Genomic DNA, 57,671 nt, shown 5'->3' with positions numbered 1-57,671 from the left:
ACTGACAGGGGAAGATGTTGCTCTGGCCGCAGGAGTTGCCGGCGTCCGTGGGGCTGTCGTCGACCTGGCCGTCGCAGTCGTCGTCGAGGCCGTTGCAGATCTCCTGGATCTGCCCCTCGACGACGACGTTCGGACCGGCGCAGACGACCTTGTTCCCGACGCACGCCGTCTTGCCGGCGGCGGCGAGCAGACCGCAGATGCCGTCCGGATCGCCGAAGCAGTTCTTGCCGATCTGCGGATCCATCGAGAGGTCGTCGGCCTCGTCGATCTTGCCGTCGCAGTCGTTGTCGACGCTGTCACCACACTTCTCGACGCCGCCGTTCGACGGGGTGCACTGGTACTCGCAGCCCGTCGCGACGGAGTTGTCGAGGTCGTAGAAGCCCACGTCGCACTGCTTGATCTTGCACTGCGTGTTCGCCGGGGAGCACGCCTCGCCGGCGCCCGCGGTCGTCGCACACTCGGACGTGCCGTTGATGACGACGCAGTTGTTCCCGCACTTGCCGCAGTCCGTCGTGCTCGTGCAGAGGTTGACGTCCTCGTCTTTCACGCCGTCGCAGTCGTCGTCCTTGTTGTTGCACGACGCGTCGTCCGGCGTGTTCTTGATGCAGTAGTACTCGCAGGCCTTGTCGCCATCGAGGTCGTAGTAGCCCGACACGCACGTGCCCGTGCACTCGCCCGGCTCCGTGCCCGGGTTCGGGCTCGGCACGCAGGTGATGGTCGTGGGATCGGTGTTGAGCAGCTTCGTGTAGCAGTTGTTGTCACACGTTCCGCACGTCGTCTTGCTCTCGAGGTTGATGTTCGGGCCGTCGTCGACCGCGCCGTTGCAGTCGTTGTCGAGGCCGTCGCACTTCTCGACGCCGCCGTTCGTCGGGACGCACGGGCCGCCGCCGCCGCCGCCGCCCCCACCCGGACCACCGTCGGTGCCGCAGAACGGGAAGCAGTTGTCGCCGCCTTCGCCGCCCTGACCGCCCGATCCGCCCGAGCCCGAGCCGGAGCCCGAGCCCGAGGGCGTGTCGCCGGCGCATTTGTCGAAGCAGAACGCGTCCGTCGTGCACCCCGCGGCCCCGAGCGCGAGCGCCGAGACCACGAGGGACGAGAGGACCAGCCCGAAGGGGTTTGGGGCGTAGCTCGGCTTGGCCGAGCGCAGCCCCAAGCGTCGGAACGCCTTGCCTAGCGAGCTCATCGCGACACCTCCGTAACGCCGCGGCGCCCGGAAGACCGCCTGCGTGCGATGCCAAGCGCGAGCGCAGCGAGCGCCAGCGCGAAGCCACTGTTCCGATCCTGCGCGCCGACGTCGCATGCGCATCCGCCGCCGCCCGTTGCGAGGCCCCAGACGCTGTCGTCCGGAGGCGCGCCGCCCGTGCCCGTGCCCGTCGACGTCGTCGGGTTCGTGCCGCCCGCGCCGCCCTCGCCGCCCGCGCCGCCCGCGCCGCCCGCGCCGCCGCTGCCGCCCTGACCCTGCAAGCAATCGCCGTTCTGGCAGACCTGGCCCATCGGGCAGATCACGCCTTCGCACGGATCGTTGCCGCAGCTGCCCGTCACCGGGTTGCAGTACGAGCCGTCGGGGCACGGCGTGGTGCACTTGCTGTCCACGCACACCGGAGGCGACTGCGACAGGTCGCAGACCTGCGCCCCGACGCACGCCGGATCGCAGCCCGCGACGCACTGGCCGTCCTTGCACACCTCACTCGCGCCGCAGCTCTTGTCCGCGCAGGAGTCGACGCAGGTGAAGCCGGTGAACGTATCGTTCGGCTTGCAGACCTGGCCCGTCGGGCAGCTGTCGGGCTTGCACGGGTTGTCCACGCAGGAGCCGCCGTTGCAGACCTTGCCGCAGCCCACGCAGGGCACGTTGAAGCAGTTGTTCTGCACGCACTTGCCAGCGTTCGGGCCGTAGTTCGTGCAGACCTCGCCCGCGCCGCAGGTCACGCCGTCGCAAGGCTCCTTGCAGCCGGCGATGCCCTTGCAGAGGCAGACCGGAGGCACCATGCAGTCCGCGTCCGCAGGCGTGCCCGCGGGCGCGCAGAGCACCTTGCCCGCCGCGTCCTTCACCGTCTTCGTCGCGCAGTCGCCGCAGTTGTTCGCGATGCAGAAGTTGCCGAGCGGCTGGCCGGTCTCGCTGGAGATGACCTCCTCGCAAGCCTGACCCGGCGGGCACGGGAACTCGCCGCCCTGGCAGGGCGTCGCGCAGGTGCACGCGCTTCCGCTCTTCACGCACGAGTTGCCAGGCGCGCAGATCGCGGGGCCGTTCGGGTCCTGCTCGTCGGTCGTGCCGTCACAGTCGTTGTCCTGGCAATCGCACGCCTCGTCCGTCTGACCCTGGCTACCGAGGCAAGCGAAGATGCCGTTGAGGCACGCCCACTGGCCCTGCTGGCAAGCGCCGGTGTCGATACCGCAAGCGCCACCGATCACCTGCGTCGAATCTACCGGGTTTGCCGTGCCGTCGATGCCGTCCGGCGCGGGACCCGTCTCGTCGATCGAACCGTCGCAGTCGTTGTCCACGCCGTCGCAGATCTCAGGCTGCGGGCCGGTACCGCCGATGCACGTCTCGCCGCCCATGCCGTCGCACTGCAGGGTGCCCGGCTGGCAGGCGCCCTTGTCGCGCGGGCCCGGGTAGAGCGTCGTGTCGTAGGCCGGCGTGCACGAGCCGCCGACGACGATGCCGTTGTCGACCGTGCCGTCGCAGTCGTCGTCGAGACCGTTGCAAGCCTCGGGGCTGGGGGACACGTCGCCCACGCAGTCGAGGATGCCGCCGGCGCAGTCGATGACGCCCGGCGAGCACTGGCCCGTGTCGGTGCCGCAGGCCGCGCCTTCACCCATGAACGTGCCGTCGTCGATCGTGCCGTCGCAGTTGTTGTCGAGGCCGTCGCACGCCTCGGCCTGCGGGCCCTTCGCGTTCACGCAGACCCAGCCGAGCGCGCCCTGGCACGAGAGCGAGCCCTTGTTGCAGGGCGGCGCGAGCATGCCGTTGTCGGAGCAGGACGCGCCGGGCGGCGGGCACCACTGCAGATTCCCGTGCTGGCAGCAGTTGCCCGGCAGAGCCCAGCAGCCGTTCTGTCCGGCGTTGGGTGCGTCGAAGAGCGGCGCGTCGTCGATCGCGCCGTCGCAGTCGTTGTCCACGCCGTCGCAGGTCTCGGCCTGCGCCTGGATGCCGCCCTGGCAAACGATCGCGCCGTTCACGCACGCCGTTTGTCCGAGCGAGCAGGGCGGCTGGTTGATGCCGCAGGGCTTGCCGAGGCCACCGACGTTGTCGTCGACGAGGCCGTCGCAGTCGTTGTCCTTGCCGTCGCAGATCTCGGTCGAGGGACCGACCTGGCCGACGCACTGCACGCCGTTCGCCCCGCACTGCTGCACGCCCGCGACGCACTCGCCCACGTCCGAGCCGCAGGGCCCGCCCGTGCCGGGCACGTCGTCGATCATGCCGTCGCAGTCGTTGTCCGCGCTGTCGCACTGCTCGGTCGAGGGACCGACGGGGCCCTGGCAGGACCAGGCGCCGTTGGTGCAGACGAGCGTGCCCTTGTTGCACGGCGACACCAGCGTGCCGTTGCCGTTGCAGGTGGCGCCGGCAGGCGGGCACCACTGCAGGTTCTTGAAGACGCAGCAGTTGCCGACGTTCTGCCAGCAGCCGTTCGCCCCGGCGGCCGGACCGTCGGAGAGCGGCGCCTCGTCCACGATGCCGTTGCAGTTGTTGTCGACGTTGTCGCAGACCTCGGGCTGCGGCCCCGTTCCGCCCTGGCAAACCAGCGCGCCGTTCACGCAGGCGAGCGTGCCGGGCGTGCACGGCGGCAGCGCCTGGCCACACGAGGTGCCCACACCCACCGCTTGCTCGTCCACCTGGCCGTCGCAGTCGTTGTCGATGCCGTCGCAAACTTCGGCCGACGGACCGACGAAGCCCGTGCACGTGCTGCTGCCGCACGGCTTCTGGCCCTGCTTGCACTGGCTCGTGCCGCCGTAGACGATGCCGCCTGGCGTCCCTGCGGGCACACACGCAGTCGGCGGCACCGAATCGTCCACGATGCCGTCGCAGTCGTTGTCGATGTTGTCGCAGGTCTCGGCGATCGGGTTGTTCTGGCAAGCCGCGAGGCCGCCGCCCGCCACGCACTGGCCCGGCTGCGGCACGGGCTGCGCGGGCTTGCACGCCTGCGTGCCCTGGCAGTTCATCGGGGTCGACTGGCCACACGGCACGGCGGCGATGTTGTCGTCCGCGATGCCGTCGCAGTCGTTGTCGCAGCCGTCGCAGACCTCGGGCGAGGGCACGCAGTTCGGGCAAACGCCCTCGTCGGTCACGCCGTCGCAGTCGTTGTCCTGGCCGTCACAGGTCTCGGTCGAGGGGCACTTCGCGGGGTTGCCGCACTTGTTGAAGCCCTCGTCGACGAGGTTCGTCTTGCCCGGCCCATTGCCGTCGCAGTTGTTGTCGGCCTCGTCGCAGATCTCCTTCGGGTCGTAGCAGAGCCACGTCGCGGGAGCGGCCTGCTGCGCGTCGGTCGTACACGGCAGGAGTTGCTCGTTGCCGTCCGGATCCGCGACCGTGATCGAGTTGGTGTAGTTGGTGAGGCACGTCGCGCGTTGCGCGGGCGTCGACCAGCTACAGCACACCTTCGCCGGTGCGCCCTTGTTGCAGTAGTGCTTGTACCCTTCGTCGGTACAGCCGTTGCAGTTGTCGTCGCCGTTGTTGCAGACCTCGGGTTTGGCCGCGGAGCCGACGATCTGCGCGAGTGCCTTGGCGAGCGAGACCTCGTCGTTCGCCGAGTACGACGCCACGGTGCCGCCGGCGGCCGCGATCGCGTCCGTATTCGACGTCGAGCCGCCCGCGAAGTTGACGACGTAGACCGGGACCTTCCAGGTCTTCTGGTTGGGGGCGGTCCCGAGCGTGACGCCGTTCTGCCAGAGATCCTGCGCGGCGCTCACCGCGGCAGCCTGCGTGTCACACGTCTCGTCGCCGTCGGTCACCAGGATGACGTTCACGCTGCGGCACAGCCGATCCATCGCGTCGATCGGCGTGCCGAGGTTCGAACCGAAGGCGAAGCCGGTCTGGCAGTAGTTCGACGCGCTCCAGCTCACGTTCCAGCCGGATCGCAGGTACTGGGTGACGGTGCGTAGCGAGCCCGCGATCGGCGTGGCGCCCTCGGCGAAGAGCTCTTTGTTGTCGTTGCACAGGCCGTCGAACCACTGGAGCAGCTCCGGCACGTTCGAGGCGGGCGCGGCCGGCCCCCACCAGGGATCTTTCGGCAAGGGCACGACGACGTTGCCGCCGTTGCGCCACGAGCCCTCCGCCAGGTTCGGCAACGCGGGCCCGGTCCCGTTTCCGGTGGTGCATGCGGGCAGGTTGCCGCAGTTGTCGAACTGGCCCATGCTATCGCCACCCGGGAGCGGGTCGATGGTGCAGCCGTAGTTGTCCGGGTTGCACGTGGTCCCGTTCGGCACGCCGCAATCGCTCACGCAAGCGCCGCCTGCGCCGAACGTGCAGTTCTTCATGACGCCGGCGTACGTCGAGAGCCCGAAGTTCACCTCGCCGCCGAATGCCTGCACGGTTTGCCGGAGCGCGCACTTGGCGTCGTTCAGCCGGCTCGGAATCATGCCGCAGGAGTTCAGTTTGTACCCAGCGAGGGACGAGTCGCACTCGACCGTCGTGGCCGAGGGCGGCGTCGTACACGTCGTCATCGAGCCCGACGTGTCGGCGATGATCATGAAGTAAGGCCGCGAGGGCGCGGGCCAGTCCGCGGGGTTTTGGGAGAGGCACGCGGCCGCCTCCTGCGCGTCGGCCGGCGCGGTGAACGCGGCGGCCGCGGCGACCCCTGTGAGCGCGGCAAACGAGGTAAGGATCCCTTTCGAGGGCTGCCGGAACAAAGCCATGGGTAGCTCCGAGAGGCGCACCGACGTGCACCCGTTCCACACGCGCCTTCCCGTCGAAGATTCGACGTAGGCGTGCATTGTCGATCAGGATCTCAGAGCGCTCGCCGCACCACAAGCCCCGGAGAAGCCCCCGGCGCGCCCGCAACCTGCCCTCTCTGCCCAGGGCTCATCGCGTCGCACGTGTTGGACGGTTGGCGGCGGCTTCGTTGCCGCGACGTGTCACACGAACGCACCCCGGAAATCAGCCCCGGGGCGGGTGTAACCCTCGTTTCAGGGCTTGACAGCGAAGAGGAAAGCGTCGTCACCGGCCGCGGACACCGGGCCAAGGCCAAAGTCGACCGTGCCGCCGAAGCTGCCCGTGAGCACCACGTTGCCGGACGCCGGATCGAAGACGAGCGACTGCGGCGACTGCACGAGCGGCCCGCCGTAGCCGCGGCCCCACTCGAGGCAGCCGTCCTTCGCGGCGAAGCGGCCGAGGAACATGTCGAACCCTTCCGCGCTCGGAATGGCCCCGCCGCCAAGATCGATCGAACCCGTGAACGCGCCCGCCAGAAGCAGGTCCCCGTTCGGCGCGAACGCCACGCCGTCGGCGCGCTGGAACGTCTCGTCGCCGAACCTGAGCGTGTACGTCTGCGCGCCGCCCGCGGTGAGCACCGAGACGAACGCGTCGTCGAGGTCGGGGTTCGTCATGGGCTTGCCGCCGAGATCGAACGTGCCCTGGAACTGCCCGGCCACGGCCACCGCGCCCGTGGGCGACACCGCGACCGCGTTCGCCGAAGCCTTGCCCGCGCCCGCGCTGATCTTCGCCCAGATCGGCGCGCCTTGCGAATCGAGCTTCGCGACGAACGCGCTCGGGTTGCCCGCGGCCGTGAGCGGCCCTGTGCCGAAATCGATCGATCCCGACGCCTCGCCCGCGACGTACACGTTGCCCGAGCCGTCGACGGCGAGGCTCTTCGCCGACTGATCCGCCTCGTTGCCGTACGTCCGGCTCCAGAGGTGTTGCCCCGTGGCGTTGAACTTGGCGAGGAACACGTCGAAGGCCGATCCCGACGCGGTGAGGACACCGCCGCCGAAGTCGACCTGCTGCTGGAAGTAGCCCGAGATGACGACGTTGCCGATGCCGTCGACCGCGAGCGCGCGCGCGTACTGGATGTTCGAATCGCCGAACTTCTTGCTCCACTGATGGGTGCCGTCGGGCGCGAACTTCACGAGGAAGACGTCCTGGAAGAAGTTCGTATCGCTCGTGAGGTTCTGGCCGCCGAAATTGACGGTGCCGATGAAGATGCCCGTCACGTAGACGTTGCCCTCGGCGTCGGCGCCGATGCCCGTCGCGCTCTGGTTCTGCGCGTCGCCGAAGCGCTTCGCCCAGAGCACCTGGCCGTTCGGGGAGAGCTTCGCGATGAACGCGTCCTCCTTGCCGCCGCTCGTGAGCATGGTCCCGCCGAGGTTCATCGCGCCCTGGAAGGCGCCGGCGAGGAGGATGTTGCCCATCTTGTCGGTCGAGACGGACACGCCGCTTTGGGTCTGCGAATCCCCGTAGGCGGCGGCGAACACGGACGTGCCGCCCACGGGGTTCGGCGGGTCGCACGTCGGCCCGGCGTCCTGCCCGCCGGCCCCGGAGGAGCTCGACGACGAGCTGCTCGACGCGCTCGTCACGAAGTCTTGGAGCCCGTCGCCGCCCTGGCCGCCCGTCGCGCCTGCGCCGCCCTGGCCGCCCGAGCCCCCCGAGCCGTTGCTGCTCCCGTCCCCGCACGCCGACACGAGCGCCACGAGGGCGCCTGCACAGACGAACGAGGCGAGCACGGTGCCCGTGCCGAGGAGCTTACCGGCGCCCGTGGACGCCTTGGGGGTATTGAGGTGCGCGCGACGTGTCCGCATGAAGCCATTCCTCCCGCGAAAGGAAATTTCCGAGCCTTCGTTGATATCAACGGTCGGCGCGCGCGTGTAGAGGGGGCGGGAGGAAAAGGCGGGGATGTGGGGGCTAGCCCCCGAAGAGCTGCTTCGCGATCACGATCCGTTGGATCTGGCTCGTGCCCTCGTAAATCTGCAGGACCTTCGCGTCGCGCATGAGCTTCTCGACGGGGTACTCCTTCACGTACCCATTGCCGCCGAAGACCTGCACGGCGTCGACGGCCGTCTGCATCGCGCTGTCCGCGCCGTAGGCCTTGGCGAAGCTCGAGACGATCGGATCGCGCACGCCGTGATCGAGGTTCCACGCGGCCTTCTGGTAGAGGAGCCGCGTCGCCTCCACGCGGATGGCCATCTCCGCGATCATCCACTGCACGAGCTGGTGGTTCGCGATCGGCGTCCCGAAGGTCTTGCGCTCCTTCGCGTACGCCACGCACTCGTCGAGGCAACGACGCATCAGGCCCGTCGCGCCCGCGCCGATGTCGGGACGCGTCTGGTTGAACGTCTCCATCGCGAGCTTGAAGCCCTTGCCCTCGGGCGCGAGCAGGTTCGCCTTCGGCACGACCACGTCCTCGAGGAAGATCTGCGCCGTGTCGCTCGCGCGTTGCCCGAGTTTGTCCTCCTTCTTGCCCACGCGGAGCCCCGGCGTGTCGCGATCGACGATGAACGCCGCGATGCCCTTGTGCCGGAGGTCGGGATTGCTCGTCGCGAAGATCACGTAGAACCGCGCGTAACTCGCGTTCGTGATCCAGCACTTCTGCCCGTTCAGCACGTAGTCGTCGCCGTGCTGCGCGAAGCGCGTCTTGATGCCGGCCACATCGCTGCCCGCGTCGGGCTCGCTCGTCGCGTAGCTCGCCATCACCGGCTCGCTCGTCAGCAGGCCGAGATACTTCTTCTTTTGCTCCTCGCTCCCGCCGAGCTTGATCGGCGTCAGCGCGAGGCCGTTCGCGAGCAGGCTCGTCTGGATGCCCGTGCACCCGTACGCGAGCTCCTCCGTGATGATCGCGTTCTCGAGCTCGCCCATGCCCGACCCGCCGTACTCGGCCGGGACCGTCGGGTTGACGAGGCCGATCTCCCACGCCTCCTTGAACACCTCCATCGGGAAGCGGGACTCGTGATCACACGCGGCCGCGATCGGGGTGATCCGCTCCTTCGTGAAGCGGCGGGCGGTCTCGATGAGACCCTTGTGCTCTTCGGACAGCGAGAAATCCACCACGGGCTCCTACTCCTTCATCCTGCGCTTGCGCTTCTCGAGCTCTGCGCGCACGGCGCGCGCGCCCAGGGTGTATCCGACCACGAGCCCGAGGAGAAGAACGCTCGGGATGTAGATCACGTGCTGGGGCGTGATCTGACCGAAGTCCGGCACGTCAGTCGCCCCCGCTCTTCGCGCGCGCCTTCTGGAGCGCCGCCTCCAGCGTCTCGACCCGCCGGTCGAGCCGACGCTGCCGTCGGAACATCGACGCGACGAACACGAGGACGACGATCCAGATGAACGCGTACGCCTCGACGAGCAGCTTCTCGCCGCTCTGCATCTGGTTGCCGCCCTCGACCGCGCGGAACGTCGTCGAGCGATCGTCGGCCGTCCCCTGCCCTGCCGCGCCGGGCGCTTGCTGTGCTGCTTGATCCGCCGACATCGTCGTCTACTCCTCGCCCACGCCGAGCTCGAGCGCTTCTTCCTCGGCCTCACTCAGCCGCGCCGCCGCGAGCTCGATCCGCACGCGGGTCCAAATCAACACCACCGCGAGCAGCGTGAACGTCAAGAACCCGAGCATGAGCGCGAGCTTCATGTCCGGGTGCTTGAGCCCGCCGCCGCCCGACGAGATCACCTTCGGGTGGTTGCCGCCCCACTTCTGCACCGAGTAGTGGATGATCGGCAGGTTTGCCGCGCCAAGCACCCCGAGCGCCGCCGCGAACTTCCGCTCCGAGTCCCCGTCACCCGCGAACGCCCGGAGGACCACGTACGCCACGTAAATCAGCACCGAGAGCAGCGCCGTCGTGAGCCGCGGATCCCAGGTCCAGTACACGCCCCACGCCTTCGCGCCCCAGAGCGCCCCGGTCACGAGCACGAGCACGCCCATCGCCACGGAGCACTCCGCGCCTGCGCGCGCGAGTGCGTCCCAGCCGCGCGTGCCGCGCGCGAGGTAGCCCGCCGAACCCACGAAACACACCGCGGCCCCGACGTACATCGAGTACGCGATGGGCACGTGGAAGTAGAAGATCTTCTGGACGATGCCCATCGTCGACTCGACGGGCGCCTTGAAGAAGATCACGTGGATCGTGATCAGGAACGCCGCGGCGCAGAGAGCGAGCACCGTGTAGAAGACAACGTCCCCGCGGGAGCGGGAGCCTGCCGTCTCGACTTTCGTTGCGGCTGCCAGAGCCTCGCTCGTCGCCATGGTGAGCGGCCACGGTAGTGCCAAGGTCGTGGGTGTTCAAGGACCCAAGCCGCCGCGTCGCTCCTCCCCCTCCTGGAAAGTATCCCTCAGCGACGAGCTGATCTAGACTCGCGTCCGAGCCGCTATCCCCATGGCCCCCATTCGCCCCGAGCAAGCTCCGGCAGATGTACAGGCCGACGTTCCCGCCTTCCGTCCCGGTACCATCGTCGATGGTCGCTACCGCGTACTCCGGCTCATCGGAGGCGGCGGCAACGGCCTCGTCCACGAGGTCGAGCACGTCCGCACCGGCCAGCGCCTGGCCCTGAAGTCCCTGCTCGATCCGACGACGTACCAGCGCCTCGAACAAGAGGCGCGCGCGACGAGCCTCTTGAAGAGCCCGCGCGCCGTGAAGATCGTCGACATGGGCATGAGCCAGACCGAGGGCCCGTACCTCGTGATGGAGCTGCTCGCCGGCCAGAGCCTGCGCGAGCTCTTGCACGAGGCAGGGCAGCTCCCGCTCGAGCTCACGGTGAACGTCGCGCTGCAGGTCGGCGAGTGCCTCGCCGAGGCACATACGCACGGCATCGTCCACCGCGATCTCAAGCCCGACAACATTCACCTCGGCCCGGGCCCGAGCCCCGGCGTCTACGACGTCAAGCTCCTCGACTTCGGCATCGTCAAGATCGCGAGCGACGCGCCCGTCCCCGGCGGCTCGCTCACGCGCACCGGCTCCACGGTCGGCACGCCGTACTACATGAGCCTGGAGCAGCTCCGAAACCCCTCGGGCGTCGACGGACGCAGCGATCTCTACTCGCTCGGCGTCGTGCTCTACGAGTGCTTGACCGGCCGCAAGCCGTACGACGCCGACACCATCGGCGACCTCGTCTTCGCGCTCTGCTCAGGCCCGCCGACGGACATCGCACGCCTTCGTCCCGACCTGCCGCAGCCCGTGTGCAAGGCGATCATGCGCGCGCTCGCGCCCGACCGCGACGATCGGCAAGGCAGCGTGCTCGAGCTCTGCCGCGATCTCGCGCCCTTCGGCGATCGTTCCCTCTCCGCATGGATGAGCGAGCCCCAGCGACCCGCCGCGCCCGAGCCGCCGCGCCCGTCGCATGCGGGTCCGTTCCAGGGCGCGCCGACGCCCTCAGGCGTTCGTCCGATCCACAACAGCGAGGCGACGCAAGCGTTCCCGCTGCCCGAAGGCCACGTGCTGCCGCCGATCGACGAGCTCACGCCCTCGCTCCCGTCGAGCCCAGGCCACGCGCCCGACGACGACGACGCGCCCGCCGAGCGGCGCGACACCCCCACGACGTTCTACGTCAAACCCGAACTGCCCGAGCGCGTGCCCGACAGCGAGAAGACGCGCATGCTCGAGCCGAGCCGCGGGCAACACCAGTACGCGATTCCGTCGGCAAACCTCGACGATCCGCCGACGGCGCCGGTCAAGCCGGAAGACCTCGCAGCCGCGCAAGGCATGTTCGGTCCGGGCAACAAGTACGCGAAGACGACGCCGCTCGACACGAGCCAGTTCCCCGAGCTGCAGAACCTGCCGCCGCCGGGCCAGTTTGGCCCTCCAAACCCGGGCGGGTTCGGCGCGCCCCCGTCGACGGCATCCGGCGTGTACGCGGCGCCGCCTCCCGGCATGATGGGTCAGCCCGGGATGCCGCCGGGCATGTTCCGTCCGCCGCCCATGCCGGGCCAGCTCATGACCTCGCAGAACAACCTGCCGGGCGTGAACATCCCCGGCACGACGGGCCCCTTGCCGATGGGCCCCGGCGCGCCTCCCGCATGGATGGCGCGTCCCGGTCAGCCCACGCATGCGCCCCCGCCCGCAGGCGGCGGCCTCGCAGCGCTCGCGAACTTCTGGCAAAACGCGCCGCCGCGCACGCAACTCGCCATCGCAGTCGGCAGCGCGAGCGGCCTCGTCGCGCTCCTGCTCATCCTGCTCTGGATCGTGGTCCGATAAGTTCTTGGGGTCGCCGCGCCGGGGCGCTGCCCCGGGCCCCGCGGGGGCAGTTCGCCCCTCGACCCGAACCAGGGCAAGCCCTGGACTCGGGTTGGAAGAACCGCGCGATGCGCGGTTCTTCCACGAGCCGGTGGCAAGACCAGGAACAACGTTGCCGGTCGAAATGGCAGCGCGGCTGTCTCGATTGGCAGCGTCGCTCGCCAGTCTTGACTCGGCCTGTTCGATGAACTGCGCATCGCGCAGTTCATCGACCCCGGGTCCAGCGCTTGCGCTGGTCCGGGTCCAGGGGCGGATAGCCCCTGGTGGGGCCTGGGGCAACGCCCCAGCTCAGCGCCTCCCAGCGCCTACTTCGCCGGACCGGCGTGCGCCTGGATCACGGCTTCCACGAGGTCCACCACGATTCGCGTGTCCTCTGCGCGCAGCGCTTCATCGTCGCCCGCGCAGGCAGCCTCGACTCGCCCCCGGAGGTCTGCTCGAAGCACGAGCCGCGCCCCGCCGCAAGCGCGACAGACGAGCCCGCCGGCGAGTGCATCCAGACACGCAGGTGCCTCCGCTGGGCAAACGCGACTGCAACGCACGCATCGATCGAGCACCAGGCCGAAGCCCATATCCGCGAGCAAACGCAGCCCTGACGTCGCGAGCTCCGCCTCGGACGAGCGCGCGGGCGTGGGCGCGTCGAGCGCGTCGAGCAGCTCGTTCACCGTGGCGAAAAGGCCCGGCTCGCGTGTGCCGGGCGGCGCGACCGAGCGGACCCAGCGCAGCGCTCTTCCTGCGGCTTCCAGGCGATCCAGCGCGGAGACGAGCTGCATGCGTGGGTGCGCGATCGCCGCCTCGCCGAGCACGGCCAGATCTTTTTGCTCGCGCTCTTCGAGCGTCACGCGGAGCAGATGCATTGGCTCCAGCGCGACGAGCCGCTTGTTCGATCGACGCGCCGATCGCGCGACGGCCGAGATGATCCCCCGCGCCTCGGTGAACAATGTGACGATGAGATCGGCCTCGCCCACGGGGACCCGCCGGACGAGCAGCGCTTCGGTGCGCAAGCGGGTCGAGCTGGTCCGGGGGGGGCGGGGCATGCGCCTTCTCTAGAGCATCGACCGGTTCGATGCTCGGAAGATCGCGAAGCGAGCTTCCCTCGGGGGGTGAATCGTCCGGGCTTTGCCCGGACGAGAGGGGGACGCGAGGCGTCCCCCTCGGGACAAAAGAGCTAGAACATCGAGCGGTTGCAAACCGATCGATGTTCTAGCGTCCTACGCGCGAGCGTCGAGACGGTTTCAGCGGCGGCTTCGATCTCGATCCGTCGCACGGCGATGGCGGGCCCGGAGCGCGGGAGGAGCCCTCCTCCCGGGGTCCCCCCATTGACGTCCCGGTCTGCCGGAGAATGTTCGGCGGGAGCTGGGAGGGAACTACATGGCAGAGCAGCGCAAAGACGAACCAGGCAAAGGTCAGATGACCGTCGAAGAGGCCGGCCGGAAGGGCGGGCACATCGGCGGCGAACACACGCGGGACAAGTACGGACCCGAGTTCTACTCCGAAATAGGCCACAAGGGCGGCCAGCGCGTCCGCGAGCTCATCGAGGAAGGCAAACAGAGCGAGGGCGAGGGCGGCGGCGGCCAAGGCCAGAAACGCTGAGCCAGTAGCGACGAGCGCGGGCTCGCCGCGCGTTGCCAAAAGAAGAGGAGACGACCATGGCGGAGAAAAAAGAGCAATCCGGTAAGGGTCAGATGACCGTCGAGGAGGCCGGACGGCTGGGCGGTGAGGCCCGCAAGGAAGAGCTCGGCTCCGAAGGTTACGCCGAGATCGGGCGCAAGGGCGGCGAGACCGTGCGCGAGAAGTACGGCCCCGAGTTCTACTCCGAGATCGGACACAAGGGCGGGCAGAAGGGCGGCGAGACCGTTCGCGACAAGTACGGCCCCGAGTTCTACTCCGAGATCGGACACAAGGGCGGTCAGCGCGTGAAGGAGCTGATCGAGGAAGGCAAGCAGTCCGAGGGCGAGGGCGGAGGCGAGAAGAAGTAAATCTTCGTGCGTCGCGGTGCGGCGCATCGAAACATGAATGCCCGAGGGCCGGGGCGGATAAAGGAACTTCCCCCCGGTCCTCTTTTCATTTTGTGTAGCGTTTGTCTCGACGAGCGGCATCGCTCGGGCTGCCGAACTCGACGAGGTAACGCTCGAGGTCGATCTTCTTCAGCGTGTTCGCCGAGCTCATGTAGCGGACCGTGCCGTAAACAGGCCTTTCGGGGGCCCAGGGGCGGTCGTAGCGGCCGAACGTCCAGAGGATGCCCGAGTACGAGTTCGGGTCGCGGCCGTCGAGCGCGTATTTGTCGTTGAGATGGATCAGGACGGAAAGGGCCTCGCGCGGGGAGCGAGACCATTCGAGGACACGTTTGCCCCAGAGCATGCGGAGGTAGTTGTGGATGCGGCCGTCGCGGAGGAGCTCGCGTTGCGCCGCGTTCCAGAGGGGATCGGCCGTGCGTGCGCCCTCGAGCTCGGCGAGGGTGTAGAGGGCCGGGCGAGGATCGGATTCGTGATCGGCGAGGGTTTTCAGGGCCCAGTCCGGGAGGGAATCGAAGCTTTGCGCGTCGTCGGGCCGAAGGGCGCAGAGGTTCAGGCCGATCTCGCGCCAGGTGACGAGCTCGTCGAGGAAGGACTCGACGGGCGCGCTCATGCCCCAGAAGCCCTCGCGCTTGCCGCCCGCGGGTTTGGTTTTCTTTTCGGACCAGTGTTCGAGGCGCTCGAGCTCGGCGAAGATTTCGTGCGTGGAGATGTGACCGAAATGCAGATAAGGCGAGAGGCCGCTCGTGGCGCGGGCGTCGGGGTCGTTTCGCTCGGTCTCGTAGCGGATGAGGTTCGATTGCAGGAAACGCGCGAGCGCGGCGCGGGCGGCCTCGGGGCCACCCGGAATGCGGGTGACGATGGGGACCGTGTGGTCGATCGGGAGCGCGGCGAGCGCCGCGGGTGAGGCGGCGAGGAGATCGGGCGAGGCGGCGGGCCAGCGCGAGAGGAGATCCGGCGCGAGGAGGTTTTTCGGAGGAACCGGCAAACCCGCGGCGAGGGGATCGGCGAGTGGCCTTCGGCGGAGGTGCGGGAGGAGGTTTTTCTGGAGATACCCGCGGAACGAGAACGCCGTGGTGAAGACGCGTTCGGGCGCGTGGATCGGGAGGAGGCCATTGGAGTCGACCTGCTCGAAGCGGACGGGAACTTGTTTCGCGGCCGCGGCGATCATGCGCGGGAGGAAAAATGTGGGGTCATCGTCGGTGACGACGACACACGCGCGGCCGGCGAGCGCAGCGACGAGGCCCTTGCCCGCCCCGGGGCGCGGTTCGACGTAGGCGTGATGCGTGACGCGGGCCTCCGCGAGGCGGCGGGCATTGTCGGCCATGCCGCGGAGGACGAAGGCGTGAAGGCGATCACTCGCGTAGAGATAACCGGCGCGGAGAGCTTCGAGGACGACGAGGGGCCGGCCGAGGGCGCGCGCCCATTCGGCGGCACGTTCGAGGCCGAAGTTGAAATGGGTGCGCCGCGACGCCGTCATCCAGTAGAGGACGAAGGCCCCGTCCGGCCGGAGTTCCCGGTCGTTCGCCAGGCGCACGCGGTCCGAGGGGACGCGGCTGTCGGGGAGGAGCGTGTCAGGGTTCGTCATGGCCATGTCCGGACGCGGTTCCCCTAAGCCAGGGACACCCACCCGCAAGGGGCGAGGTTCGGAAGAGGGTCGCAAAAGCGCCGGACGGTGAAATATACAACATGTGCGGACTACACTTTTTTCGCACGACGCTCGGGACGCCCGGCCGACTCTTGGAGTATGAAGGCGTCCGTCACACGCACCGGTGGGGAGCGTCCACCTCCGGGTACGCATGAGGGAGGTTTGCCCGATGGCACTCGCGAAGAAGATCGGCCTGTCATTCGTCCTGTCGCTGCTCGTCGGCGTCGCAGCTTGCGCCGAGACGACGGAATTTCCGCCGCCCGTGACGCCGCCGCCCCCGCCGCCCGCGCGCACGGCCGACGCGACGCCGCCGCCCGCCGCCGCCGCCGTGAAGGGCCCGGCCGCGCCGCGGGTCGATTCGTCGCTCATCGCGCGCGACGTGCTCTTCGGCAACCCCGACCGCTCGAGCCCGATGCTCAGCCACGACGGCAAGCAGATCTCGTTCCTCGCGCCCATGGACGGGGTGATGAACGTGTGGGTCGGCCCCGCGGAGGATCCGTCGAAGGCCAAGCCCGTGACGTCCGAGAAGGTGCGCGCGATCCGCCAATACTTCTGGGCCTACACGAACGACCACGCGCTCTACGTGCAGGACAAGGGCGGCGACGAGAACTGGCACCTCTACGCGGTCGATCTGAAGAAGGGCGAGACGAAGGATCTCACGCCGATCGACGGGATCGCGGCGCGGCTCGAGGGTACGTCGCAGAAGATCCCCGGCGAGGTGCTGGTCGGGATCAACGACCGCGACAAGAAGGTGCACGACCTCTACCGGATCGACATCAAGACCGGCGAGAGGAAGCTCGTCTTCAAGAACGAGGGCAACTACGCGGGCTTCGTGACGGACGACGATTTCAAGGTCCGTCTCGCGATGCGAAAGGGTCCCGACGGCGGCGACGTGTTCATCGACCCGACGGCGAAGCCGAAGGAGAAGGGCAAGGAGCCCGAGCCGTACATGACGGTGCCCTTCGAGGACGCCGAGACGACGAACCCCGTGGGCTTCGACGCGGCCGGCAAGACGCTCTACATGCTCGACAGCCGCGGCCGGAACACGGCGGCGCTCTTCGAGCTCGATTTCGCGACGAAGAAGGCGAAGCTGCTCGTCGAGGACGCGAAGGCCGACGTGCAGCGCTTCATCGGTCACCCGAAGACCGGCAAGGTGCAGGCGGCGGCGGCGGTGTTCGACAAGCCGACGTGGCAGACGATCGACAAGTCGATCCAGCCGGACCTGGAGCTGCTCTCGAAGCTGGGCGAGGGTGACGTGATTATCCGGAGCCGGTCTCTCGACGACAAGCGCTGGCTCGTGGCGCTCGTGCCCTCGGACGGGCCGGTGAAGTATTACCGGTACGATCGCGACAAGAAGAAGACGGAATTCCTGTTCACGAATCTGAAGGCGCTCGAAGGCAAGCCGCTCGCGAAGATGCACCCGGTGGTGATCAAGTCGCGCGATGGGCTCGATCTGGTCAGCTATTTGACGCTGCCGAAGGCGTCGGATCCGGAGGTCGATGGTCGTCCGGACAAGCCGCTTCCGATGGTGCTCCTGGTGCACGGCGGGCCGTGGGCGCGCGATAGCTGGGGGCTGAACTCGACGCACCAGTGGCTGGCGAACCGCGGGTATGCGGTGCTTTCGGTGAACTACCGCGGCTCGACCGGGTTCGGGAAGAAGTTCCTGAACGCGGGGAACAACGAGTGGGCCGGCAAGATGCACGACGACCTGATCGACGCGGTGAAATGGGCCGTGGACACGAAGGTCGCGGACGGCGCGAAGGTGGCGATCATGGGCGGGAGCTACGGCGGGTACGCGACGCTCGTGGGGCTGACGTTCACGCCGGATCAGTTCGCGTGCGGCGTCGATATCGTGGGGCCGTCGAACCTGAAGACGCTGCTCGCGACGATTCCGCCGTACTGGGCGCCGATGGTGGCGACGTTCCACAAGCGAATGGGTGATCCCGGGACGCCCGAGGGGTCGAAGCTTTTGGAGGATCGGAGCCCGCTGTCGCACGTGGACAAGATCAAGAAGCCGCTGCTCATCGGGCAGGGCGCGAACGATCCGCGCGTGAAGCAGGCCGAGAGTGATCAGATCGTGAAGGCGATGCAGGCGAAGAACATCCCGGTGACGTACGTGCTGTACCCGGACGAGGGGCACGGGTTCGCGCGGCCGGAGAACCGGATGAGCTTCAATGCCGTGGCGGAGACGTTCCTGGCGCAATGCCTGGGCGGGCCGGTCGAGCCGGTGGGCGATGACTTCAAGGGGTCGAGCCTGCAGGTGCCGGCAGGTGTGGAGCAGGTGTATGGGATCAGTGAGGCGTTGCCGAAGAAGTAGAACGGCCTCAGTCTCTCCCACCTGAAAGACCCTCACCCCCAAGCCCCCTCTCCCGCCCGCGGGAGAGGGGGTTTTGTTTTCAGCGAGGGACGACCGAGATTTCGACGCGCTCCTGGCCCGCGGTGGGGCGGACGAGCAAGAGGCCCGGGTGCGTGGCGTCGACGCAGCCGTTCGAGAGCTCGACGCGATATCCAGTCGGGTAATTTCGCTCCGGGACGACGATCTCGGTGACGCCGTTTTCGGCGGGCGCATCGTAGGTGAGGGCGAATCTGCGGGCGGCGGCGTCGTAACGGAATGCGGGAGCTTCGCCGGCGACGGCGCGTGCGTAGGGGCGGGCGACGGCGGAGGTGATCGCCGTCGCTTCCTGGCCCTCGTAATCGATGAGGGAGAGGTCCTCGAAGTTCCAGGTCTCCTTCGAATCGCTGTACTCCCAGTAGGTGAAATGGAGAGCATTGTCGTCCATGGCGTCGTAGACGGCCGTGACGTACTCGCCGGCGGTCTCGAGGTCCCGCGGGACGCCCGATTCGCCGATGAGGACGGGTATGTTCCATTCGCGGCCCTTGTCCGCCCACCTCGAGAGGTACGTGGACGCATTCGAAGGAGCCGGGGTGCCGCCGAAAAGAGCGAGGGAGTCGTACCAGTGGGGCGCGAAGACGAGGCCCTCGCCCTCGGGTTTGTCGAGGTACGTGAACGCGCCGATCCCGTCGGTGCCGGTGGCGTCGAAGAAGACGAGCGCCGTGGGATCCTTCGCGTGGATGAGGGCCGCCATTTCGGTGTAGAAGGGCGTGAGGACGGTTTGCTCCCACGTCTTCAGGTCGGCCGTTCCCTGGTGCGGTTCGTTGATGGGCTCGTAGCCGAGGACGCCGGGGCGATTGGCGTGGCGGGCCGCGATGCGCTCCCAGAGGGCGCGGAACGCGGTGCGAGCGCCGTGTTCGTCGGACCAGAATTTGTCGAAGGCGGCGCGGACGTCCTCGTCCTGGGAGTAGCGGACGAACCAGTTGTGGCAATCGTGGTGCGGCTCGGGCGTCGGGAATGGGAGGGTCCAGGCAGGAAAACCGTCGCCGCAATAGACGTCGGAATAGATGTCCTGGTGGAAGTCGACGATCGTCCAGATGCGGCGCTTCCAGGCTCCGTCGAGGAGGGCGTCGTATCGAGCGAGGAAGGTTTCGTCGTCCATGCCCTGCGAAGGCTCGACGGCGGCCCAGACGAACGGGACGCGGAGCGCGGAGACACCCCAGGAAGCGGCACGATCGAGGTATCGATCGAGCGCGTCCTGGAAGTCAGCCTCGGACGCGAAATCGAAGGGGACGAAGGGCGCGAACTTGCTGCGGCCACCGGCGTTGACGCCGCGGAGGAAGACGATGCGGCCGAGGGCGTCGCGAAGCGTGGTGCCAGAGGCCACGAGGCGGTGATCCGGAGGCGCAGGGAGCGCGATTTCGCAGCGCGGTGCGTCCGGGAGGGCGGCCGGTTCATCGGTGGGGCCACACGCGAGGAGAGGGAGGGAAGTGGTGAGGGCGAGGAGAAGGCGAAGACGTTGCACGCGGCGGATGGTAACGGCACCGCGTGGGCGCTGTCACGGCGCGTGATGGGCAGAGATAGGGTGGCTCTGCTAAGCTCGCGGGGTATGCGTCTCCTCGGTTCGATCGCGGCGGTCCTGCTTCTCTCGGCCTGCAATGGCGGCGCGCAGCCACCCGGTTCTCCAGAGGCGACGGGCAGCGCGCCGACGGAGACGGCGCCAGGCGGTTCGACGACGGCCGTCCCGCCGATCGCTCCGACCCCGACGACGACCGTGGTGGTGCCGGTCCCGGACAACACCACGGGAAGCACCCCGATGCCGACGGTCAGCGCGACGAGCACGCCGGACGCGGCCGCGCCGACGAACGGGTCGTGCGGGGGAAGGACGTGCGGAGCCGGCGAGACGTGCGCGTCGTATTACGGGATCGCCGGGCCGCGCGGGCCGATGTTCCACGAGTGCGTCATCCGCTGCCGGCGCGGCGCGCCGAACGACGGGTGCCCGTCGGGCAGGAGGTGTTACACGGTCGCGGATGGTCCAGGCGACGTTTGTCGCTGAATACCATTACGTCGAGGTGAATGCGGTCAATCCTCGATCGCGCCGAGGAGCGTGCGGAGTACCTCGGCCTGCGTGCTGAGCGCGGGGTCGTGGTTCGTGCGGGAGAGCGCGGCGAGCGAGTCGGCCTGGAGCGTGACGACGGGGCGGAGGCCGCCGAGGTCGTCGAAGCGGCTGCCCTGGAAGATGCGGCCGAGGCGCCGGACCATGGCAAGCGCGGAGGCATACGCGATGACGTCGCCGTGCCGAGCGCTGGCGATGCGCTCGACGTTGTCGTCGTACCGGGCGTCGATGGTGCGCGTGGCCGTGTGCCAGGTGCCGGTGGCGGCGTCGCGATACCGCGCCGAGACGGTGATCTCGCAGGGTTCGCCCGGTACCCACACGGGCATGGCGATGCGGGCAATCTCGGTGCGCGCTTCGCCCGCGTAGAGGTCGCCGAGGAGGAGGCGGTCGTGGTCCAGCGAAAGCGCGGCGAGGCCGCCCGAGACCTCGAGCACGCGGACGGGCGCAGGGACGGAGTGCACCGTGAGCTCGACGTCTTCGAGGACGACGTCCCCAGGCGGAGGGACGATCCGAGCGACGGCGTCCTCGCGATCGGCGAAGGATCCGCCAGCGAAGACATCGTCGCCGAGGGGCGCGAGGTGCGCGACGTCGAGGCGATCGGGCGTGCCGACAGCGGAGATCTGCACGCTGTCGCGGCGCAGGGAGGCGACCTCGTTCGCGAGCCGGAGGCCGGCCTGCGCGATGCCGATGCCGTCACTGAGGACGAGGACCTGTCCCGCGGAAGGGAGCGCCCCGCCGTCGGCGACCTTCACCCCGACGAACCCTCGCGCGAGGGCGAGGGCGCCCGCGAGGTCGCGCGTGCTCGCGACGGCAGCGCCGCCGCGCGGTCGTTCGAGGACACGCGTGATCGCGCCGTCGAGCAAGGTGCGATGCGAGCCCGGCAAGGCAGGGACGACGACACGCGGGCCCGAGGCGTCGATGATGGCGACGCGGTCGCGATCGCCGAGGTCGTCGAGGGCGATGCGAGCGAGGGGCGCGGTGTTCGGGTTGCGACCGTCGAGCACGATGGCAAGGCGGCGCGGCTCGCGGACGGAGGGTTTGGCGGCGGGGAACGCGTCGGCCGGGGCGATGGCGTCGATGCGGAGGAGGACCTCGCCGCCCCAGCTCGGGATGAGGGCGTCGCTCGATCGAACGACGACGGCGAGGCCACGGCCCGAGAGCGCGACGGGGCTCGAGGTCTTGCGCCAGATGCCGTCCTTGGGGACGAGGAAGCCGGTGGGCGGGGTCCAAGGGTCGTTCGGGCTGCGGCGAACGACGGGCTTGGGGATGTCCGTGACGTCCATGAACTCGACGCCGTTCGCGGTGATGACAGAGGCGCCGCTGCGGCCGCCGGAAGGCGCGAAGACGACCTTGCCGTCGCGGGTGAGCGCCGGCGGCGCGCAAGCCGACAAACCCACCGTGGAGGCCACCACGAAGGCACCCAGGAACCGGCCCGCTCGCCCGCCCGTGCTCATCAGGGTTCCCGTAGGATACGCCAATCGCGTCGGAAAGGGGCGATCGAGCGCGTCGTGACCGCGATGACGCGGGCGTCCGTTCATGGCACAAGCTCGACGCGATGGAGAAGGCGACGGCGGGCTTCCGCATCGGCGCGGATGAAAACGGCCTGGGACCTCGGCTCGGGCCGATGCTGGTGACGGCGGTGATGGCGCGCGTGACCGAGGAGGGCGCGGCGCTCGTGGGGCGAAAGCCACGCGGAGGCCTGGCCGAGCGGCTCGGGGACTCGAAGGCGATGGTGGCCTACGGGGACGTGGGTCTCGCGGAGGCGTGGGCACGCGCGCTGGTGGAGCGAGGCGGAGGGCGCGCAGCGGCGGCACGGACGCCAGACGAGCTCGCGCACGCGATCGCGAGCGAGGATCGAGCGGAGCTGCGCGCGGCGTGTCCGCCCCACGTGGAGGCGCAGTGCTGGGGCGCGGAGGGGGAGGCGTTCACGGCGCCCGCGGAGCTGGTTCGGACGATCCACGGGGATCTCGATCGGCTGGAGAAGAAGGGCGTGACGATCGTGGCGGTGCGGAGCGAGGTGCTCTGCGCGAAGCGGCTGAACGAGGGGCTCGCGGCGGGGAAGAATCGGTTTCAGATGGATCTGCACGCGATGGAGCGGCTGATCCTGTCGATGCGGAAGGACGCAGGGCAGGACGTGCAAGCGGTCTGCGGGAAGGTGGGCGGGTTCGGGAAGTACGGCAGCGCGTTCGGGCCGCTCGGCGGGCGGATGCACATGGTGCTGGAGGAGACGCGGGCGCGGAGCGCGTACATGTTCCCGGGGGTCGGCGAGATCGCGTTCGTGCGGGATGGGGACGCGACGGATCTTTTGGTCGCGCTTTCGTCGATGGTGGGCAAGTGGATGCGCGAGATCCTGATGGGGAGGATCGTGCGGCACTACCAGGCGATCGTGCCGGATCTGCGCGGGGCGAGTGGGTACCACGATCCGGTGACGGCGGCGTTCGTGGAGGCGACGCGCGTCACGCGGAAGAAGCAGCGCGTGCCGGAGGAGTGCTTCGAGCGGAAGGGGGCGGAGTGAGGATCAGGAAAGGGCCGCGCTCGCGTCGGGCGCGGTGACGGCGGCGCGGTGCCAGCGGCGGAGGACGGCGGGGTCGCTGCACTGATCGATCTGCGCTTCGTGGTCGGGGCTGAGCCGGAGGCCACGCGCGGAGAAGACTTCCCGCACGGAGGCGCGGAGCGTGTGGAGCTCGCCTTCTTCGCGCGCCTTTCGCTGGAGGAGGTTCTTGAGCGTCACGCGGTGGGCGACATTGCGGTCGTAGAGCGCCTCGACCGGGATCGGATTCGCCAGGATGTTTGACGCGGAGAGCATCTCGCCCGGCAGCAAGGTGCGTGCGCGCGCGCCGGGTTCGTAGACCTCCACCCTGCGTGGACTGAATAGCCGTACGACCCAGATGATCTTCGTGCCGGCTTCGAGCAGCTCGGCGACCTTCATCTGAAGCTCGTCTTCGTCGTGACCCGTGTCCACGTACTCGACAGCGAGCAGAGGCGCGCTCTTCAACCAGCCGGGCGCGTCCGGAATGTCGCCGACTGCGATGTCGAGGGCGCGCATCGTACCCGGGTCGGGCGAGAAGCCGGTGTCCACGCTCGCAGATCGGACAGCAGGGTCGCTGTTGAGCACGGCCGCACCAACGAGTTTGGCCCGTCCACCCCGACCGCCGGCAGGGAGGCGCTCGATGATGTGTCCGCGCGAGAGCTCGTAGGGATCTCCCGCGCGGACCTGCTCGGCCTTGAACGGCCCGCTCTCCGTAACCTGAGGGGCCATGCGCTTCATGGCTATGATCGTACCACGAGCGCGACGTGCGTTCGGTCAGGAAAAACCCCGACCAAGGCTCGCTCAGCGATTCACGATGTGAACCGCCGCGCCCATCGCGTGCGCCGCGGCTTCCATGAACGCCTCGCCGAGCGTCGGGTGCGGGTGGATCGTCAGCGCGATGTCCTCGGCGAACGCGGCCATCTCGAGCGCGAGCGCGCCTTCGCTGATCATCGTGCTCGCCTCGGGGCCGACGATGTGCACGCCGAGCACCTGCTTCGTCTTCTTGTCGGTCACGATCTTCACGAAGCCGTCGGTCTCCATCATCGCCATCGCCTTGCCGAGCGCCGCGAACGGGAACTTGCCGACCGCGACCTCGATGCCCTTCGCCTGCGCCTCCTCGGCCGTCAGGCCCGCCGTCGCGATCTCCGGATCCGTGAAGATCGCGCCCGGGATGCACGCCCAGTCCTTCGCCGCCTTGTGGCCCGCGATGACCTCCGCGATGATCTCGCCTTCCTTCGAGGCCTTGTGCGCGAGCATGGGCGGGCCCGAGACGTCACCGATCGAGTAGATCGTCGGGACGTTCGTCCGGCCGAACTCGTCCGCAGGCACGAACCCGCGCTTGTCGATGTTCACGCCCACGTTCTCGAGGCCGATGCCGCGCGAGTTCGGGCGCATGCCGACCGCGACGAGGACCACGTCCGTGACGACCGTCTCGGGCTTGCCCTCGACGTCGAGCTTCACGGCGACCGAGCCGTCGGCCTGCTTCTCGTAGCCCATGGCCTTGGCGTTCTTGAAGATCTTGCCGCCGCGCTTCTGGATGCGGCGCTCGACGACCTTCACGCAGTCCTGGTCGACGCCCGTGAGCAGCGTGGGCAGCGCCTCGACGACCACGAGCTCGGCACCGAAGGCCTGGTAGACCATGCCGAGCTCGAGCCCGATCACGCCGCCGCCGATGACGAGCAGACGCTTCGGGACCTCGCGCAGGCTGACCGCTTCCTTCGCGCCGATGATCTGCTTGCCGTCGAACTTGAAGCTCGGGATCTCGATGGTCGACGAGCCCGTCGCCAGGACGATGCCCTTCGTCGCCTCGATCGTCTCGACCGAGCCGTCCGCCTTCTTCACCTCGACGCGGTTCGGCGAGACGATCGTCGCCGTGCCCGCCATGAGGTCGGCGCCGTTCGACTTGAGGAGACCTCGCACGCCGCCCGTGAGGCGCTTGACGATGCCTTCCTTCCAGTCCTGCATCGCGTTCGGGTCGTGCTCGATGGAGCCGAGCTTGATGCCCATCGTCGCCATCGACGAGTGCGCCTTCTCGTAGGTGTGCGCCGCGTTGATGAGCGCCTTCGACGGGATGCAGCCCCAGTTGAGGCACACGCCGCCCACCTCTTCCTTCTCGATGCACAGCGTCTTCTGCTTCAGCTGGCCGAGCCGAATCGCGCAGACGTAGCCGCCGGGGCCGCTGCCGATGACGATCGCGTCGTAGGTCTTCATCCGATTCTCCAAGGTGGAACGCGGGCCGACAGCCCCTTTTGGGCGCGGATTACCATGTCGAGGGAAAGGTGGGGGCGGAAAAAGCGGTCGACCAGGGGCGAATCAGTGCCCGCCGCCGCCCTGCGAGCCCCCATAAGGCCGGTTCCCGAGGACCTCGGCGCGTTGCTCCGCGAGGTGCCACGGTAGCTCCGCGTAGACGTCGTCGAAAAGCGTCTCGCGCGCCGGCGGGCCGAGCGCCTCGACCTCCTGGATCGCCGCGCCGATCTCGGCCATGAGCCCGTCCTCGAGCGCGCCCTCCTCCGCCTCGTCGAGCAGGCCGCGATGGACGAGGTGCCGGCGCAGACGCACGATCGGGTCGCGCTGCGCCCACGTGTCGACCTCCTCCTGCGAGCGATACCGCGTGGGATCGTCGCTCGAAGAGTGCGCGCCCATGCGGTAGGTCACGGCCTCGATGAACGTGGGCCCGCCGCCGCTCCGCGCCCGCGCCACGGCGTCGCCGACGACACGGTGGACCGCGAGGACGTCGTTGCCGTCGACGCGCACCGAGGGGACGCCGTACGCGCGGCCCTTCACCGCGAACGTGGGCGACGCCGTCTGCTTGGCCGCGGGGACGCTGATCGCCCAGTGGTTGTTTTGACAAACCAGGACGCAGGGGACCTTGAAGACGCCCGCGAAGTTCAGGGCGTTGTGGAAGTCGGGCTCGCTCGTGCCGCCGTCGCCGACGAAGCCGACGACGACACTGCGATCTTTGCGCATCTTCGCAGCCCAGGCGGCGCCGACGGCGTGCGGGAGCTGCGTGGCCATACAGCTCGACCACGCGACCTGGTTCACGGCGCGGCCGCTCATGTGCGAGGGCATCTGCCGGCCCTTGAGGACGTCGCCCGCGTTGCCGAAGTACTGCGCGATGTAGCTCTTCAGCGGGAAGCCTCGCACGAGCATGATCGCGCTCTCGCGCAGGGCCGGGAACACCCAGTCGTCGCGCTCGAGCACGAGGCCCGTCGCGATCGGCGTCGCCTCCTGGCCGCGGCACTCGCCAGCGAAGTGGATGCGGCCCTGGCGCTGCAGGAGCATCATGCGCGTGTCGATGAGGCGCACGCGCTTCATCTCGCGGTAGGCGCGGAGGAGCACGTGCGGGGACAGGCCGGGATCGGTCGCGGGATCGGCGCTGCCGTCGTCGCGGAGCACGCGGAGGAGCCCCAGATCCGGGGCGTCGGCGGCGCGAGGAGCCGGCGTCGCGGGCGCCTCGTGCGCTTGCCCGTGCGCCTCAACGTCGTGTTCGTGCATGCGGGCGAACCTAGCGCGAATCCGCCCGGCTGTAGAGGGTGAAGCGCTCGCTCAGGGGACGCAGACGCCGTAGGTCGCCGTCTCGGGAGTGCACGTCTGGCCCGCGGGGCAACCGCCCGCCTCCGGCTCCAGGTTCTGCCACCCCGTGTTCAGGCAGCTGTACCGGCAGATGCTGTTGAAGCAGCGCTGGTTTGCGGCGCAGTCGTTGAGGTCTTTGCACGCCCCGCCCTCGGGGGCGGGCGTGGCCGACATGGGGACGCAGAGCGAGAGCTCGTCCTCGAGCACGGTCAGACGGCAGGGGTAGCCGTCCGTGCACTCCTTGCCGTCGAAGAGCGTGCAGGATTTGGCGAAGTTGCAGAGCCAGACCCGCTTCTCGCCGTAGCGGTTGTAGACGTTGCACTGGGCGCTGCCGCAGAAGGACGCGGGCTGGCTTCTGCAGCAGATGGGCGAGCAATAACCAAAGACGCACGTGAGGCCGACCGCGCACTCGCCGTTGGCCAAGGTGCAGGGCGCGCCCACCCCCTTGATGCCCGCGCCCCCCTCGCAGACCGTGCCCGTGCCGAGGCCATTCGACCGGCAGGACTCGTTGGGGCCTTTGCAGTCCTGCGCGAGCAGGTTGCAGTCTGTCTGCTCGACGTCGGTGTAATCGGTGCACATGGGCGTGCCGCCCGTGCCCGACGAGGACGTCGTCATGCCGCCCGCGCCGCCCTCGCCGCCCGTACCACCGATGCCGCCCGTGCCTCCCGTGCCCGCGGAGCCGCTCGGAGTGTTTTCGCCATCGGTGCCCGGACAACCGACGAGGAGCCCAGCCGAAAGCGAGACGAGGACCACAGAAGCCAAGCGGATCGGCGACATGCGGCGACGATACCATGAGCCGCCTCGAGGCTCCGAAAAGGAAGAGGCCGCAGCGAGCCCGCCGCGGCCTCTTCGAGATGCGTCAGCGTTCGCGAAGGCTCAGGGCATGCCGCCCGCGCCGCCCGCGCCGCCCGCAGCGCCGGCACCGCCAGCACCACCGGCGCCGCCAGCACCACCGGCGCCACCGGCACCGCCAGCGCCACCGGCACCGCCAGCGCCACCGGCACCACCCATGCCGCCATCGGGCGAAAGCGCGCCGAGCGGGTACGTTTGGTCGACGCAGTACTTGCCGTGCACGGTGTCGGTGCAGGTCAGGCCGTTCGCCGCATTGCCGCAGGCCGCCTGGCCCTGGTCGCACTTCGGCATCGGCAAGCAGTAGCCGACGTTGGCCGGGTTGCCCTGGATGATGCCCCAGCACCAGTTATCCGGGGCGATGCAGTCTTCGTGCTTCGTGCAGCTATTCGTGCAGAAGCCGATGTCGCCGGGGCCCGTGCAGTCCTGGTCCGCCGACGGGGTGCAGCCCATGATGACCGGCGAGAAGACGCAAAGGCCCTTCGCGAGACCGCCGCAATCGCCGTAGCCGATGTCCCCGTCCTGCGTGCAGAGGCCGGAGCAGAAGCCCTTGCCGTCCGAAAGGCCGCCGATGCACAAGCCGTTGCCGCACTCGTCCGCGGCCGCCTTGGGATCACAAAGCGCCCCGAGATCCTTGCCCTGCGGGGCGGCGCTCACGCAGATCCCACTGCCGAGGTCGCAGACGCGACCCGAACCGCACGCCTCGTCGTTCGCGCAAGTCGGGAGGCAGACGTCGCCGGCCGTGAGCCGGATGCACGCGACGTCCTCGCGCCCGTGGCACTTGAACTCATCGAGCGGGTCGTTGATGTACATGCCCGTGGGATTGTTGATCTCGCACGACGCGAGGCACCGTCCCTCGGATGCGCTGTTGTCCGCGCCCTTGTAGCAAATGCTGCCGACGCCCGGACAATCGCCGCTCGTCTTGCAGGTCTTGCTGCAGTAGCCGCCCTGCGGGCCGCCCTGGAAGACCGTGTCGTCCTTGTCCGCCACGATGCAGGTCCCGGGAGCACACTCGGCGTCGGTCGTGCAAGGCAGGGCGAGCCAATCGCCCGGATCCACCGTGCCACCCGTGCCGCCGCCGCCCACAGCGCCGGTGCCACCGGTGCCGCCGCCGGCGCCGCCCTCGCCACCGGTGCCGCCGTTACCGCCGTTGCCGGTGTTGTCTCCACAGCCCGTGCTGTTCATCGCGAGCCCGAGGCTCAACCCAAGGGTCGCGAGGACCCACCATGCGCTCTTCAATTTCATCGGCCGCCTCCACGCGAACGAAAAGAAAGACCAGGCCACCCGCGTGACGGGCAGCAAACCTCGCCTTCCGGAAGCCCGAAGCATACCTGCTGAGACGCACGAGGGCCAGCCGCTCGGCCCGTCCGGAGCGGTGCGTCAGTCGTCGCGCGGGCCTGGCGGCAAGGGCGCGACCGCCTCTTCGTCGTCTTCCTCGTCGTCCGGCCTTCGCGGCTGGATGGTGAAGATGGTGAGCGCGACGAGACCAAGCGCCATGCCCATGCCGATCTTGCCGAAGAGCTCCGCGCGCTTGTGCACGGCTTCGAGAAGCTGGCCCTGCGGCGTGTCGTCGCGCTGCACACCCTGCCGGTGCAGCTCGCTGATGCGAGGCGAGAGCGAGAGGGCGACGTAGGCCGCGGAGACGGCCATGAAGAGCGTGCACGAGCGGCGCAGGCGCGAGAGGATCGTGCGGCCGCGGCGGCGCGTGGCGAGGGTGCGCGTGACCTCGGCGGCGAGCGCCGCGAGGGCCGCGCCGAGGGCGATCGTGTCGAAGCGCGCGAAGATCGTGCCCATCACGTCACCCGCGATCGGCCGCGGGAGCATGCTGAAGACGATGGGCGCGGCGTTGGCGCCGAGCGCGACCATGCCGCCGATGTACACGCCGCCCGCGAGGACGGCGACGAGGGCCGCGACGCGATCGACGACGGCGAGGATACGGTCCCGCTTTTCCTGCGGATCGGGGGCCAGATCGGCCTCGGTGAAGGTGTCGTTCATACGTGCATCCTCACGCCGTGGTCGGCGTCGCGCGTGCCGATCTCGAGCGCAGCGGCGCGGCTCTTCACGACGACGGGCGGCCTGCCCGACGCCTCGAAGCGCACGTGCGCGCGCGAGAGCTTGCTGTTCAAACAGTACGTCATGGGGCCGTCTGGGTTCGGGTAGTAGAGGCCGACCATGTCGTCCGTGTCCGCCTCGAACGAGCCCTCGATGCGCGCGGCGCGGCCCTCGGCGGAGAAGCTGTAGCGGCGCAAGCCGACGTCGCCATGCGCGCGCGCGATTTCGAGCACCGCGTTCCAGGTGTAGGTCACGCCGCGGAAACGCGCGCAAACGAGCGTGACGAGCGGCGTGAGCACGGGGCCCACGCGGACGCGGCCGGAGAGAGCTTCCACGACGAGATCGGCTTCGCTCTCCCAAGTGTTGACGTGGCACCAGGCATAAAGATCCGCGTGCCCGCGGCCCCAGTTGTGCCCCTGCATGCCGCGCCAGTTGGAGAGATCCCAGCGCTCGCCGTCGACCTCGACCTCACCGGAGAACACGAGGTCGGGGTACGGGGTGAGGGTCTTCGATTTGGGAAATTTGCCGCGGTACATCGAGGCGTGCGGGAACGGGACGAACGGGCTTGCCTCGCCCTCGAAACGAAGGTCCCAGCGAATCGAATGCTCACGCCGCGCGATGCGGCCATGGGTCTCGCCGGGCCGGATGCGCATGCGCTCCTCGGAGGAGCCGCCGGTCGCGGGAAGGCTCCAGGCGACGTCGAGGCCTTCCTTGCCAAAGATCGCGTCGGCATAGGGGAGCACGTGCTTGACCGCGACGTGCTTGCTCTGCCCGCCGCGGCGATCGAAGGCGATCGCCCAGCCCTCGGCGAGGGTACGGCCGGGCTCGCGCGCGGAGGCGAAGATCGTGGCCTTGATCCAGAGCGCGCGGTCGCCCGCGGGGTCGTTCGCTTTGAGGAAGTAGCTCTCGACGTGATCGCGGACGGTCGCGGGATCGAAGCGGACGGCGTTCGGATCTTTCGGTTCGTTCATGCCGGTTCGTCCTCCGCGAGCGCGACGAGCGCCTCGTTCACGGCGTGCGGGTCGGCCCGCGAGGGATCCCCTTCCATCGCCGCGATGATCGTGCGGGCCGATCGAATGCGCGCGCGACCGACGGCGGCGACCGCGAGCGTGCGCTTGTTACGATCCCACGAGCCGAGCTCGCTGACGATCTCGCGCGTGGCGCGCGCGTGGCCCATGGTCGCCAGCGCGACGCGCGCGTGCCAGGAAAAACGGTCGCGACCGAAGCCGAGCGCGCCGCCGAACGCCCGCCTCTCGAGCCCCACGCGCGCCTCCGAAAGCCCGAGTGATCCCGCGATCTCGATCGCGGCAGCCTCGTCCTCGGCGTCCTCCGTCTTGATCGCTCCATTCACGACCGACACGAGCACCTTCGCTCCCGCCGGATCCCCGGCGCGGCCGAGCACCACGGCCGCGGCGACGCGCACCGTGGGAGAATCGTGATCCACGAGCGCGCGCGCCCTCGCCGCGAGGATGGGATCGACCACGTGCTCGCCCTCCTCGCCGCCGATCTCCTCGGCCATGCGGAGCGCGATGTGGCAGACGAGCGGGTCGGCGTCGCGCGTGCGGGCGGCGAGCGCCTCCACGACGGACGCGCGATCCTTGCAGACGCGGGCGTACGCGATGACCGCCTGGAAGCGCACTTCCGCGCGAGAATCTTCGAGCGCGCGGGCGAGCCTCTGGGCTGCGCGGCTGTCGCCGATCTCGCCGAGCGCGGTGAGGGCCATCTGCCGCACGTGGACGTCGTCGTCCTCGATGGCGACGAGCAGGGCGGGCAGCGCTTCGTTTGCGCCCACGTCGGCGAGCCCGAGCGCGGCGGCCGAGCGGACGGGCGCGGCTTCGTCGGAGAGTGCGCGTTCGAGAGCGCGCACGACCTGGCTGCGAGCTTCCTCGGCGTGGCGGACGAGGTCACGCACGGCGTCCTCGCGCACGGAGGCTTTGGACGAGCCCACGTCGCGGAGGGCGGCGTCGAGGGTGCGGGGAAGCGCAGGCGCCCGGAACATGCGCGGCGAGGCTAGCACGGCGGGTGCCGGATCACTTCCCGCGGATGGCCCGGAAAGACCTCAGGGACCGCCGCCCGCGCCTCCAGCGCCGCCGGCTCCTCCTGCGCCTCCAGCGCCACCCGCACCGCCTGCACCGCCGGCTCCTCCTGCGCCTCCCGCACCACCTGCGCCGCCGGCTCCTCCTGCTCCGCCTGCACCTCCGGCTCCGCCTGCACCTCCGGCGCCCGTCGGAACCCAGGGCGCAGGCGGCGCGGGCGTCTCCGAGGGCAGACAGATCTGCGGCACCTCGGTCGAGACCGCCGGCGGCGCGATCTTCACCACGCAGATGCGCTCCGCGATCGGCTCGAAGTCGATGATCCGCGCGGCGTGCTCCGATGGACGGGCGCACTCGTAGCCGTTGCGGCAATCGTCGTTGTCTTCGCAGCCGGCCATGCAGAACGTTCGACCGAAGCGACCCCAGCTCGCGTCGTCGGCGGGGCCACAGGCCGGATCGAGCTCGGCCGAGAAGGCGACGCAGACCCCGTCGTCCTCCGGGCATTTGTCGGGATCGCACCCGAAAATCGTGCAGTAGCCGCCCGGCTGCGTGGTGTCGCAGAGGCGGTCGCCCAGTTGCGAGCAGTCGGTCGAGGTCGTGCAGTCCTCCCCGATCTTCGGCGTACAGCCGACGAGCGCAACGACGAGGGCGGCGAGGAAGAGCGTGATCACGCGGGGTCGGGGCATCGCAGGGCAAGCGTACTAACGGGCCTCGGGCCGGCGTGCAACCGGGCGCCGCGGACGGCGCGGAGAGGCCGGGATCCGACGGCCGATCGGAGTCGACCGTGGCGCGTGGGATCACGTTTGCGGCGTTGCTCTGGACGGATGGCCCGGGGCACTGCAGGATGGGGACGCCGCTCCCTGCCCGCCCATGTCCTGGAGGGCGCGCGGCGCAAAGCCCGGGCCTCATCAAACGTGCGGAACGCTCGAATTGACAGCCGGGGCGCCGCCCTTTAGATACCGGGAAATTCCGGACCGCACCCCCGGAGGACGAAGCAACCCCATGGCCACCTACATCACCGAAGATTGCATCAACTGCGGAGCTTGCGAGCCGGAGTGCCCCAACGAGGCGATCAGCGAGGGCGACGAGATCTACGTGATCGACCCCGAGCTCTGCACCGAGTGCGTGGGCTTCTACGACCACGAGGCTTGCCAGGCGGTTTGTCCGGTGGAGTGCTGCTTGCCCGACCCGCAGCGCGTGGAGACCGAGAACGATCTCATCGCCCGGGCCTCCCGCCTGCACCCGGACGACGGCGAGCTCAAGAAGAAGGTCGCCGCCAACGACTACCCCTCCCGCTTCCGCAAGTAGCCACGAGGAGCGCCGCCCCCGAGGTGCATCCGCCCACGGCCCGCCCAACGTTCCGGCCGCTCGCCCTCGCGCTTTGCGCGCTGGGTTTGGCTGGTTGCGGCGGTGGCGTTCCCCTCCTGCATCCCGCACACGTCCTCTCGCCTGGCAAGGTCACGCTGGGCGCGGGTTTGTCCGGCCGGCCCGTCCTCGGCGCGCTCCCGAGCGCGCGCGGAACGGACGCGGAGCCGATCGAGCGTGCCCTCCAGGATCTGGCGATCGCTCCGGCCGTCGCGCCGTGGGTGGGCGGCCGCATCGGCATCACCGGCTCGAACGAGGCGGGCCTGACGTACTCCGGACGGTCGGTTCGTCTGGACGGACGACACGCGTTCACCTTGAGCAAGAGCGTCTCGCTCTCGATGGGGCTCGGCGGCGAGGTGATCCTGGCGAGGTCGGGCGTCGACGGCGGGGCCGGCGGGGGGACGGGCGGGGGGCTCGACGTCCCGCTGCTGCTCGGCTGGAAGAGCACGGGGGAGCTTTATTCGGGCTGGATCGGCCCGCGGGCGGGGATCTCCTGGGTGCGCGGGAGCGTCGTTCCGGCCGTCGCGACGAAGCCCTTGACGCTCGCGGGCGAGCACGTCCGGGTCGGGATGGTGGCGGGGCTCCGGCTCGGGTTCCGTCACGTGCACGTGGCCCTGGAGATCGGGGGCGACTGGCACACGGTCTCGGGCAGCCTGGGCGCCACGGACGTCTCGTTCGATCAGTTCTCGCTGACCCCGGCGGGCGCCCTGGTCGTCAGCTTCTGAGCCATTCGCGCGATTTTCGGCCGAGATTCCGGGACAGCAGGGCGACCTCGGGCGAGGTGCTTGCCCGCCCCGAGGACCCGCCATAGACTGGCGATCATGCGCTCCTCGAACGTCCCGCTGCCTGCGCTCCTCGCCTCTCTCGGCGTTGTCGTGGGCGGTTGCTCGGCGCCCGTCGCCGAGGCCGACGACATCACGAGCGCGACCGGGTCCACGACCGAGGCGATCGTCCTCGTCGAACGCAGCGCCGCCGAGGGAGAGTTCGTCCAGACGAACGTCTCGGCGAAGTTCATGCGCCTCGCGTCGGGCGCGGATCCCGAGGTGGCCGAGCGCGTGGTCGGTGGATCGTGGCTCGAGCTGCCGGCCGCGGGCGAGTGCGTGGCGCTCGCGCCGTTTGCCGCGGCGGAAGAGGCGGACGCGCTCTCCGCGCTCGGCTCGATCGAGCTGCTCGACGTGGGCGACCTGTCGATCCAGGCCGGGACGACACGCATGCCGCTCGCGACGCGTGCGTTCCCGGACGTGGGCGCGTTTGTCTCGGGCGTGTTCTACACGTCGCGCGACGCGCAGAGTGATCTGCCGGCGCCCGCGCGGTACGTGCTCGAAAGCACGGGCTCGGGGACGCTGAATCCGTTCTCGATCGAGGCTGAGGCGCCGAGCGCGCCGGAGCGGGTTCGTCTCGGTGAAACCGCGCTCGCCGAGGGCGCGGTCTTCGAGGAAGGGACGGCGGCGACGCTGCGGTGGAACGCGAGCGAAGCGCCCACGGTGGGTGATCTCGTCTACGTGGATCTGACGGCGCCGAGCGGCACGGGCATTCGTTGCACCTTCAACGATTCGGGCGAAGGCGTGATCCCGGCGTCGGCGCTCGACAAGAAGACCTGGGGCGCGCTGCCCGCGACGGTCGCGCTCTCGGTGCATCGGCTCCGCCAGGGTGGCTTTGCGGCCGCGGGGATCGACGCGGGTGAGCTTCGGTTCGACCTGTCCGTCGTCGGTCGCGCGACGATCGTGTCGACATCGCCCTGACGAACGTTCGTCCGGTAAAACCAGCGGGGACCTTTTGATGAACCCCGACGAGCGCGAGACGGCAGAGCGTTCCCGGACGCACGCGGAGGCCTCGCGCAGGCTGGAGGAGGCGTGTGATTTCACGGGGGCGGCGCGGGAGGCGCTGCTCGCGGGGGACGCGCGGCGTGCGGCGAGGCTCGGCGCGCTCGGGGGCGACGACGCGACGGCGCGGGAGGCGATCGCGCGGATCGCGGAGCGGCTGCCGAGGGAGGTCGCGCTCGCGGCGGCGTCGGATCTCGGATCGCGAGGGTTTGGCAAGTACGCAGCGGCGCTCTACGCGCTTCTCGGCGAGCACGCGGAGGCGGCGAGCGCGTTCGTCGCGGCCGGCGAGGTACTGCTCGCGGCCGAGAGCTTCGAGCGCGCGGGGCAACCGGCCGAGGCGGCGCGCGCGCTCGAGAGTGCGCTGCGGCAACGGCCGGATCAGGCGGCGCCGCGGCTCGCGCTGGGCGCGCTTTTGGCGCGGCACGGGCGAACCGAGGGGGCGATCAAGGCGCTGCAGCAGATCGACGTGGCCGCGCCGGAGCGGGCCGCGGCGCTGCCGCTGCTCGCGCGGTGCTTCGAGGAGGTCGGGCTCGCCGAGGCAGCACGAGAGACGCGCGCGGAGATGGCGCGGCTCGGGGTTCGGGAGGAGCCACCCGCGAAGGATGCGCCAAGGGAGGCGGCCCGGAAAAACGAGCGGCGCGGCGGGGGTGTTGTTCTTTTCGGGCGGTACGAGACGACGCGGGAGATCGCGTCGTCGGCGCATGCGCGTCTCGTCGAGGCGATCGATCGAATCAGCGGTGAGCGCGTGGCGGTGAAGATCTTCAGCGGGCTCGTCGAGGGCGCGGGGCGCGACGCGCTGCAACGCTTCGAGCGAGAAGCGCGCGCGCTCGAACGGCTACGCCATCCAAACGTGGTGCCGCTCCACCAGTACGTGCCGGAGGGGCCGGCGATGGTGCTCGCGTTCATGCGAGGCGGGTCGCTCGCGGACAAGATGCGCGAAGGGCCGATGGCGCCGGCGCGTGCTGTGGAGATCGCCTGTCTTCTGCTTTCGGCGCTCGGCGAGGCGCACCGGCTCGGGATTCTGCACCGCGACGTGAAGCCCGCGAACGTGCTGTTCGACGACGCGGGGACAGCGATGCTGTCGGACTTCGGCGCGGCGCACCTCGGGGACCTGTCGAGCACGGCGACGGCCGGCGCGATCGGCACATACGCGTACATGTCGCCCGAGCAGAGGCTCGGTCGTCCGGCGGGGATCGCGAGTGATCTCTACGCGGTGGGCGCCGTGCTTTACGAGCTGCTCACGGGGGAGGCGGCCGAGCCGATGCGCGGGCGTTTCCACGGGGGAGCGCCGAGCGAGAAGAACCCGGAGCTCGGGCCGGAGCACGACGCGGCCGTGGCCGCATTGCTCGCGGAAGAGCCGGATCGCCGGCCGGAAGATGCATTCCAAGCGCGGCGCGCGCTGTCGGCGCTGCGCTGGCCGGAGGCGCTGCCGAAACAATGGACCGCGACGAACGGGAGCGAGCGGCCGGCCGCGCCGAGAGAAGGTGAACGCCTGGGGCCGCCGCTCGCGCTGGGCGATGGTCGCGACATGGCGAGCCTGCGCCACGACGCGTGGCTCGATCGCGAGGTGCTCGTGCTCCCGATGGACGAGGCGTCCCTCGCGCGGGCCCGCGCGTTCGCGCGGACCGGGCATCCAGCGCTGCCGACGGTGCTCCGCGTGGATCGTGCAGCCGGCGAGATCTGGGTGGCGCCGCCGCTCGGCAAGGCGCTTGCCGATGCGCCGCGCACGCTCGACGCGGCAGCGATCGAGCGGCTCCGGCAGGCGCTCGCGGCGCTCGCGGCCGTGGGCGGCGCGCACGGCTACGTCGACGCGCAGCACCTCTACTGGTTCGACGGCGAGCTCGAGCTCGCCTGGCCGCGCAAGCCCGCGACGCCCGATGCGGTCGAGAAAGACCTCGCCGCGATCGACGCGCTCGCGCGTGGCATGCCGCCGGCGCGCTGATCCGCGCGCGTTTCCTGCATCCACGTCCCGCACGGGCGCTCTGCGCCCACGCGGACCATGGAGCAGATCCCGATCCTGCGAGACCTCGCGATCATCTCGATCGTCGGCGTCCTCGTCGTGCTCGTGCTCGGCCGCGTGCGCTTGCCCGTCGTTGCCGGTCTCCTCCTCGCGGGCGCGTTCATCGGCCCCACGGGCTTCGGGCTGCTCAGCGACGCGCACCGCATCCAGTCGCTCGCCGAGATCGGCGTCGTGCTCCTGCTCTTCGGCATCGGCCTCGAGTTCTCCCTCGAACGGCTGCGCCAGATCGCCAAGACCGTCACGATCGGCGGCTCGCTCCAGGTCGGTCTCACGATCCTCGCGTCGGCCCTCTGCGCGCGCCTCGCGGGGCAGCCGCTCTCCCGTGGGATCCTCTTCGGCTTCTTGTTCGCGCTCTCCAGCACCGCCCTCGTGCTGCGCACGCTCGCCGAGCGTGGCGAGGTCGACGCGCCACACGGACGCTTCATCGTCGGCGCACTGATCTTCCAGGACCTCTGCGTCGTGCCGATGGTGCTCGTGATCCCGATCCTCGCCGGCAAATCCGGCGGGGATCCGGCGCGCGATCTCCTGCTCGCGCTGGGCAAGGCGGCGCTGCTCGTGCTCGTCACGGTGGTCGTGGCTCGCTCGCTCGTGCCGCGCTTCTTCGCGCTCGTGGACCGCGCGCGGAGCCGCGAGCTCTTCCTCATGGCCGTGCTCGGCATCTGCCTCGCGACCGCGTTCTTCACGTCGCTCGCCGGCCTCTCGCTCGCGCTCGGCGCGTTCCTCGCGGGCATCCTGCTCGCGGGCAGCGAGTACGCGCACCGCGCGATCGGCGACGTCCTGCCGCTGCGCCACGCGTTCACGAGCCTGTTCTTCGTGTCGCTCGGCATGCTGCTCGACGCGCGCGTGCTGATCGAAAAACCGCTCTCGGTCGGGCTGTATCTCGCCGCGTTCGTCCTTGGAAAGGGGTTCATCGCGACGCTCTCGGCCCTGTCGATGCGTTTCCCCGCGCGCGTCGCGTGGCTCGCCGGCGTGGGGCTCGCGCAGTTCGGCGAGTTCGGCTTCGTGCTCGCGACGCTCGCCGAGCGGAACGGGCTCATCACGCCGAGCGAAGATCGGGCGCTCCTCGCGGCCGGCGTGCTCAGCATGATGATCACGCCGCTCGCGATGCACCTCGCGCCGCGCGTGCGCGCCGGCGAGAAGATCCTGAAGCCGCTCGAACGCTTGCTCGGGGCGCGTGGCATCGACGAGCCCATGCCCGAGCACTCCGCGCTCTCGGAGCACGTGATCATCGTGGGATACGGCGTCGCCGGAAAGATGCTGGGGCGCGCGCTGGCCGAGACGTCGGTGCCGTACCTCGTGCTCGAGCTGAACGCGGAAACCGTTCGCGCCGCGCGTGAAGCCGGCGAGCCGGTGTATTACGCGGACGTCACGAGCCCCGAGGCGCTCGCGAGCGCGCGCGTCGAGCACGCCGCCGCGCTCGTCCTGCTCATCAACGACCCCGAGGCCACGCGCCGCGCCGTAGCCGCCGCGAAGCAGAGCGCGCCGAAGATCCCCGTGCTCGTACGCGCGCACTACATCGCCGCGGACCGCGCGCTCACCGAGCTCGGCGCCGAGGAGGTGGTGTTCGAGGAGCTCGAAGCGGGGCTCGAGATGATCGCGCGCGTGCTGCGCCGGCGCGGCATCCCGCGGAACGTGATCATCGAGCGCGTGAACGTCGCGCGCCGCGAGAGCAAAGGTCTCTTCGTCCGAAAGCAGACGCTGCAGCGGCCCACGCTCGCGGACCTGCCCGAGCTCGGCGAGCTCAAGGTGGAGACGTTCCTCGTGCGGCGCGGATCCTTCGCGTACGGCAGGAGCCCGCTCGAGCTCGATCTGCGCCGCAAGACCGGCGCGAGCCTCGTGGCGATACGCAGAGGCGGTTCCCTCTGCGAGGATGTCACCGCGAGCGCGCCGTTCCGCGAGGACGACGTGCTCTACCTCGTCGGAAAGCTCGTCGCGATCGAGAGCGCGGTGCGGCTGCTCGACGAGGGCGACTGATCGGAACGCTCAGGCAGCCTTGCGCCGGCGACGCGCACGCACGAGGCGCACGAGCGCGCGCACGCCGAGGCCCGCGCCGAACAACAAGCCGAGCGACGAGGGGACACCGGCCGCCCACACGACGATCGGGATCGACGGCCGCGTCGGGCACGTCGAGCGCATCGCGAAGCGGCACGCGTTCATCTGGTCGATCTCGTCCCGCGCCGCCGTGGTCTCGGGCGTCTCCGGCAGCGCGCGCATCGCCGCCGACGAGAGCATCCACGCCGCGAGCGCTTCCCGATCGGCCGAAGCATCCTGCGGCAGGTTCTTCATCACCGCCGCGAGCGCGCGCGCCCGGGCCGTGGGCTCGATCTCCGCGAACGCCCCCGCGTACGCCGACGCAACCTTGCTCGAGACGCGCCCGAGGCAACTCAGGGCCCGATCCTCGGACGGCCGCAGGTACACCGTGCTCCCCTCGGGCGTCACGTGGGGGATCGATCCCGTGACGGGCTCCTCGTGCATGAGCATGCGCCGCGCGCCCGGCACGCACGGCGGCAAACGCGGCGGCGGGCGTAGCCACACCGCGGCGTACTGCCGGTACGATACGAGCGCGGCCGCGAGGCCGAGCGCGGAAATCACGAGGAGCGCGGCGACCACGATGCGCGTGCGACGCCCCCGCGCAGGCTCGGCCGAAGAGGAATCGGTCGCGCTCATGGGAAACGCTTTTGATCGGCCGTCCCCGGCCTGTCAACCGCGGAGCGCCTCGCCGGGGGTCTGCGCGACCCTGGCCCAGACCGAAGCTGCTTGCGGCTGGCCCATCGCCGCCGACAGGTACGCGAGAAAGCGCGCGGAGGCTTGCTCGGCCTGCCGATCGGACGCCTCGCGCGCCCGCGCGAGCGCCGTCAGCGTCTCGAGGAGCGCCCGATCCACATCGCCCGCCGACGCGAGCGCGATGCCGTACGACAGCAGCGCCCGCGCATGCGCCCGCGGCGAGCTCGCCCCCGCCACCGCTTCCTTCAGCTTGCGCAGGCCCTCGCCGGGCTCGCCGCGAACGAGCTGCACGAACGCGCTCATCCGCTCGACGAGCGCGTCGTGCTCTCCCGTCACCCGGAGCCGCACGAGGATGTCCTCCAGCGTCTCGACGTCGCCCTCGACGAGCGCCTGGCGCAGGAGCTTCGACAGTCGCTCCGCCATCACCACGGGATCCTCGACCGCGTCGGGATCCGCGCCGAGCGCCGCGACCGCGTCCGCCACCGAGGCCTTGCCCGGCGACCCGAACGCCGCGACGCCCGCGCTTTCCGCGCCGAGGCTGTCGGGCGAGAGCGAGCCGATCGACGACGGCGGGTGAGGCTCGGAGCGGATCTGTCCCCCCTCCCCCATCGCCGCCTCGATGAGCGACGCGATCGAGATCTCCTCGGCGCGCGGGTCGACGAGCAGCTCGCCCTCGTCCGAGAGCTCGGGCACTTGCACGTCCGGATCGAGGCTGCGCGCCTCGTCGATCAGCGCCGCCGCCGCCTTCCGCAGGCCCGCGCCTGCCGCCGCGAGCGCCGCCTCCGCCGCGAGCACCGCCGCCGACGCCCGCTCTCCCGCGACGGCCGCGTGATAGGCCGGCTCCGCGAGCCCGAGCGGTCCCACGTTCTGCTCGAGCACGCGACCGGCCATGCGATGCCAGAGCTCGCGTGTCCCCGCGTCGAGCAGCCCGATGAGCGCGCGCGTCGTCGTCCTCGACGCGATCGCGAGCCATCCTTCTTCCGGCCGGTACGCCCATCCCGCGCCGCAGAGCGCGTCCTCCACGACGGCCACGCGCGCGCCCGCGCCCGCCATCAGCGTCGACACCGCGTCCACGATCTCGTTCGGCGCATCGGCGCCGAGCAGCGCGACGCCCACGAGCGCCGCGCGTTCCCCGGGTTCGAGCCACGTTGCGCGCCGCGTGATCCACTCGTGCGCCGGCGCCGATGCGCCTCGACCGCTCGTCCGATCCCGCGGCTCGGCCACATCGCCGACCCACCTGAGCTCACCCGTCGAGAGCCCCTCCGCGAGCGCCTCGCGAATCCCGAGCGGCATCCCTTGCCCACGACGCGCCCATCGCTCCGCCGCTTCCTGCGTGATCGCGCCGCCGCAGAACGCACGCGCGAGCTCCACCGCCGCCTTTTTCGGCAGCGGACCGAGCGTCACCTCCGCGGCGACCGGGATCGACGAGAGCACCTCGGGCAGCGTCTCCTCGACGTCGATCCGCACGACCGACCGGAAAAACCCCGGCGGCGGGATCGCCTGCGACACCACCTCCAGCGTCGCGAGGTCGATCAACGTCACGTCGTCGACCGTGAGCAGCCCCGATCGACCATCCACCGGCGCGAGCCACGCATCCACGAGCTCCGCGGCGTTCCGCGTGCTGATGCCTTCGCCCGCCAGGAGCTTGTCGAGCGCCGCGGCGAGCGCCTCCGGCAGCTCGGGCGGCGCTTCCCGCGCGAGCGACCGCGCGAACGCGTTGCGCAGCGCCCCGAGCGGCTCGCGTGGCAAGAACGTCGGCGCGATCCGGAGCGACCGCGGCGGCGCGAGCCTGTGCACGAGCTCCTGGAGCAAACGCGTCCCGCCCGCGCCCGGCGCGGCTCGCAAGAGACCTGCACATCCGAGCGGCACCGACAGCTTGCCGAGCTCCTCCTCACGCCCGACGAGCTCCGGCGCGGCCACGAGCTTGTGCACGTTCGCCAGCGTGTCGCCCCGCAGCGGCGCGTAGATGTCGAGCCGCAGGCCCCGCACGATCGATCCATCCGCGGCGCGCCCTCGGCGCAGCCCCGCGGTTACGAGATCGCCGGACTGCACCGCTGCGAGATCCGGATCGAGCAGCACGTCACCGGGACGCGCGATCGCCGCGAGCCGCTCCGCACGCAGAAGCGCCTTGCCCCACGCGAGCCCCTCCGGCGTGCCGAGCGCTTGCATCTCGCCCTGCGCAATGCCGATCCGCAAGGGCTCGGTGTCCTGCGCTTCGGCCACCTGTTCGAGCGTGAACCCGAGCGCCTCGTCGAGCGCTTCGGCGGCGAAGTCGACGCTGAACGCCTCGCCGCTCCACGCGCAAAGCGCGCCGCCATGAGCCTCCGCGCGCTTCCGGATCGACAGCGATCTCTCGAGATACCCCGATCCGGAGCCTGCTTCCGGGCCACTCGGCCCGTGGAAGCTCACCACGATACGTTCCGCCACGCGCGCATCGTCTCTCATCGCGCGCAGCAGTCAAAGGGGTTCTCAGCCGAAAATGATGAACCCGAGCTTCGTCAGCACGAAGTCCGCAACGAGGATCGAGATCGAAACGCCCACTACGGCCCGCGTCGTCGACTGCCCCACGCCCTCGGTGCCGCCGCGCGTGATCATCCCGAAGTGACAGCCCACGAGCGCGATGATCGCTCCGAAGAACGGGCACTTCATGAGGCCCATCCAGAAGTCGCGAAAGTTCATCGAGCCGAGCGCGGAGCGAAGGAAAAACCCCCACGGGATGCCGAACTGCCAGTCGCAGATGATCATCGCGCCCGAGAAGCCGATCACGAGCGCCAGCGCCCCGAGCACCGGCATCACGATGACGCAGGAGATCAGCCGCGGCACCACGAGCTTCTTCATCGGGTCGGCGCCGAGCGCGCGGATCGCGTCGATCTGTTCCGTCACGGCCATCGAACCCACCTCGGCCGCGATGCCCGATCCGATCCGCCCTCCCACGATCACCGCCGTCAGCGTCGGCGCGAGCTCGCGCGAGAACGACAGGCCGATCACGCGGCCCGTGTACTCCATGCCGCCGAACTTCTGCAGGCCGAAGGCGAACTGCACCGCCATGACCATGCCCGTGAAGAGCGCCGTCGCGCACGCGATCCCGAGCGATCGGATGCCGAGCTGCTCCATCTGGTGCATCGTCGATTGGAACTCGAACGGACGCTGAAACATCGCCACGAACGTCTCGCGCGTCATCCGCCCGAGCTGCCCGAGGTGCACGAGGAAGTTCATCCCCCGCTGCGCGAGCCGCTCGTAGAACGGCGGCTCCGGCGGCAGCCCCGGCAGCGACTTCGGCTTCTGCGACTCCACGCCCGCGGTCTGGCTACTCATCGGCCGGCACCGTGGCGAACCCCTTGACGAACTCCCGGAACGGCCCGACCGCGGCCGAAAACCCCGCGGGGTCCGCGATGCAGTAGAGGTCGTAGACGCAGCCGTCCTTCTTCAGGACCCACACGTCGAACTGCCGCGGCACGCCGTCGAGCTTCGCCGTCACCACCGTGTGCAGCGCCTCGCGCCCGTCGAACGGCACGACCTCCTCCGTCACCACCTCGCGCTCCGTGAACTGCAAGAAGAGGTGCTGCACGAGCGAGCGCAGCGGCACGTCCTCGCCGTCCACCTTGCAACGGCCCGAAGCCGCGATCATCGCTTCGTTCGCCGTGTCCTCGAACGCCAGCGCCTCGCCGTCGAGCTCGATCCGTTTCCACGTCGAGGGCGGCGTCGGCACACGGAACGCGTAGCCGCGCCCTCGGTACACCGAGCCCGTGAAATTCGGCCCTCCGCACGCGCCAATTCCGAAGAGTGCGAGGCAGAGGCCGAGCACGAGCGCTCGGGGGCGACGAAAGGGTATTCCCATCGCGCGGGCGAACCTAACACGCCGAAGGGAGCGTCTCCGGCGGAAACCGACGACCTGACCATGCTGTGACAGACTGCGTAGTCCGTTTCTCACCAGCCCCACGGGTCGCGGCCCTGGGGCCGTCGCGGCGGCGGCGGGGCGCCGTAGGGCGAGCCGTAGGGGGATTTTGGCTTCGGGGCGGGCGGGCGGAACCGGTCCCAGCGGTCGTGTTCGCGGGCGGGCTTGCCGCGCATGAACAGGCGGACGAGCAGCGCGCCCGCGACGAACCCGCCGAGGTGGGCGAAAAACGCGACCCCGCCGCCCGTGCCGCCGATCGAGCCGATCCCGCTGAAGAGGTTCAGCACGAAGTACTCGAGGATGATCACCCAGGCCGGCAGCTCGAAGAAGATCCCGAAGAAGAGCCAAAGCGGGAGGATCGGGTTCAACACCGTGATCGGCGAGCGCGGGTAGAGCGACCCGTACGCCGCGAGCACACCCGAGATCGCGCCCGAAGCGCCCACCATGGGCACGACCGACGAGGGGTTCACGACCACCTGCGCGAAGGCCGCGGCCATGCCGCAGAGGACGTAGAAGAACGCGTACCTGCGGCTCCCCATGGCGTCCTCGACGTTGTCGCCGAAGATCCAGAGGTAGAGCATGTTGCCGCCGAGGTGCGCCCACCCGGACGGGTCGTGCATGAACATGCTCGAGAACAACGTCGGCAGGGCGGCGATCGGCTCGTGCACGAGGCGCGCGGGCACGAGGCCGTGCTCCATGAGGAGCTCATAGGCCCTCGCCTCGGTTCCGCGGGGACCGGCCACCGAGATCAGCGCCTGCGTCCACACGAAGACGCAGATGTTCACGATGATGATCAGCCAGTTGACGTACGGCGGGCGCCGAGCCGGCAGGCGGTCTCGAAGGGGCAACATGACGGGACCGCCTTACCATGCGCATCCCATGCCGGCCCTTCAAGGACACGAGGCTCCGCCTTCCCCCTCGTGACAGGCGTGGACCGTGCTGGTAGACGGTGAACGCGATGCCTCCGATCGGCCTACGCCTCCAAGACACGATGACCGGCAAGCTGACCCAGCTGGTCCCGAAAAGGGCCGGCGAGGTACGCGTCTACTGCTGCGGACCCACCGTCTACGACGTCGCCCACGTCGGCCACGCACGCGCCGCGCTCGCTCCGGACGTGCTCGTCAGGCACCTGCGCAGCCAGGGCGTGCGCGTCATCTACACGCGCAACGTCACGGACGTCGACGACAAGATCCTCGCGCGTTCCCGGGAAAACGGCGAGACGCCGCTCGATCTCTCGGCCCGCATGACGGCGCTCTACCAGGAGGACATCCGCGCGCTCGGCTGCCAGGACCCGGACCACGAGCCGCGCGTCTCCGACTCGATCGCGGACATCATCCGCATCATCGAGACGCTGATCCAGAACGGAAACGCGTACGTCGTCGACATGCCGAACGGCTCGAAGGACGTCTACTACGCGGTCCGCTCCTTCGCGGAGTACGGCAAGCTCTCGCACCGGCACATCGAGGATCTCTGCTCGGGCGCGCGCGTCGAGGTCTCCGAGCAGAAGCACGATCCGCTCGATTTCGCGCTCTGGAAGGGCGCGGGCGACTGCACGTGGGGCTGGGAGAGCCCGTGGGGGAAGGGCCGACCCGGCTGGCACATCGAGTGCTCGGCGATGAGCGAGCGCTACCTCGGCTACGGCTTCGACGTGCACTGCGGCGGGATGGACCTCATCTTCCCGCACCACGAGAACGAGATCGCGCAGAGCGAAGCCGCGCATCCGGGCGAAGGGCCGTTCTGCTCGCTCTGGATCCACAACGGCTTCGTCAACGTCGACAAGGAGAAGATGGCGAAGTCGCTCGGCAACTTCGTCACGATCCGCGACGTCTACCAGCGCAACGACCCCGAGGCGCTCCGGTACTTCCTGCTCACGGTGCACTACCGCGGCCCGATCGCGTTCGAGACGGAGAAGCGCGCCGACGGTCGGGTGGTCTTCCCGGGCATCCTGGAGGCGGAGCGGCGGGTCGACTACCTCTACCACACGCTCGGCCGGCTCGGCTCGCTCGCCGAGCTCGCGAAGGGCGCCACGGGCGGTGACGACGCGCCGGCGCCGACGATGCGTTTGCCGAAGGAGATGGCGCCGATGATGGACCTCGCCTCGGCGGCGCGTGGCAAGGTCGACACGGCGCTCGACGACGACCTCAACACACCCGTCGCGCTGGCGGTCGTGGGCGAGCTCGCGCGCGCGGGCAACGAGCTCGTCGACCTCGCGCAGAAGCGCCGCAAGGACCCGGAGATCGCGAAGGCGGCGCCGCTCGTGGCGAAGATGCTGGCGCGCGCGCTCTGGTCCACGGTCGAGCCGCTCGGCATCTTGCAGACGCCGATGGACGTCTACCGCGCGCGCACGCAAGCGCGGCGGCTGTCGATCCTGGGCAAGACGGCGGAGGAGATCACGGCGCGCGTCGAGGAGCGGCGGCAGGCGCGGCAGGCGAAGGACTTCGCGCTGGGGGATGCGATCCGCAAGGAGCTCGAGGAGCTCGGGATCGAGGTAGCGGACAACCCGACGGGCACGACCTGGCGCCTCGGCGTGTAGGTAGGAACGACTCCCTCACCCCCGACCCCTCTCCCTCGCGGGCTGAGCGCTTCGCCGGGGCGCTGCCCCGGACCCCGCGGGGGCTATCCGCCCCTCGACCCGGACCAGGCACGGCCTGGACCGAGGGTGGAAGAACTGCGCTCCGCGCAGTTCTTCCAACGGGCCCGTTGGCAATCGAAAGGGCAGCGCGTCTGTCTTGAGGGGCAGGGTCGCCGCCGGTCTTGACTCGGCCTGTTCGATGAACTGCGCGGAGCGCAGTTCATCGACCTTGGGTCCAGCGCTTGCGCTGGTCCGGGTCCAGGGGCGGATAGCCCCGGTGGGGCCTGGGGCAACGCCCCAGCGAAGCGGCTCCCAGATGAGACCGATGCTCAGCCCTCGCGGGAGAGGGGAGAAGAGGCTGTTCGATCGCCTCCCCCCGTGACGTAGCCAGATCCGGGAATTACCCTTCCCCCGGCCCATGGCTCGCGACCTTTATTCTGTGCTCGGCGTCGCCCGGGACGCTGACGAAGACACCATCAAGAAAGCTTTCCGCAAGCTCGCCGTCCAGTACCACCCGGACAAGGCGCCGGGGAAGGCGAACGAGGCGAAGTTCAAGGAGATCAACCGCGCTCACGAGGTCCTGTCGGACAAGCAGAAGCGAGCGCTCTACGACGAGTTTGGCGAGGAAGCCTTGCAGCAGGGCTTCGACGCGGACCGAGCGCGCTTCGTGCGCCAGTACGGCGGAGGCCGCGGCCGAGGCGGCGCGCCCGGCGGGGCCGGCGGCGTTCCGTTCAACGTCGAGGAGATCTTCGGCGGGGGCGGAGGAGGCGGCGATTTCGGCGACCTCTTCGGCAACATCGGCGACATGTTCGGGCGGGGCCGCGGCGGGGTGCGCGGCGGCGGCGCGCGTGCGGCGCGAAAGGGGCAGGACGTCGAGAGCGAGGTGACGATCGAGTTCGTGTCGGCGGTGAAGGGCACCACGGTGCAGCTCCAGCGCGAGGGCGAGGAGCCGATGACGGTGCGCATCCCGCCGGGCGCGAACGAAGGCAGTCGCATTCGTGTCCCTGGGCAGGGCGGGCCTGGAATGGGCGGCGGACCTCCGGGGGATTTGATTTTGACGATCCACGTCACGCCGCACCCCTTGTTCAAGCGCGAGGGCGACGATTTGCGCGTCGACGTGCCGGTGAGCCTCGGGGAGGCGTATTTCGGCACGAAGATCAAGGTGCCGACGCCGGACGGCGAGGTGACGCTGAAGGTCCCGGCGCATACGCAGAGCGGGCAGGTGCTCCGGCTCAAAGGGAAAGGCGTGGCGCGAAAAGGGAAGGAGCCGGGGGATCTTTACGTGCGGTTCCTGATCCATGTCCGTACGGAGGAGGATCCGCGCGTGGCCGAGGCGGTGAAGGAGCTGGATTTGCCGGGGGAGGAATTGCGGAAGGAATTGCGGTTCTAGCCCGACGCTTCGGTTTACCGATACATAAGGGGCGCGTTCGCCCCCGGGTTCTGCGACGGGACGCATGGGACGTTCACCGGGTTGCCGTCGTAATCGACGCCCACCATCCGGAACGCGCCCCACGTGTGAACGACGGTGTAGCTGTCGCGTTCCCCGGAGCCGGCGTACGAGAGCGTGAACCCCTCGGAGTTGGTCTCCAGGTGCAGCGACTTGCGACCGCCGCCGGTCGAGCAATAGGCGAGCTCGAATCGAGAGGTCGTGGTTGGAACCCCGAGAATGGTGAGCTTCTCGTCGCCGACATAGGTGATCATTTGATCGCCACACACGGCGACGACTCTTCCGAAGATGGGACGGGGATGCGCGCACGCGTCTGCGGCGGGCGCGCGCGCACTCTCGCTCGCGTCGGGGTTCTCCTCGATGGGTTCACCCGTCACGACGCGCCCCCCGAGCGCCACGACGATCCCCACGCTCGCGGCGAGAAGGATGGCGGGCTTCTGTGAACATTTCATGCGGCTCTCCTTGCCGGATGCGTTGCTGCCCATTCTACGCCAGCAACACGCGTGCCCGGAGCGTCGGCGAATCGCCAGAAGACAGGACGAAAAGTCGCCTTCTCGCATTGCCGCGCCGAGGAAGGTGCCAGGAATGCAGGAAGCCGCGGCGTGCAATGACAGTCCGCGACGAGAGAAGCCCGGAACATCGAGCCTTTGTCCAGCGCTCGATGTTCCGGGAGGCTCGGAGGAGCGGCGGCGCGGCCTTCTCCCTCGATCAGACGTATTGCGACCAGAATTGGAAGTTGCGCTTCGGCCCCCCGCACTTCGGACAGACCCAGGTGTCGGGGAGCTTCTCGAACAACGTACCGGGTGGGATGTTCGTCTCGGGATGGCCGAAGCGCTCTTCGTACATGAAGGAGCAGCGCTGGCCCTGGCACTCGAAGCGGTTGTACCTGTACTCCATGGGCACGAAGGCTAGCATGGCTTCGGCCCCTTCCGCTTCCTGCGGATCGTCGTGTAACGTACGTGTCCGTGCGAGTTGCGCGGAACCTGACCTGGATCCACCTCTCCGATCTGCATTTCGGTCATGGCAAGGAGGCGACGACGCGCTTCGATCAGAAGCTCGTGGCCGACGCGATCATCCACGACGCCGTGACGGTGGCAGGCGAGCTTGGCCCGCCCGACGTCGTGTTCGTGACGGGGGACATCGCTTTTTCCGCCTCGGCCGACAAGGAGTATCCGACCGCGAAGGAGTGGCTCGACAAGCTGCTGGCGGCGCTGAAGCTCGGCCCGGAGCGCGTGTTGCTCGTGCCGGGCAACCATGACGTCGATCGCAAAAAGGCCCAGGAAGGACCGAGTCGGCTCGTCCACAAAGGGCTTCGGTCGAACCCGGACGAAGTGAACGGGCTCCTCGAGAAGGCCGACGAGATGGAGGTGGTCTGGCCCAAGCTCGCCGCTTACCAGAACTTCGCGAAGGCCTTTGGCGCCCCTGAAATAACCCCCGCGATCCCCTTCTGGACCAAGCAGCTATCCAGTGATCTCGGTCCGGTGGAGGCCATCGGTCTGAACACGGCGCTCCTGAGCTTCGACAACGGGGACAGCCGAGAAAACCTTGCCCTCGGCCTCGGCCAGCTTTTGCGTGCCCTCGAAGGGGTGAAGTCCGACGCTCTCCTGTTCGTTCTCCAGCACCATCCGCCGGGGTGGCTGCGGGATGGCAAGGACCTCCTCGCGCTGCTCAAAGGCAGGCCGCATCTCTTGCTCTATGGTCACGTCCACGATCAGCATGGCTTCGTCACCCTTCCGTTGGACAGCCGCGCCAATCTAGAGCTGGTGGCGGGAGCGGGGCACCAGGACGCGAAAGAGGAAGGGAATCACGCCTACGCGTGGGGGCGGCTGAATCGCGACGGCCTCGAGTATTACCCTCGTGCTTGGCTGAAGCGGGAGCTGAAGCTCTGGGCCCAGCAGATCCTTCCGCCCGAGGATCAGAAAGGCTACAGCCTGAAGCTCGGCGAGTTTGTTCGTTTCCCGCGGGCGAAGCTCCCCGACGCGCTCGACCGATGGCTGGCGAACAGCACGGCGCACGCTCCTTCTGCTTCGACCGCCGATTCGATTACCGGACCGGCAGCTTTCAGCGGGGCCATCGCAGAGCCTGCACCTGCCCCTGCTGCTCCGGTGGTCGCCACGTTTGATCCCGCGAACGCATACGTCTCCATTCCCTTCCGAGCCAAGGGCGATCAGGTCGTCGGGCGCGCGGACGCCTTGAAGAAAGTGCGCGAGCAACTGGTGAAGGGGCGGCGGACGGCGATCGGCCAGACGGCGGCGTTCGTCGGGCTGGGCGGTCTGGGGAAGACCCAGCTCGCAGTCGAGTATGCCCATACGTACAAGGATCAGTATCCGGGCGGTGTGTACTGGTTCAATGCGGATGCGGATCTGCATGCGCAGCTCACGCGTCTGGCGTGGGCTGCTCGCTGGGTAAGCCCGGCAGCGGAACCGCGGGTGGTATTGGAAATCGCGACTCACCAGATCCGGAACCGCTCGAACTGCCTCATCGTGTTCGACAATGTGGAGAATCTCGCAGCGATCGAGTTTTTGCTGCCCGAGGGCTCTGCGACCCCCCACCTGCTCATCACGAGTCGCGTCTCCCAGGTCGGCTTCGATCCAGTGCCAATTGATCCCTTGACCGAGGTGGAGTCACTGGAAATGCTTCGACGTGAGTCCGGGCGCAGCCTGGACAAGCCGAGCGACCACGAAGCAGCGCTCCGCATCGTGAAGCAGCTCGAAGGGTTACCCCTCGCGCTGGAGCTTGCAGGTGCATACCTGCGGCGAGCCCATGGTGTTTCTTGGATGTCCTACGCGGATCTCCTGGAGAGCGAGGGCGTCAAGGCGCGTGGGCTTCGGGATGGCCCGTTGTCGAGCTTCACCAAGCACAATGCGGATCTGTACGCGACGCTGCGTATTCACAAATCCATCCTCGATGATTCGCCTCTACTTGGTGAGGCCCTCGATCTGCTGGCATGGAGCGGGGCAACGTCGATGGGCAGGGAGCTCCTCGGATACCTCCTCGGCCGTGAATCAGCGGCGCTCGATGTAGCGCTCGGTGAGGCGGAGACGCTGCGGATCCTGAAGCAGGAGCAGGGAAGCGTTGACCCATCAAACGCTCGCTTCCAGATGCATAGGCTGGTGCGAGAGGTGCGACAGGCAGAAGTTCCCCTGGCGCGGGAACCTGCACGATGGCTCGGTGTGCTGGAAAGGCTTGGGAATTGGTTTCAAGATCGCCGGGACAATTTTGCTCACCTCTCCTTCTACGAGGCAGAGCTCGATCACCTCGAAGTATGGCAGAAGCACGCAGCTCGCATGGGCTATATGCGCGATGCGGTGCGACTCTTGTGGTTGCGCGCATATCCGCCTTATTATCGAGGACAATATCGACAGGCTCACGACACGGTGAAGAGTGCACTCGCCTTGTTTGAGGGTTCCGCTGTCATTGACCCTAAATTGGAAGCGTATCTGCGCAATGATTGGGGCCGCACGCTTAACGAACTCGGCGATCATCGAAAGGCGCTAGAGTACCACCAGCAAGCCCTCGACATCCGCCGTGACGTTCTTGGCGAAACCCATCCCGATACCGCAGAATCGCTTAACAATGTAGGACATTCCCTTGGCGAAACCGGAAATCATCGAACGGCGCTTGAATATCAGAAGAAGGCTCTCGAAATCTACCGTAAAGTCCTTGGGGAAACACATCCCAACACGGCAACCTCGCTGAGCAATATAGGTGGTTGGCTCGGCAAGTGTGGGGAGCACGAAGAAGCACTCGAATACCAACTGCGAGCTCTCGATATTCACCGTGAAGTTCACGGCGAGGCACATCCAGACACCGCCCTGTCGCTCAATAATGTGGGCGGTTCCTTCGGAGAGCTCAGGGAATATCAAAACGCGATCGACTACCATCAGAAAGGTCTGAGCATCCAACTTCAAGTTCTCGGGGAGAACCACCCCGACACCGCCACCTCGCTCCTCAACGTAGGAATGACTCTCCAGAAGCTGGGAAATCCCGTCCAGGCGCTAAAGCACTTGAAGATGGGGCTTTCGATACGCCAGGAGACCCTCGGCGACAGGCACCCCGATACGCAGCATTCATGGGAGAATGTCGTTCGGCTTCTGCTGCGTCAGCGTAAGAAGGCAGACGCATTGGCGTTGGTCGAAAACGACCTGAAGAAGTTTCCGCACAACCCAACACTCAAACGCCTCAAGCAAGAGATTCTCGGCAGGCGCTCTGCAAAGGTCCACGGCAAAACTCCGGGCCCGACCAAGAAGGCCAAATCTCCGAAACGATAGGACTCTGCTTGGCCTGCATCGGCCGCAAAGGGTGTAGGCCGTGGCAGCCTATGAGAGCACTGCACCCAACCACACGCGGCGCTCGTCGATACCTGCGTTGAGTTCCTCAACGATTTGGTGGTACCGTCACGTGATGATGTGTTCGCCGGACATTCGGGGACAGACGGGCGATCCAGAAGGAAGGCCATGAAGAACATCATTGGGTACCACAACACCGAGAAGATGGGCTACTCCCTCATCGACGGGAAGGGGCCGTTCACGTTCTACACGAGGAAACCCGTCCAGCACCTCCTCGGCGCGAGGGTATGGGCGATTGCTGGGGAAGGCCAACCGAGGAGGTACTTCCTCGGGGGCTGGTTCATCGTCAACGAGGCTCGCCCAACAGATCGTGATGAATTCACCAACCTCGTTCGAGGGACGGAGGGCAAGACGTTCAAGCCCATGATTCGCCTGGACCAGCACGCGTGGTTCGCGGACTTCCGAAAAAGTCAGAGCAATTTCAGCCTGGGACTTCTGGCGGCAAAGGACGAGTTCGTGAGGCACCTCGAGGCCCTCGCCGCGCAGGCGACGGCCACGAAAGGACGAGGCTGAAGGCCTCCGAGGCGAGTCTGCCGAGGCTTGGTCGACAACGACCGAGGACCTTGTCGACAACGACCACGACCTCGTCGACAACGACCGGGCACCTCGTCCACGACCATCACGGCTTCGTCGACAACGACCGGGCACCTCGTCGACAACGACCGGGCACCTTGTCCACGACCACCACGGCTTCGTCGACAACGACCGGGCACCTTGTCGACAACGACCGGGCACCTCGTCGACAGGTACTGGTCAAAGTTGACCAGCCGGTCCCGAAAGCTGACCTGTCGACGCAGACCTCCTCACGGCATGTGTGTCATGTAAGCAATGTTGCGCACTGGTCGTTCCCTACCACTTGAACGTACTTTGTTACCCTGGCCGTCCGGCGCCTGGGCGCCGCATCAGGGTTGTCGGACCATCCCTCGTCGGGCTAGGCTGCCTCGCGCCGGGTACACGGTTGGCACTTCGCCCGCTCCACACTGGACTGAGTTGCAGTCCGCCTCAATACCGACCCAGGTTCGGAAATAATCATGACGCCGTACAAGGAATTCACAACTCGTCTTACGCTGCTAATCAGCAAGAATCCGCATCTGATCACGACGACGTTGAGTAATATCTTTACAATGCGGCTCATCGGCAACAAAACCCATGGCGACTTGGCCGAGATTGCCATAGCCGAATTCATCAACCAGTACATGTACGACTTCAAATCCGTACACGTCGGGAAGGACTTGTATAGAGCAAAAGAACACGAAGAGGACATCAAAATCATAAACGAAATCACCAAGGCTGAGTTCCCGGTGAGCCTCAAGGCATATGGCGACGGTCCTCTCCAGCTATCAACCGACAAGAACTTTCTGATGTATCCAAAATTGCAACAAATGAAATCGCCAATTCAGGGGGCGCAACTCTCAGCATTGTGGAGGGATCCGGTATTTGCTGACTTTAGTGCACTCAATGTGCTACCTCTAATCTACGACGAAAGGAGGCAACGGTGTAACATTCTGGTATTTGATCAGGAGAAAGCGAAGGAGCAGATAGCGAAGATCGTTCACGAAGAAGAAGGCAAGGGTCGAAAACATCCGGTGTATCGTTTTTATGATCGAACCGGGGATTATGTATGCGAAGTCCGTTACGGGAGCGGGACAGCCAATGCCCTGCAGAGAGGTCTGTGGACCAATACAAAAAAAGGATTAAAGTATTTTGATAGTGTCACGGGTGGCTGGATTACGTATTCACGCAACCAAATCCTGGTAAAGTTGTTCTCGCATGCGCTTCTTGCTACATCGAGCGGCCATGAAGCGGCATTGGAAGAGTTAAAAAAGGACATCGAAACGCAAAAGAAGATGTCCGCATTGGGATGACATGAATACGCTGGCTCTATTCGACGACATAATAGTCGAGGCTCCGAAAACCGAGGGCATCAAATATGCTGGTTCCAAGCAAAAGCTGTTGCCACACATCATTGCTTTGGCGAAGAAGGTTCGTCCCAGAACCGTTCTCGACGGCTTTGCTGGGACAACTCGCGTTTCTCAGGCTTTCGCGCAAAACGGCTACTTGGTAATTGCAAACGACGTGTCGGTGTGGTCCGAGGTGTTCGGACAATGCTACTTGCTCAATGAGCGTCCCCAATCGCACTATGTGCCACTGATAGAACACCTTAACAACCTACCTCCCGAAGATGGGTGGTTTACTGAAAATTACGGCGGTGACCCAGGGGACGGGACGTCGGTGGGGGTAGATGGTCTGAAGAAGCCATGGCAGCGACACAACACCCGTCGACTCGATGCAATTCGAAATGAAATTGACCGCTTGAGCTTGACGCCAGTTGAAAGGGCCGTCCTCCTAACGAGCCTGATATACGCGCTGGATGAAGTCGACAGTACACTCGGGCATTTTGCCTCCTATCTCCATGATTGGTCGCCACGGTCATACAAGACAATGCAGCTAAGGACTCCAGCCTTATTGCAGAGACGCGCCTCCCATCAGGTGTATAGAAAGGATATCTTCGAACTCCTTCCAGACGTTAAGGTCGATCTGGCATACCTCGATCCGCCCTACGGATCCAATAATGAGAAAATGCCGGCCTCAAGAATCCGTTATGCTGCTTACTACCACCTGTGGACAAGTGTATGCCTGAACGATCGCCCCAGCGTCTTTGGAAAGGCCAGGCGACGATCGGACACATCGGACGTTGTTGCAACCTCGGTCTTCGAGGAATTTAGAAGCGACAGTCAAGGCCGTCTGATAGCAGTTGACGCAATCAGGAGAGTTCTGCACGCCACCAAAGCTAGGCATATCATTCTCTCCTACAGTTCGGGCGGTCGTGCGACTGCAGAGCAGCTCAACGATGCGATTGCACAGATTGGGCGACTACTCGAAGTCGTAGAGCTCGACCACCGAAAGAACGTGATGGCTGGCATGCGGTGGACGAATGAGTGGGTACGCGATGCAGAACGGCCCAACAGGGAGTTTCTGTTTCTTGTGGAAAAGACAACGACCTGAGCTCTCGCTTCAGAAACCGCCGAGATTTCGCAAACTTGACCACTTGAAGGGAAAGTTGACCAGTACCCGTCGACAACGACCGGGCACCTCGTCCACGACCATCACGGCTTCGTCGACAACGACCGGTGACCTTGTCGACGAAGACCGGGTAGAATGCCCACCATGCTTCGCCCCCTCCTCGCTTCGGCCTCGCTCCTCTCCTTGCTCACCCTCGCCGGCTGCGACGAATGCGACGAGATCGATTGCGCTTGCCTGCATGGCTCCATCGTCGTGACCGCCGTCGACGCGACCACGAAAGAGGCGCTCTTCGACGCCAAGGTCGCCATCGGCAACGACCCCTGCCCGGAGCATGCATCGGAGCACTACTGCTTTGTCGCCGCCGGGACCTATTCGGTTCAGGTCTCCGCGACGGGGTATGCTCCGAAGACGGTCTCGATCGTATTGCCCGAACCGCAGGGGGAGGGCTGCTGCATCTGCGGGGAACGCGTCGAGCAGACCGTCGAGCTCACGCCGATGCCTTGAGATTCATTCTTTCGACGCCTGCATTCTCCGTTTACCACCTGCTTTGACACGCCGCACAATGATGAGCCCAGCTCGGTCGAGCCGCGAGCTCGTGGGCGCCTGCGCAGCGGACGCCGACGTGGAACGCGGAAAGATATTCAAGGCACGGCTCGGAAAAAAACGCGCTTTCGCAAGACGATCCAGCCGTTGCCATCGGCATCCCGGGGATGGTATTCGTCCCAGATTGGGAACGCGTCGGGCTTCCCATTCCCCCACCCCATCGAGGCCCATGCTTAAAAGAACCCTGATCCTCACGGCGTTCGTCTCCCTCACCGCCTCCACCGCGTTCGCGCAAGGCCAAACCGGCGACACCTCCGCGCCGCCGCCTCCGCCTCCGCCGGCCGACACCACCGCGCCGCCCCCCGACGCCACTGCGCCTCCGCCTCCCGCCGCGACCACGACGCCCCCCACGGAGGCGCCCAAAGAGGAGGAAAAGAAGGACGAAAAAGACCAGGACCCGGGCGGACGTGTTCGCTGGGGTGTCTCCGGCAATCTCGGATGGCACCTGCCGCAATCGATGTTCACCATCGGCGGCGAGGGCCGCATCGGCTACCAGGTCTCGAACATCTTCAGCGCTTACGCCGCCATCGGTGGCACCGCCGGCTTCGGGTTCAGCGCCGATGTCGGATTCGAAGGCGTCAGCGTGGGCGTCTCGGCCATCTCGTACTGGTACGTCGGCGCCATTGCCGAGGCCATTTTCAAGAACCGATTCTACGTCGGCGGCGGCCCCGTCCTCGCGCGCGGCGCCCTCGGCGGCATCACCACCGGCGTGAGCATCGACGGCGTCGCCGAGGTCACCGAGATCGCCTCCGCGGGCTTCAAGCCGGGCCTCAATCTCCGGTTTGGCCTCTCGACCGCGAACCCGAGCGGCCCCTCGCGGCGCCGCGGCGGCTTCAACATCGGCATCGACGCGCTCTTCCTCTTCCACCCGAGCGCGGTTTTCGTGACCACCCGCGCGGACGGGCCGAACGGCTCCGCGGGTGTCTCCGTCACGGAGAGCGCGCTCGGCGTGAGTTTCGTCCCGATGCTGACGCTCGGTTACGATTCGCGCTGACCCGGCGCACCCCCCTTCCGTTTTCGTCCGCATCCCGGCTAACATCCCCTCGCCCGCTCCCCAGCCACGAGAGGAGGCGACGATGCTTGCCGGACGCATGATGGACTTTCCGCTCACCCTCACGCATTTTCTCGAACGCGCGCGCACCTTCTTCGGCCGCAACGAGATCGTCTCGCGCCTCCCGGACAAGACCCTCGTCCGCACCACCTACGCCGACTTCTACCGCCGCACCTCGAAGCTTGCCGGCGCCCTCGCGCGCCTCGGGGTTCGACCGGGGGATCGGGTCGCCACGCTCTCGTGGAATCATCAGCGCCACCTCGAGGTCTACCTCGGCGCGCCGGCCATGGGCGCCGTCGTCCACACCTTGAACCTCCGGCTCCACCCGAATGAGCTCGGCTACATTGCCAATCACGCCGAGGACAAGGTCGTCGTCGTCGACCGCTCGCTCCTGCCGCTCTGGCACAAGTTCGCCGATCAGGTCCGCTCGGTCCGGCACGTCGTCGTCGTCCCCGACTGCCCCGCGCAGGGCGAGGCGACGAGCGCCGAGATCGATTACGAAGAGCTCATCGCCCCCGAAAAAGACGAATACCCCTGGCCCACGCTCGACGAGCGCAGCGCCGCGATGATCTGTTACACCTCGGGCACCACGGGCAACCCCAAGGGCGTCGTCTACAGCCATCGCTCGACCGTCCTTCACACGCTCGTCGTGTGCAATGCCGATACCATCGGCGTCCGCGAAGCCGACACCGTCCTGCCCGTCGTGCCCATGTTCCACGCCGCCGCCTGGGGCCTGCCGTATGCGGCCGTCATGGCCGGTTCCAAGCTCGTTTTTCCGGGCCCGCACCTCGACCCGCCGAGCCTGCTCGATCTCATCGCCGCCGAGAAGGTCACGATTGCCGCGGGCGTGCCCACGATATGGCTCGGCATCCTCCAGCTCCTCGATCAGCACCCCGGCAAGTGGGACCTCTCCGCGATCCGCTCCACGGTCATCGGCGGCTCGGCCGCGCCGCCGGCGCTGATCGACGGATTCAAATCACGACACGGCATCGACGTCACCCACGCCTGGGGAATGACCGAGACGAACCCCGTCGGCACGCTCGCGCGGGTCAAGCACGGATTGTCCCAAACAGACGATGCCACGAAGCTCGGGTGTAAAGCCTCGCAGGGGTATGCCGTGCCGTTCGTCGAGCAGCGGCACGTCGGCGAGGATGGCCAGATCCTCCCGTGGGACGGCGAGACCATGGGTGAGCTCGAGGTGCGCGGCCCCTGGGTCGCCTCCTCGTATTTCGGCGGCGAGGGCCCCGATCGGTTCACCGAGGATGGGTGGTTCAAGACGGGCGACGTCGTCACGATCGATCGCGAGGGGTATCTCCGCATCACGGATCGTTCGAAGGACGTCATCAAATCGGGCGGTGAATGGATCAGCTCGGTCGCGCTGGAGAACGCGCTCATGAGCCACCCGGCCGTGCTCGAAGCGGCCGTCTTCGCGGCGCGGCACCCGAAATGGACCGAGCGGCCGCTCGCGGCGATCGTGCTCAAGGAGGGCAAGACCGCCACGAAAGAGGAGCTCAA

At 68.1% G+C, this 57,671-nt stretch carries 47 protein-coding genes (2 of these 47 cut by a window edge); 20 read left to right on the top strand and 27 right to left on the bottom strand.

The window, feature by feature from the left end; all coding sequences use genetic code 11:
• The 7 genes from KEG38_RS32735 to KEG38_RS32705 all read right to left on the bottom strand — a co-directional run.
• On the bottom strand, positions 1-1,183 hold the 5' end (the start) of the coding sequence (locus tag KEG38_RS32735; protein WP_272423965.1) for a MopE-related protein. Its footprint begins 2,186 nt before the window's first position; the window shows 1,183 of its 3,369 coding nt (coding positions 1-1,183); its start codon is at positions 1,181-1,183; its stop codon lies off the left edge, out of view.
• On the bottom strand, positions 1,180-5,850 hold the full coding sequence (locus KEG38_RS32730; protein WP_272423963.1) for a MopE-related protein: 4,671 nt from the start codon (positions 5,848-5,850) through the stop codon (positions 1,180-1,182). Before KEG38_RS32730 ends, KEG38_RS32735 begins: the two co-directional genes overlap by 4 nt.
• A gap of 270 nt (positions 5,851-6,120) precedes the next feature.
• Entirely contained in the window at positions 6,121-7,728 is a 1,608-nt protein-coding gene (locus KEG38_RS32725) for an SBBP repeat-containing protein (RefSeq protein ID WP_272423961.1), read from the bottom strand.
• A gap of 103 nt (positions 7,729-7,831) precedes the next feature.
• Positions 7,832-8,971, bottom strand: coding sequence for an acyl-CoA dehydrogenase family protein (locus tag KEG38_RS32720; protein ID WP_272423959.1), 1,140 nt, complete (start codon positions 8,969-8,971; stop codon positions 7,832-7,834).
• 9 nt (positions 8,972-8,980) lie between these two features.
• The gene (locus KEG38_RS32715) at positions 8,981-9,124 is read right to left on the bottom strand and encodes a hypothetical protein (RefSeq protein WP_170228964.1); all 144 of its coding nucleotides are present in this window, start codon (positions 9,122-9,124) and stop codon (positions 8,981-8,983) included.
• Between the two features lies 1 nt (position 9,125).
• Positions 9,126-9,392 (bottom strand): CcmD family protein, encoded by a 267-nt coding sequence (locus KEG38_RS32710; RefSeq protein WP_272423957.1) that lies wholly within the window; start codon positions 9,390-9,392, stop codon positions 9,126-9,128.
• Positions 9,393-9,398: 6 nt separating this feature from the next.
• Positions 9,399-10,178 carry a cytochrome c biogenesis protein gene (locus tag KEG38_RS32705; RefSeq protein WP_272423955.1) on the bottom strand — a complete coding sequence of 260 codons (780 nt, stop codon included), beginning with the start codon at positions 10,176-10,178 and terminating at the stop codon, positions 9,399-9,401.
• 106 nt (positions 10,179-10,284) lie between these two features.
• Between KEG38_RS32705 and KEG38_RS32700 the strand changes: the two genes are divergently transcribed.
• A complete protein-coding gene (locus KEG38_RS32700; RefSeq protein WP_272423953.1) occupies positions 10,285-12,099 on the top strand; it encodes a serine/threonine-protein kinase in 1,815 nt (604 codons plus the stop codon).
• Positions 12,100-12,443: 344 nt separating this feature from the next.
• Here the strand turns inward: KEG38_RS32700 and recO are convergent, their stop codons facing one another.
• Entirely contained in the window at positions 12,444-13,172 is a 729-nt protein-coding gene (gene recO / locus KEG38_RS32695; RefSeq protein ID WP_272423952.1) for a DNA repair protein RecO, read from the bottom strand.
• A gap of 334 nt (positions 13,173-13,506) precedes the next feature.
• Between recO and KEG38_RS32690 the strand changes: the two genes are divergently transcribed.
• The gene (locus KEG38_RS32690) at positions 13,507-13,728 is read left to right on the top strand and encodes a KGG domain-containing protein (protein ID WP_272423951.1); all 222 of its coding nucleotides are present in this window, start codon (positions 13,507-13,509) and stop codon (positions 13,726-13,728) included.
• A gap of 56 nt (positions 13,729-13,784) precedes the next feature.
• Positions 13,785-14,114, top strand: coding sequence for a KGG domain-containing protein (locus KEG38_RS32685; RefSeq protein ID WP_211365420.1), 330 nt, complete (start codon positions 13,785-13,787; stop codon positions 14,112-14,114).
• An 85-nt stretch (positions 14,115-14,199) separates the two neighbouring features.
• Here the strand turns inward: KEG38_RS32685 and KEG38_RS32680 are convergent, their stop codons facing one another.
• Positions 14,200-15,738, bottom strand: a complete 1,539-nt coding sequence (locus KEG38_RS32680; RefSeq protein ID WP_272423949.1) for a cryptochrome/DNA photolyase family protein — start codon at positions 15,736-15,738, stop codon at positions 14,200-14,202.
• Between the two features lie 229 nt (positions 15,739-15,967).
• On the opposite strand from KEG38_RS32680, the gene KEG38_RS32675 reads away from it, so the two are divergent.
• Positions 15,968-18,115: a S9 family peptidase gene (locus tag KEG38_RS32675; RefSeq protein ID WP_272423947.1), complete on the top strand. Its 2,148-nt coding sequence runs from the start codon at positions 15,968-15,970 to the stop codon at positions 18,113-18,115.
• A gap of 79 nt (positions 18,116-18,194) precedes the next feature.
• Here KEG38_RS32675 and KEG38_RS32670 read toward each other — a convergent pair whose 3' ends face one another.
• Complete coding sequence (locus KEG38_RS32670; RefSeq protein ID WP_272423946.1) at positions 18,195-19,655, bottom strand: cellulase family glycosylhydrolase; 1,461 nt, start codon at positions 19,653-19,655, stop codon at positions 18,195-18,197.
• A gap of 84 nt (positions 19,656-19,739) precedes the next feature.
• On the opposite strand from KEG38_RS32670, the gene KEG38_RS32665 reads away from it, so the two are divergent.
• Positions 19,740-20,186, top strand: coding sequence for a hypothetical protein (locus KEG38_RS32665; RefSeq protein ID WP_272423944.1), 447 nt, complete (start codon positions 19,740-19,742; stop codon positions 20,184-20,186).
• Between the two features lie 26 nt (positions 20,187-20,212).
• On the opposite strand, the gene KEG38_RS32660 is transcribed toward KEG38_RS32665, so the two are convergent.
• Positions 20,213-21,700 (bottom strand): vWA domain-containing protein, encoded by a 1,488-nt coding sequence (locus KEG38_RS32660; RefSeq protein ID WP_272423943.1) that lies wholly within the window; start codon positions 21,698-21,700, stop codon positions 20,213-20,215.
• Positions 21,701-21,801: 101 nt separating this feature from the next.
• On the opposite strand from KEG38_RS32660, the gene KEG38_RS32655 reads away from it, so the two are divergent.
• Complete coding sequence (locus KEG38_RS32655; protein WP_272423942.1) at positions 21,802-22,761, top strand: hypothetical protein; 960 nt, start codon at positions 21,802-21,804, stop codon at positions 22,759-22,761.
• A 3-nt stretch (positions 22,762-22,764) separates the two neighbouring features.
• Here KEG38_RS32655 and KEG38_RS32650 read toward each other — a convergent pair whose 3' ends face one another.
• From KEG38_RS32650 to KEG38_RS32610, 9 genes are all read right to left on the bottom strand, one after another.
• On the bottom strand, positions 22,765-23,505 hold the full coding sequence (locus tag KEG38_RS32650) for a Uma2 family endonuclease (RefSeq protein WP_272423939.1): 741 nt from the start codon (positions 23,503-23,505) through the stop codon (positions 22,765-22,767).
• 72 nt (positions 23,506-23,577) lie between these two features.
• Positions 23,578-24,987 (bottom strand): dihydrolipoyl dehydrogenase, encoded by a 1,410-nt coding sequence (gene lpdA / locus KEG38_RS32645; protein WP_272423937.1) that lies wholly within the window; start codon positions 24,985-24,987, stop codon positions 23,578-23,580.
• Between the two features lie 102 nt (positions 24,988-25,089).
• Positions 25,090-26,271 carry a thiamine pyrophosphate-dependent dehydrogenase E1 component subunit alpha gene (locus KEG38_RS32640; protein WP_272423935.1) on the bottom strand — a complete coding sequence of 394 codons (1,182 nt, stop codon included), beginning with the start codon at positions 26,269-26,271 and terminating at the stop codon, positions 25,090-25,092.
• 51 nt (positions 26,272-26,322) lie between these two features.
• A complete protein-coding gene (locus KEG38_RS32635; RefSeq protein WP_272423934.1) occupies positions 26,323-27,126 on the bottom strand; it encodes a hypothetical protein in 804 nt (267 codons plus the stop codon).
• Between the two features lie 99 nt (positions 27,127-27,225).
• On the bottom strand, positions 27,226-28,443 hold the full coding sequence (locus tag KEG38_RS32630) for a hypothetical protein (protein WP_272423933.1): 1,218 nt from the start codon (positions 28,441-28,443) through the stop codon (positions 27,226-27,228).
• 135 nt (positions 28,444-28,578) lie between these two features.
• Positions 28,579-29,193 (bottom strand): DUF4149 domain-containing protein, encoded by a 615-nt coding sequence (locus tag KEG38_RS32625; RefSeq protein ID WP_272423932.1) that lies wholly within the window; start codon positions 29,191-29,193, stop codon positions 28,579-28,581.
• Positions 29,190-30,221 carry a tocopherol cyclase family protein gene (locus tag KEG38_RS32620; RefSeq protein ID WP_272423930.1) on the bottom strand — a complete coding sequence of 344 codons (1,032 nt, stop codon included), beginning with the start codon at positions 30,219-30,221 and terminating at the stop codon, positions 29,190-29,192. The genes KEG38_RS32625 and KEG38_RS32620 overlap by 4 nt, the downstream gene beginning before the upstream one ends.
• The gene (locus tag KEG38_RS32615) at positions 30,218-31,249 is read right to left on the bottom strand and encodes a HEAT repeat domain-containing protein (protein ID WP_272423928.1); all 1,032 of its coding nucleotides are present in this window, start codon (positions 31,247-31,249) and stop codon (positions 30,218-30,220) included. The genes KEG38_RS32620 and KEG38_RS32615 overlap by 4 nt, the downstream gene beginning before the upstream one ends.
• 60 nt (positions 31,250-31,309) lie before the next feature.
• A complete protein-coding gene (locus tag KEG38_RS32610) occupies positions 31,310-31,969 on the bottom strand; it encodes a hypothetical protein (RefSeq protein WP_272423927.1) in 660 nt (219 codons plus the stop codon).
• A 316-nt stretch (positions 31,970-32,285) separates the two neighbouring features.
• Here KEG38_RS32610 and KEG38_RS32605 point away from each other — a divergent pair, with 316 nt between their 5' ends.
• From KEG38_RS32605 to KEG38_RS32585, 5 genes are all read left to right on the top strand, one after another.
• Entirely contained in the window at positions 32,286-32,591 is a 306-nt protein-coding gene (locus KEG38_RS32605) for a YfhL family 4Fe-4S dicluster ferredoxin (protein WP_272423925.1), read from the top strand.
• Positions 32,592-32,614: 23 nt separating this feature from the next.
• Positions 32,615-33,373: a hypothetical protein gene (locus tag KEG38_RS32600; protein ID WP_272423923.1), complete on the top strand. Its 759-nt coding sequence runs from the start codon at positions 32,615-32,617 to the stop codon at positions 33,371-33,373.
• 96 nt (positions 33,374-33,469) lie between these two features.
• Positions 33,470-34,390: a hypothetical protein gene (locus KEG38_RS32595; protein WP_272423921.1), complete on the top strand. Its 921-nt coding sequence runs from the start codon at positions 33,470-33,472 to the stop codon at positions 34,388-34,390.
• Between the two features lie 37 nt (positions 34,391-34,427).
• The gene (locus KEG38_RS32590) at positions 34,428-36,413 is read left to right on the top strand and encodes a protein kinase domain-containing protein (protein ID WP_272423919.1); all 1,986 of its coding nucleotides are present in this window, start codon (positions 34,428-34,430) and stop codon (positions 36,411-36,413) included.
• Between the two features lie 57 nt (positions 36,414-36,470).
• Entirely contained in the window at positions 36,471-38,465 is a 1,995-nt protein-coding gene (locus KEG38_RS32585; protein WP_272423918.1) for a monovalent cation:proton antiporter family protein, read from the top strand.
• A gap of 9 nt (positions 38,466-38,474) precedes the next feature.
• Here the strand turns inward: KEG38_RS32585 and KEG38_RS32580 are convergent, their stop codons facing one another.
• From KEG38_RS32580 to KEG38_RS32560, 5 genes are all read right to left on the bottom strand, one after another.
• Entirely contained in the window at positions 38,475-39,158 is a 684-nt protein-coding gene (locus KEG38_RS32580) for a hypothetical protein (RefSeq protein ID WP_272423917.1), read from the bottom strand.
• Between the two features lie 33 nt (positions 39,159-39,191).
• Positions 39,192-41,642, bottom strand: a complete 2,451-nt coding sequence (locus KEG38_RS32575; RefSeq protein ID WP_272423915.1) for an ATP-binding protein — start codon at positions 41,640-41,642, stop codon at positions 39,192-39,194.
• A gap of 42 nt (positions 41,643-41,684) precedes the next feature.
• Positions 41,685-42,530 (bottom strand): MlaE family ABC transporter permease, encoded by an 846-nt coding sequence (locus KEG38_RS32570; RefSeq protein ID WP_272423914.1) that lies wholly within the window; start codon positions 42,528-42,530, stop codon positions 41,685-41,687.
• Positions 42,523-43,053 carry a hypothetical protein gene (locus KEG38_RS32565; protein WP_272423912.1) on the bottom strand — a complete coding sequence of 177 codons (531 nt, stop codon included), beginning with the start codon at positions 43,051-43,053 and terminating at the stop codon, positions 42,523-42,525. The genes KEG38_RS32570 and KEG38_RS32565 overlap by 8 nt, the downstream gene beginning before the upstream one ends.
• Before the next feature lie 89 nt (positions 43,054-43,142).
• Positions 43,143-43,961: a rhomboid family intramembrane serine protease gene (locus KEG38_RS32560; RefSeq protein WP_272423910.1), complete on the bottom strand. Its 819-nt coding sequence runs from the start codon at positions 43,959-43,961 to the stop codon at positions 43,143-43,145.
• 107 nt (positions 43,962-44,068) lie between these two features.
• Here KEG38_RS32560 and cysS point away from each other — a divergent pair, with 107 nt between their 5' ends.
• Entirely contained in the window at positions 44,069-45,643 is a 1,575-nt protein-coding gene (gene cysS, locus KEG38_RS32555) for a cysteine--tRNA ligase (RefSeq protein WP_272423908.1), read from the top strand.
• A 457-nt stretch (positions 45,644-46,100) separates the two neighbouring features.
• A complete protein-coding gene (locus KEG38_RS32550; protein ID WP_272423906.1) occupies positions 46,101-47,072 on the top strand; it encodes a DnaJ C-terminal domain-containing protein in 972 nt (323 codons plus the stop codon).
• 14 nt (positions 47,073-47,086) lie between these two features.
• Here KEG38_RS32550 and KEG38_RS32545 read toward each other — a convergent pair whose 3' ends face one another.
• Together KEG38_RS32545 and KEG38_RS32540 are read right to left on the bottom strand one after the other, a co-directional pair.
• On the bottom strand, positions 47,087-47,581 hold the full coding sequence (locus tag KEG38_RS32545; RefSeq protein ID WP_272423905.1) for a hypothetical protein: 495 nt from the start codon (positions 47,579-47,581) through the stop codon (positions 47,087-47,089).
• Positions 47,582-47,837: 256 nt separating this feature from the next.
• Positions 47,838-48,044: a rubredoxin gene (locus KEG38_RS32540; protein WP_372518205.1), complete on the bottom strand. Its 207-nt coding sequence runs from the start codon at positions 48,042-48,044 to the stop codon at positions 47,838-47,840.
• A 44-nt stretch (positions 48,045-48,088) separates the two neighbouring features.
• Here KEG38_RS32540 and KEG38_RS32535 point away from each other — a divergent pair, with 44 nt between their 5' ends.
• The 7 genes from KEG38_RS32535 to KEG38_RS32505 form a co-directional block, all read left to right on the top strand.
• Complete coding sequence (locus KEG38_RS32535; RefSeq protein WP_272423903.1) at positions 48,089-51,400, top strand: tetratricopeptide repeat protein; 3,312 nt, start codon at positions 48,089-48,091, stop codon at positions 51,398-51,400.
• A 186-nt stretch (positions 51,401-51,586) separates the two neighbouring features.
• Positions 51,587-51,991: a lytic polysaccharide monooxygenase auxiliary activity family 9 protein gene (locus tag KEG38_RS32530; protein ID WP_272423901.1), complete on the top strand. Its 405-nt coding sequence runs from the start codon at positions 51,587-51,589 to the stop codon at positions 51,989-51,991.
• Positions 51,992-52,509: 518 nt separating this feature from the next.
• The gene (locus KEG38_RS32525; RefSeq protein ID WP_272423900.1) at positions 52,510-53,343 is read left to right on the top strand and encodes a hypothetical protein; all 834 of its coding nucleotides are present in this window, start codon (positions 52,510-52,512) and stop codon (positions 53,341-53,343) included.
• 1 nt (position 53,344) lies between these two features.
• Complete coding sequence (locus tag KEG38_RS32520; RefSeq protein ID WP_272423897.1) at positions 53,345-54,484, top strand: DNA adenine methylase; 1,140 nt, start codon at positions 53,345-53,347, stop codon at positions 54,482-54,484.
• A gap of 162 nt (positions 54,485-54,646) precedes the next feature.
• On the top strand, positions 54,647-55,006 hold the full coding sequence (locus tag KEG38_RS32515; RefSeq protein WP_272423896.1) for a peptidase associated/transthyretin-like domain-containing protein: 360 nt from the start codon (positions 54,647-54,649) through the stop codon (positions 55,004-55,006).
• 268 nt (positions 55,007-55,274) lie between these two features.
• On the top strand, positions 55,275-56,099 hold the full coding sequence (locus KEG38_RS32510; RefSeq protein WP_272423894.1) for a hypothetical protein: 825 nt from the start codon (positions 55,275-55,277) through the stop codon (positions 56,097-56,099).
• An 82-nt stretch (positions 56,100-56,181) separates the two neighbouring features.
• Positions 56,182-57,671, top strand: the 5' portion of a protein-coding gene (locus KEG38_RS32505; RefSeq protein WP_272423892.1) for a long-chain fatty acid--CoA ligase. Its footprint extends 154 nt past the window's final position; 1,490 of the gene's 1,644 nt are visible here — the first part of the coding sequence; it begins with the start codon at positions 56,182-56,184; its stop codon lies beyond the right edge, outside the window.

This window comes from Polyangium jinanense, from assembly GCF_028435265.1.
GTDB lineage: Bacteria > Myxococcota_A > Polyangia > Polyangiales > Polyangiaceae > Polyangium > Polyangium jinanense.
The sequence above is the reverse complement of the archived record's forward strand: the minus strand, read 5'-3'. Positions and strand labels throughout refer to the sequence as shown.

Bases quoted from the DNA above. Each gene is read 5' to 3' on its own strand.
- KEG38_RS32730 (WP_272423963.1), bottom strand. From the start codon at position 5,850: ATGGCTTTGTTCCGGCAGCCCTCGAAAGGGATCCTTACCTCGTTTGCC.
- KEG38_RS32725 (WP_272423961.1), bottom strand. From the start codon at position 7,728: ATGCGGACACGTCGCGCGCACCTCAATACCCCCAAGGCGTCCACGGGC.
- KEG38_RS32710 (WP_272423957.1), bottom strand. From the start codon at position 9,392: ATGTCGGCGGATCAAGCAGCACAGCAAGCGCCCGGCGCGGCAGGGCAG.
- KEG38_RS32700 (WP_272423953.1), top strand. From the start codon at position 10,285: ATGGCCCCCATTCGCCCCGAGCAAGCTCCGGCAGATGTACAGGCCGAC.
- recO (WP_272423952.1), bottom strand. From the start codon at position 13,172: ATGCCCCGCCCCCCCCGGACCAGCTCGACCCGCTTGCGCACCGAAGCG.
- KEG38_RS32690 (WP_272423951.1), top strand. From the start codon at position 13,507: ATGGCAGAGCAGCGCAAAGACGAACCAGGCAAAGGTCAGATGACCGTC.
- KEG38_RS32685 (WP_211365420.1), top strand. From the start codon at position 13,785: ATGGCGGAGAAAAAAGAGCAATCCGGTAAGGGTCAGATGACCGTCGAG.
- KEG38_RS32680 (WP_272423949.1), bottom strand. From the start codon at position 15,738: ATGACGAACCCTGACACGCTCCTCCCCGACAGCCGCGTCCCCTCGGAC.
- KEG38_RS32675 (WP_272423947.1), top strand. From the start codon at position 15,968: ATGGCACTCGCGAAGAAGATCGGCCTGTCATTCGTCCTGTCGCTGCTC.
- KEG38_RS32665 (WP_272423944.1), top strand. From the start codon at position 19,740: ATGCGTCTCCTCGGTTCGATCGCGGCGGTCCTGCTTCTCTCGGCCTGC.
- KEG38_RS32660 (WP_272423943.1), bottom strand. From the start codon at position 21,700: ATGAGCACGGGCGGGCGAGCGGGCCGGTTCCTGGGTGCCTTCGTGGTG.
- KEG38_RS32655 (WP_272423942.1), top strand. From the start codon at position 21,802: ATGGAGAAGGCGACGGCGGGCTTCCGCATCGGCGCGGATGAAAACGGC.
- KEG38_RS32650 (WP_272423939.1), bottom strand. From the start codon at position 23,505: ATGGCCCCTCAGGTTACGGAGAGCGGGCCGTTCAAGGCCGAGCAGGTC.
- lpdA (WP_272423937.1), bottom strand. From the start codon at position 24,987: ATGAAGACCTACGACGCGATCGTCATCGGCAGCGGCCCCGGCGGCTAC.
- KEG38_RS32640 (WP_272423935.1), bottom strand. From the start codon at position 26,271: ATGCACGAACACGACGTTGAGGCGCACGGGCAAGCGCACGAGGCGCCC.
- KEG38_RS32635 (WP_272423934.1), bottom strand. From the start codon at position 27,126: ATGTCGCCGATCCGCTTGGCTTCTGTGGTCCTCGTCTCGCTTTCGGCT.
- KEG38_RS32630 (WP_272423933.1), bottom strand. From the start codon at position 28,443: ATGAAATTGAAGAGCGCATGGTGGGTCCTCGCGACCCTTGGGTTGAGC.
- KEG38_RS32625 (WP_272423932.1), bottom strand. From the start codon at position 29,193: ATGAACGACACCTTCACCGAGGCCGATCTGGCCCCCGATCCGCAGGAA.
- KEG38_RS32620 (WP_272423930.1), bottom strand. From the start codon at position 30,221: ATGAACGAACCGAAAGATCCGAACGCCGTCCGCTTCGATCCCGCGACC.
- KEG38_RS32615 (WP_272423928.1), bottom strand. From the start codon at position 31,249: ATGTTCCGGGCGCCTGCGCTTCCCCGCACCCTCGACGCCGCCCTCCGC.
- KEG38_RS32610 (WP_272423927.1), bottom strand. From the start codon at position 31,969: ATGCCCCGACCCCGCGTGATCACGCTCTTCCTCGCCGCCCTCGTCGTT.
- KEG38_RS32605 (WP_272423925.1), top strand. From the start codon at position 32,286: ATGGCCACCTACATCACCGAAGATTGCATCAACTGCGGAGCTTGCGAG.
- KEG38_RS32595 (WP_272423921.1), top strand. From the start codon at position 33,470: ATGCGCTCCTCGAACGTCCCGCTGCCTGCGCTCCTCGCCTCTCTCGGC.
- KEG38_RS32590 (WP_272423919.1), top strand. From the start codon at position 34,428: ATGAACCCCGACGAGCGCGAGACGGCAGAGCGTTCCCGGACGCACGCG.
- KEG38_RS32585 (WP_272423918.1), top strand. From the start codon at position 36,471: ATGGAGCAGATCCCGATCCTGCGAGACCTCGCGATCATCTCGATCGTC.
- KEG38_RS32580 (WP_272423917.1), bottom strand. From the start codon at position 39,158: ATGAGCGCGACCGATTCCTCTTCGGCCGAGCCTGCGCGGGGGCGTCGC.
- KEG38_RS32570 (WP_272423914.1), bottom strand. From the start codon at position 42,530: ATGAGTAGCCAGACCGCGGGCGTGGAGTCGCAGAAGCCGAAGTCGCTG.
- KEG38_RS32565 (WP_272423912.1), bottom strand. From the start codon at position 43,053: ATGGGAATACCCTTTCGTCGCCCCCGAGCGCTCGTGCTCGGCCTCTGC.
- KEG38_RS32560 (WP_272423910.1), bottom strand. From the start codon at position 43,961: ATGTTGCCCCTTCGAGACCGCCTGCCGGCTCGGCGCCCGCCGTACGTC.
- cysS (WP_272423908.1), top strand. From the start codon at position 44,069: ATGCCTCCGATCGGCCTACGCCTCCAAGACACGATGACCGGCAAGCTG.
- KEG38_RS32550 (WP_272423906.1), top strand. From the start codon at position 46,101: ATGGCTCGCGACCTTTATTCTGTGCTCGGCGTCGCCCGGGACGCTGAC.
- KEG38_RS32545 (WP_272423905.1), bottom strand. From the start codon at position 47,581: ATGAAATGTTCACAGAAGCCCGCCATCCTTCTCGCCGCGAGCGTGGGG.
- KEG38_RS32540 (WP_372518205.1), bottom strand. From the start codon at position 48,044: ATGCTAGCCTTCGTGCCCATGGAGTACAGGTACAACCGCTTCGAGTGC.
- KEG38_RS32530 (WP_272423901.1), top strand. From the start codon at position 51,587: ATGAAGAACATCATTGGGTACCACAACACCGAGAAGATGGGCTACTCC.
- KEG38_RS32525 (WP_272423900.1), top strand. From the start codon at position 52,510: ATGACGCCGTACAAGGAATTCACAACTCGTCTTACGCTGCTAATCAGC.
- KEG38_RS32520 (WP_272423897.1), top strand. From the start codon at position 53,345: ATGAATACGCTGGCTCTATTCGACGACATAATAGTCGAGGCTCCGAAA.
- KEG38_RS32515 (WP_272423896.1), top strand. From the start codon at position 54,647: ATGCTTCGCCCCCTCCTCGCTTCGGCCTCGCTCCTCTCCTTGCTCACC.
- KEG38_RS32510 (WP_272423894.1), top strand. From the start codon at position 55,275: ATGCTTAAAAGAACCCTGATCCTCACGGCGTTCGTCTCCCTCACCGCC.